At 44.2% G+C, this 57671-nt stretch carries 58 protein-coding genes; 23 read left to right on the plus strand and 35 right to left on the minus strand.

The window, feature by feature from the left end; genetic code table 11:
• Window positions 1–62 precede the first annotated feature (62 nt).
• Window positions 63–941 (plus strand): NAD(P)-dependent oxidoreductase, encoded by an 879-nt coding sequence (locus tag R7E00_RS17430; RefSeq protein ID WP_005375233.1) that lies wholly within the window; start codon window positions 63–65, stop codon window positions 939–941.
• 195 nt (window positions 942–1136) lie between these two features.
• Here R7E00_RS17430 and R7E00_RS17435 read toward each other — a convergent pair whose 3' ends face one another.
• The 17 genes from R7E00_RS17435 to malK all read right to left on the minus strand — a co-directional run bounded on the left by R7E00_RS17435 (window position 1137) and on the right by malK (window position 19259).
• A complete protein-coding gene (locus R7E00_RS17435; RefSeq protein WP_258672946.1) occupies window positions 1137–2576 on the minus strand; it encodes a catalase in 1440 nt (479 codons plus the stop codon).
• 281 nt (window positions 2577–2857) lie between these two features.
• The gene (locus tag R7E00_RS17440; protein ID WP_005375238.1) at window positions 2858–3475 is read right to left on the minus strand and encodes a glutathione S-transferase family protein; all 618 of its coding nucleotides are present in this window, start codon (window positions 3473–3475) and stop codon (window positions 2858–2860) included.
• 14 nt (window positions 3476–3489) lie between these two features.
• Entirely contained in the window at window positions 3490–4524 is a 1035-nt protein-coding gene (locus R7E00_RS17445; RefSeq protein ID WP_005385860.1) for an NADP-dependent oxidoreductase, read from the minus strand.
• Window positions 4525–4675: 151 nt separating this feature from the next.
• On the minus strand, window positions 4676–5275 hold the full coding sequence (locus R7E00_RS17450) for a TetR/AcrR family transcriptional regulator (RefSeq protein WP_005385858.1): 600 nt from the start codon (window positions 5273–5275) through the stop codon (window positions 4676–4678).
• Window positions 5276–5325: 50 nt separating this feature from the next.
• The gene (gene yqfB, locus R7E00_RS17455) at window positions 5326–5646 is read right to left on the minus strand and encodes a N(4)-acetylcytidine aminohydrolase (RefSeq protein ID WP_005385855.1); all 321 of its coding nucleotides are present in this window, start codon (window positions 5644–5646) and stop codon (window positions 5326–5328) included.
• Between the two features lie 67 nt (window positions 5647–5713).
• Window positions 5714–6109, minus strand: a complete 396-nt coding sequence (locus R7E00_RS17460) for a VanZ family protein (RefSeq protein WP_053350073.1) — start codon at window positions 6107–6109, stop codon at window positions 5714–5716.
• Window positions 6110–6111: 2 nt separating this feature from the next.
• Entirely contained in the window at window positions 6112–7419 is a 1308-nt protein-coding gene (locus tag R7E00_RS17465) for an oligosaccharide flippase family protein (RefSeq protein ID WP_042521586.1), read from the minus strand.
• 8 nt (window positions 7420–7427) lie between these two features.
• Complete coding sequence (locus tag R7E00_RS17470; protein ID WP_262605981.1) at window positions 7428–8459, minus strand: glycosyltransferase family 4 protein; 1032 nt, start codon at window positions 8457–8459, stop codon at window positions 7428–7430.
• Window positions 8456–9289 carry a putative capsular polysaccharide synthesis family protein gene (locus R7E00_RS17475; RefSeq protein WP_005375258.1) on the minus strand — a complete coding sequence of 278 codons (834 nt, stop codon included), beginning with the start codon at window positions 9287–9289 and terminating at the stop codon, window positions 8456–8458. Before R7E00_RS17475 ends, R7E00_RS17470 begins: the two co-directional genes overlap by 4 nt.
• 15 nt (window positions 9290–9304) lie before the next feature.
• The gene (locus tag R7E00_RS17480) at window positions 9305–10552 is read right to left on the minus strand and encodes an O-antigen ligase family protein (RefSeq protein ID WP_104980115.1); all 1248 of its coding nucleotides are present in this window, start codon (window positions 10550–10552) and stop codon (window positions 9305–9307) included.
• Window positions 10518–11570: a glycosyltransferase gene (locus R7E00_RS17485; protein WP_005385849.1), complete on the minus strand. Its 1053-nt coding sequence runs from the start codon at window positions 11568–11570 to the stop codon at window positions 10518–10520. Before R7E00_RS17485 ends, R7E00_RS17480 begins: the two co-directional genes overlap by 35 nt.
• Before the next feature lie 2 nt (window positions 11571–11572).
• Entirely contained in the window at window positions 11573–12382 is an 810-nt protein-coding gene (locus R7E00_RS17490) for a putative capsular polysaccharide synthesis family protein (protein ID WP_005385848.1), read from the minus strand.
• On the minus strand, window positions 12360–14540 hold the full coding sequence (locus R7E00_RS17495) for a GumC family protein (protein WP_005385847.1): 2181 nt from the start codon (window positions 14538–14540) through the stop codon (window positions 12360–12362). The genes R7E00_RS17490 and R7E00_RS17495 overlap by 23 nt, the downstream gene beginning before the upstream one ends.
• A 15-nt stretch (window positions 14541–14555) precedes the next feature.
• Window positions 14556–15089, minus strand: coding sequence for a polysaccharide biosynthesis/export family protein (locus tag R7E00_RS17500; protein WP_005375265.1), 534 nt, complete (start codon window positions 15087–15089; stop codon window positions 14556–14558).
• A 12-nt stretch (window positions 15090–15101) separates the two neighbouring features.
• Window positions 15102–16307 carry an outer membrane beta-barrel protein gene (locus R7E00_RS17505; protein ID WP_017635284.1) on the minus strand — a complete coding sequence of 402 codons (1206 nt, stop codon included), beginning with the start codon at window positions 16305–16307 and terminating at the stop codon, window positions 15102–15104.
• 10 nt (window positions 16308–16317) lie between these two features.
• Window positions 16318–17718 (minus strand): undecaprenyl-phosphate glucose phosphotransferase, encoded by a 1401-nt coding sequence (locus R7E00_RS17510; protein WP_213907579.1) that lies wholly within the window; start codon window positions 17716–17718, stop codon window positions 16318–16320.
• A 422-nt stretch (window positions 17719–18140) separates the two neighbouring features.
• Window positions 18141–19259: a maltose/maltodextrin ABC transporter ATP-binding protein MalK gene (malK, locus tag R7E00_RS17515; protein ID WP_005375271.1), complete on the minus strand. Its 1119-nt coding sequence runs from the start codon at window positions 19257–19259 to the stop codon at window positions 18141–18143.
• Window positions 19260–19931: 672 nt separating this feature from the next.
• Here malK and malE point away from each other — a divergent pair.
• From malE to malG, 3 genes are all read left to right on the plus strand, one after another.
• Window positions 19932–21110, plus strand: a complete 1179-nt coding sequence (gene malE, locus R7E00_RS17520; RefSeq protein WP_005375272.1) for a maltose/maltodextrin ABC transporter substrate-binding protein MalE — start codon at window positions 19932–19934, stop codon at window positions 21108–21110.
• Between the two features lie 79 nt (window positions 21111–21189).
• Entirely contained in the window at window positions 21190–22764 is a 1575-nt protein-coding gene (malF, locus tag R7E00_RS17525) for a maltose ABC transporter permease MalF (protein ID WP_191116396.1), read from the plus strand.
• Between the two features lie 12 nt (window positions 22765–22776).
• Complete coding sequence (gene malG, locus R7E00_RS17530) at window positions 22777–23667, plus strand: maltose ABC transporter permease MalG (protein WP_005375275.1); 891 nt, start codon at window positions 22777–22779, stop codon at window positions 23665–23667.
• Window positions 23668–24034: 367 nt separating this feature from the next.
• On the opposite strand, the gene R7E00_RS17535 is transcribed toward malG, so the two are convergent.
• From R7E00_RS17535 to R7E00_RS17545, 3 genes are all read right to left on the minus strand, one after another.
• Entirely contained in the window at window positions 24035–24280 is a 246-nt protein-coding gene (locus R7E00_RS17535; RefSeq protein ID WP_005375277.1) for a hypothetical protein, read from the minus strand.
• Between the two features lie 171 nt (window positions 24281–24451).
• Window positions 24452–24937: an acyl-CoA thioesterase gene (locus tag R7E00_RS17540; RefSeq protein WP_005375279.1), complete on the minus strand. Its 486-nt coding sequence runs from the start codon at window positions 24935–24937 to the stop codon at window positions 24452–24454.
• Window positions 24938–25082: 145 nt separating this feature from the next.
• Window positions 25083–25988 (minus strand): DMT family transporter, encoded by a 906-nt coding sequence (locus tag R7E00_RS17545; protein WP_042521576.1) that lies wholly within the window; start codon window positions 25986–25988, stop codon window positions 25083–25085.
• Between the two features lie 98 nt (window positions 25989–26086).
• Between R7E00_RS17545 and R7E00_RS17550 the strand changes: the two genes are divergently transcribed.
• Window positions 26087–26875 carry an AraC family transcriptional regulator gene (locus R7E00_RS17550; protein ID WP_005385013.1) on the plus strand — a complete coding sequence of 263 codons (789 nt, stop codon included), beginning with the start codon at window positions 26087–26089 and terminating at the stop codon, window positions 26873–26875.
• On the opposite strand, the gene R7E00_RS17555 is transcribed toward R7E00_RS17550, so the two are convergent.
• On the minus strand, window positions 26870–27787 hold the full coding sequence (locus R7E00_RS17555; protein ID WP_025768514.1) for a M14 family metallocarboxypeptidase: 918 nt from the start codon (window positions 27785–27787) through the stop codon (window positions 26870–26872). The genes R7E00_RS17550 and R7E00_RS17555 overlap by 6 nt on opposite strands.
• Window positions 27788–27959: 172 nt before the next feature.
• Between R7E00_RS17555 and R7E00_RS17560 the strand changes: the two genes are divergently transcribed.
• Window positions 27960–28865 (plus strand): DUF808 domain-containing protein, encoded by a 906-nt coding sequence (locus R7E00_RS17560; protein ID WP_017821242.1) that lies wholly within the window; start codon window positions 27960–27962, stop codon window positions 28863–28865.
• A gap of 95 nt (window positions 28866–28960) precedes the next feature.
• Here the strand turns inward: R7E00_RS17560 and pyrC are convergent, their stop codons facing one another.
• Entirely contained in the window at window positions 28961–29989 is a 1029-nt protein-coding gene (pyrC, locus tag R7E00_RS17565; RefSeq protein ID WP_154203975.1) for a dihydroorotase, read from the minus strand.
• Window positions 29990–30144: 155 nt separating this feature from the next.
• Window positions 30145–30309 (minus strand): YqaE/Pmp3 family membrane protein, encoded by a 165-nt coding sequence (locus tag R7E00_RS17570; protein WP_005375297.1) that lies wholly within the window; start codon window positions 30307–30309, stop codon window positions 30145–30147.
• A 267-nt stretch (window positions 30310–30576) separates the two neighbouring features.
• Between R7E00_RS17570 and R7E00_RS17575 the strand changes: the two genes are divergently transcribed.
• A complete protein-coding gene (locus R7E00_RS17575; protein ID WP_258481726.1) occupies window positions 30577–32394 on the plus strand; it encodes a hybrid-cluster NAD(P)-dependent oxidoreductase in 1818 nt (605 codons plus the stop codon).
• 100 nt (window positions 32395–32494) lie between these two features.
• On the opposite strand, the gene nadE is transcribed toward R7E00_RS17575, so the two are convergent.
• The gene (gene nadE, locus R7E00_RS17580) at window positions 32495–33325 is read right to left on the minus strand and encodes an ammonia-dependent NAD(+) synthetase (RefSeq protein ID WP_262605982.1); all 831 of its coding nucleotides are present in this window, start codon (window positions 33323–33325) and stop codon (window positions 32495–32497) included.
• Between the two features lie 178 nt (window positions 33326–33503).
• Here nadE and R7E00_RS17585 point away from each other — a divergent pair, with 178 nt between their 5' ends.
• Both R7E00_RS17585 and R7E00_RS17590 read left to right on the plus strand, forming a co-directional pair.
• Window positions 33504–34037, plus strand: coding sequence for a nicotinate-nicotinamide nucleotide adenylyltransferase (locus tag R7E00_RS17585; protein ID WP_065275432.1), 534 nt, complete (start codon window positions 33504–33506; stop codon window positions 34035–34037).
• Between the two features lie 14 nt (window positions 34038–34051).
• Window positions 34052–34534, plus strand: a complete 483-nt coding sequence (locus R7E00_RS17590; protein ID WP_017635276.1) for a hypothetical protein — start codon at window positions 34052–34054, stop codon at window positions 34532–34534.
• A gap of 117 nt (window positions 34535–34651) precedes the next feature.
• On the opposite strand, the gene R7E00_RS17595 is transcribed toward R7E00_RS17590, so the two are convergent.
• A complete protein-coding gene (locus R7E00_RS17595) occupies window positions 34652–35260 on the minus strand; it encodes a hypothetical protein (RefSeq protein WP_005375302.1) in 609 nt (202 codons plus the stop codon).
• Window positions 35261–35451: 191 nt separating this feature from the next.
• Here R7E00_RS17595 and R7E00_RS17600 point away from each other — a divergent pair, with 191 nt between their 5' ends.
• Window positions 35452–36561, plus strand: a complete 1110-nt coding sequence (locus R7E00_RS17600) for a 1-acyl-sn-glycerol-3-phosphate acyltransferase (RefSeq protein WP_005375304.1) — start codon at window positions 35452–35454, stop codon at window positions 36559–36561.
• A gap of 73 nt (window positions 36562–36634) precedes the next feature.
• Here R7E00_RS17600 and R7E00_RS17605 read toward each other — a convergent pair whose 3' ends face one another.
• Entirely contained in the window at window positions 36635–37234 is a 600-nt protein-coding gene (locus R7E00_RS17605; RefSeq protein WP_005375305.1) for a hypothetical protein, read from the minus strand.
• Window positions 37235–37553: 319 nt separating this feature from the next.
• Between R7E00_RS17605 and R7E00_RS17610 the strand changes: the two genes are divergently transcribed.
• A complete protein-coding gene (locus R7E00_RS17610) occupies window positions 37554–37826 on the plus strand; it encodes a YnjH family protein (RefSeq protein ID WP_025768510.1) in 273 nt (90 codons plus the stop codon).
• Window positions 37827–37914: 88 nt separating this feature from the next.
• On the opposite strand, the gene R7E00_RS17615 is transcribed toward R7E00_RS17610, so the two are convergent.
• The gene (locus R7E00_RS17615) at window positions 37915–38214 is read right to left on the minus strand and encodes a YfcZ/YiiS family protein (protein WP_005375307.1); all 300 of its coding nucleotides are present in this window, start codon (window positions 38212–38214) and stop codon (window positions 37915–37917) included.
• Window positions 38215–38821: 607 nt separating this feature from the next.
• On the opposite strand from R7E00_RS17615, the gene R7E00_RS17620 reads away from it, so the two are divergent.
• Window positions 38822–39283 (plus strand): TetR/AcrR family transcriptional regulator, encoded by a 462-nt coding sequence (locus R7E00_RS17620; RefSeq protein ID WP_005385033.1) that lies wholly within the window; start codon window positions 38822–38824, stop codon window positions 39281–39283.
• Window positions 39284–39395: 112 nt separating this feature from the next.
• Here R7E00_RS17620 and R7E00_RS17625 read toward each other — a convergent pair whose 3' ends face one another.
• Genes R7E00_RS17625 through R7E00_RS17650 form a run of 6 tightly spaced genes read right to left on the minus strand, consistent with a single transcriptional unit; the run spans window position 39396 to window position 43977 of the window.
• Entirely contained in the window at window positions 39396–40178 is a 783-nt protein-coding gene (locus R7E00_RS17625) for a heme ABC transporter ATP-binding protein (RefSeq protein WP_005385036.1), read from the minus strand.
• Window positions 40178–41215, minus strand: coding sequence for a FecCD family ABC transporter permease (locus R7E00_RS17630; protein ID WP_005375318.1), 1038 nt, complete (start codon window positions 41213–41215; stop codon window positions 40178–40180). Before R7E00_RS17630 ends, R7E00_RS17625 begins: the two co-directional genes overlap by 1 nt.
• A gap of 9 nt (window positions 41216–41224) precedes the next feature.
• A complete protein-coding gene (locus R7E00_RS17635; protein ID WP_005375320.1) occupies window positions 41225–42094 on the minus strand; it encodes a heme/hemin ABC transporter substrate-binding protein in 870 nt (289 codons plus the stop codon).
• A gap of 28 nt (window positions 42095–42122) precedes the next feature.
• Window positions 42123–42536, minus strand: coding sequence for an ExbD/TolR family protein (locus R7E00_RS17640; RefSeq protein ID WP_005375322.1), 414 nt, complete (start codon window positions 42534–42536; stop codon window positions 42123–42125).
• On the minus strand, window positions 42533–43231 hold the full coding sequence (locus R7E00_RS17645; protein WP_017821236.1) for a MotA/TolQ/ExbB proton channel family protein: 699 nt from the start codon (window positions 43229–43231) through the stop codon (window positions 42533–42535). The genes R7E00_RS17640 and R7E00_RS17645 overlap by 4 nt, the downstream gene beginning before the upstream one ends.
• Window positions 43231–43977 (minus strand): energy transducer TonB, encoded by a 747-nt coding sequence (locus R7E00_RS17650; RefSeq protein ID WP_262605983.1) that lies wholly within the window; start codon window positions 43975–43977, stop codon window positions 43231–43233. The genes R7E00_RS17645 and R7E00_RS17650 overlap by 1 nt, the downstream gene beginning before the upstream one ends.
• Before the next feature lie 160 nt (window positions 43978–44137).
• Here R7E00_RS17650 and hutW point away from each other — a divergent pair, with 160 nt between their 5' ends.
• The 4 genes from hutW to R7E00_RS17670 all read left to right on the plus strand — a co-directional run bounded on the left by hutW (window position 44138) and on the right by R7E00_RS17670 (window position 47265).
• A complete protein-coding gene (gene hutW, locus R7E00_RS17655; RefSeq protein ID WP_262605984.1) occupies window positions 44138–45508 on the plus strand; it encodes a heme anaerobic degradation radical SAM methyltransferase ChuW/HutW in 1371 nt (456 codons plus the stop codon).
• A 32-nt stretch (window positions 45509–45540) separates the two neighbouring features.
• Window positions 45541–46044, plus strand: a complete 504-nt coding sequence (hutX, locus tag R7E00_RS17660; RefSeq protein ID WP_005375329.1) for a heme utilization cystosolic carrier protein HutX — start codon at window positions 45541–45543, stop codon at window positions 46042–46044.
• Between the two features lie 56 nt (window positions 46045–46100).
• A complete protein-coding gene (gene hutZ / locus R7E00_RS17665) occupies window positions 46101–46631 on the plus strand; it encodes a heme utilization protein HutZ (protein ID WP_005375331.1) in 531 nt (176 codons plus the stop codon).
• A gap of 97 nt (window positions 46632–46728) precedes the next feature.
• Window positions 46729–47265, plus strand: a complete 537-nt coding sequence (locus R7E00_RS17670; RefSeq protein ID WP_225455760.1) for an ATP:cob(I)alamin adenosyltransferase — start codon at window positions 46729–46731, stop codon at window positions 47263–47265.
• Between the two features lie 80 nt (window positions 47266–47345).
• Here the strand turns inward: R7E00_RS17670 and R7E00_RS17675 are convergent, their stop codons facing one another.
• The gene (locus tag R7E00_RS17675; protein WP_033906782.1) at window positions 47346–48260 is read right to left on the minus strand and encodes a chemotaxis protein; all 915 of its coding nucleotides are present in this window, start codon (window positions 48258–48260) and stop codon (window positions 47346–47348) included.
• A 215-nt stretch (window positions 48261–48475) separates the two neighbouring features.
• Between R7E00_RS17675 and ppiC the strand changes: the two genes are divergently transcribed.
• The 6 genes from ppiC (at window position 48476) to R7E00_RS17705 (ending at window position 55531) form a co-directional block, all read left to right on the plus strand.
• Complete coding sequence (gene ppiC, locus R7E00_RS17680; RefSeq protein ID WP_080276970.1) at window positions 48476–48817, plus strand: peptidylprolyl isomerase PpiC; 342 nt, start codon at window positions 48476–48478, stop codon at window positions 48815–48817.
• Window positions 48818–49160: 343 nt separating this feature from the next.
• The gene (locus R7E00_RS17685; protein WP_225455759.1) at window positions 49161–50465 is read left to right on the plus strand and encodes an MATE family efflux transporter; all 1305 of its coding nucleotides are present in this window, start codon (window positions 49161–49163) and stop codon (window positions 50463–50465) included.
• Window positions 50466–50637: 172 nt separating this feature from the next.
• The gene (locus R7E00_RS17690; RefSeq protein WP_225455758.1) at window positions 50638–51399 is read left to right on the plus strand and encodes an ATP-binding cassette domain-containing protein; all 762 of its coding nucleotides are present in this window, start codon (window positions 50638–50640) and stop codon (window positions 51397–51399) included.
• A 20-nt stretch (window positions 51400–51419) separates the two neighbouring features.
• Window positions 51420–52268, plus strand: a complete 849-nt coding sequence (locus tag R7E00_RS17695) for an ABC transporter ATP-binding protein (RefSeq protein WP_054577077.1) — start codon at window positions 51420–51422, stop codon at window positions 52266–52268.
• Window positions 52258–53772 carry an ABC transporter substrate-binding protein gene (locus tag R7E00_RS17700; RefSeq protein ID WP_054578660.1) on the plus strand — a complete coding sequence of 505 codons (1515 nt, stop codon included), beginning with the start codon at window positions 52258–52260 and terminating at the stop codon, window positions 53770–53772. The genes R7E00_RS17695 and R7E00_RS17700 overlap by 11 nt, the downstream gene beginning before the upstream one ends.
• A 4-nt stretch (window positions 53773–53776) precedes the next feature.
• Window positions 53777–55531 (plus strand): ABC transporter permease subunit, encoded by a 1755-nt coding sequence (locus R7E00_RS17705; protein ID WP_372052375.1) that lies wholly within the window; start codon window positions 53777–53779, stop codon window positions 55529–55531.
• A gap of 177 nt (window positions 55532–55708) precedes the next feature.
• Here R7E00_RS17705 and R7E00_RS17710 read toward each other — a convergent pair whose 3' ends face one another.
• The gene (locus R7E00_RS17710; protein ID WP_005375354.1) at window positions 55709–56467 is read right to left on the minus strand and encodes a DeoR/GlpR family DNA-binding transcription regulator; all 759 of its coding nucleotides are present in this window, start codon (window positions 56465–56467) and stop codon (window positions 55709–55711) included.
• Between the two features lie 274 nt (window positions 56468–56741).
• On the opposite strand from R7E00_RS17710, the gene ltnD reads away from it, so the two are divergent.
• Window positions 56742–57650 (plus strand): L-threonate dehydrogenase, encoded by a 909-nt coding sequence (gene ltnD / locus R7E00_RS17715; protein WP_262605985.1) that lies wholly within the window; start codon window positions 56742–56744, stop codon window positions 57648–57650.
• Window positions 57651–57671 lie beyond the last annotated feature (21 nt).

Consider the following 57671-nt stretch of genomic DNA (forward strand, 5'->3'; position numbering starts at 1 on the left):
TTTCAATTCTTTAGTAGCATGTTACGAAACATTTCAGTCAGGTGAACTAAGGGAAGCGTGCAATGGAAAAACAACGAGTAGCATTTATTGGTCTGGGAGTGATGGGATACCCAATGGCTGGTTACCTAAGTAAAGCGGGCTTTGAAACCAAAGTATACAACCGCACAAAAGCGAAAGCCGACAAATGGGCTGAAGAATACCAAGGCGTAGCTTGTGAAACACCACGTGAAGCGGCAGAAGGCTGTGACATCGTTTTTACCTGTGTGGGTAATGATGATGACGTTCGTAGCGTTGTTTACGGTGAAGAGGGCATTCTGGTCGGCTTGAAAGCGGATGCAGTGCTAGTGGACCACACGACCACTTCTGCAGACCTAGCGGTTGAGCTGGCTGAAGCGTGTGCTAAGTATGGTAATCACTTCATTGATGCGCCAGTTTCTGGTGGTCAAGCAGGCGCAGAAAATGGTGTTCTAACCATCATGTGTGGTGGTGAACAAAGCATTTTTGACCGTGTGTCTCCGGCGATGGATGTGTACGCGAAGCAGATGACGCTACTGGGTGAAAACGGTCAGGGTCAACGCTGTAAGATGGTAAACCAAATCTGTATTGGAGGCGTTTTACAAGGTCTGAGTGAAGCTTTGTTGCTGGCACAAAAATCAGGCTTGGACATCGCTCAAGTTGTAGAAACGCTTAAGCATGGCGCTGCAGGTTCTTGGCAGATGGAAAACCGCGCAAATACGATGGCTGAAGACAAGTTCGATTTTGGCTTCGCTATTGATTGGATGCGCAAAGACTTAGGTTTCTGTCTGCAAGAAGCTGAGCGAGTGGGTCTAGAACTTCCACTGACTAAGAAAGTGGATGAGCAATACGCAGACCTTCAACGTGATGGTTTAGGTCGCATGGATACATCAGTACTGATCAAAGCGGTCGCTAAAAATCAGTAGTTGATGAATCAGTAATAGATAAACAGTTCTTTGGTATTAAAGAGCTTAAAGAAATCTAAGTTAATCATAATGAACCTCCTTGAGCATGGTTTATGACTTGTGATTAAGGATTAGTGATTTGAAATCAGGAGGTGCTGTAGAGCACCTCCTTTTTTTCGTCTTTAAATCACACAGTGTAATGATTACAGCGTTCGCTTACTTGTTTAAGCCTAGTGCAATTTCAAGACCTTTGCCGTACGCCTCGTCCGCTTGGTATGCGTGTTGAACGTGGCGCTGTTGGATGAACTCTGGTACACCGTCCATTGCGCGAGCTGTGTTATCGAGCAGAGTTTGACGTTGCTCTTCGCTCATCAGACGGAATAGGTCACCCGCTTGGCTGAAGTAGTCTTCGTCTACACGATGATCGTAGTGATCAGCGTTGCCGTTGATGCGTAGAGGTGGCTCAGAGTAATCTGGTTGCTCTGCCCATTCTTGTTTGTAGTTTGGTTCGTAACCTAGTGTTGAACCAAAGTTGCCATCAACGCGCATTGCGCCATCGCGGTGGTAGCTGTGAACAGGGCAACGAGGTGCGTTCACTGGGATTTGATGATGGTTCACACCTAGACGGTAACGCTGAGCATCGCCGTAAGCAAACAGACGACCTTGTAGCATTTTATCTGGAGAGAAGCCGATACCAGGTACAACTGCTGCTGGGTTAAACGCTGATTGCTCAACTTCTGCGTAGAAGTTTTCTGCGTTACGGTTCAGTTCGAACTCACCAACTGGGATCAGTGGGTAGTCTTTTTGAGACCATACACGTGTTAGGTCGAATGGGTTGAAGTTGACTTCATCCGCTTTTAGCTCAGGCATGATCTGTACGTACATCTTCCATTTAGGGAAGTCTTGACGCTCAATCGCTTCGTAGAGGTCACGGTGATGGCTTTCGCGGTCTTTACCTACGATTGCTTCTGCTTCTTGGTCAGTTAGGTTTTTGATGCCTTGCTGAGTTTTGAAGTGGAATTTCACCCAGTAACGCTCGTTTTCTGCGTTGATGAAGCTGAATGTGTGGCTACCAAAACCATGCATATGACGGTAAGAAGCGGGGATACCACGGTCACTCATTACGATAGTCACTTGGTGGAATGCTTCTGGTAGTGATGTCCAGAAATCCCAGTTGTTGGTAGAGCTACGCATGTTAGTGCGAGGGTCGCGTTTTACTGCGTGGTTTAGGTCTGGGAATTTTAGTGGGTCACGTAGGAAGAATACTGGTGTGTTGTTACCAACCAAGTCCCAGTTACCTTCTTCAGTATAGAATTTTAGTGCGAAACCACGGATGTCACGTTCTGCGTCTGCTGCACCGCGCTCACCAGCTACGGTAGTGAAGCGAGCGAATAGTTCTGTTTTTTTGCCGATGTCAGAGAAGATCTTAGCGCGAGTGTATTTTGTGATGTCGTGCGTTACTGTGAACGTACCGTAAGCACCAGAACCTTTTGCGTGCATACGACGCTCTGGGATCACTTCGCGGTCAAAGTGTGCCAATTTTTCAAGGAACCAAACGTCTTGTAATAGTTGAGGGCCACGAGGACCTGCAGTCATAACGTTTTGGTTATGTGCGACAGGGCAACCTGCTGCTGTAGTCAATTTCTTGTTTGTCATTTTTCTTCCCCCTCCAGGGTTCAATACCTTAGAAACTGTAGAGGAGGTTATTACGGAAAAGCTGGGGGAGAAAACTGATATTGCTTATCAATTCAATAGATGGTGACTATGGTCGAAACTATATTAGAATCAGAAATTTACTACATTAGCTTGATTGACATAACAATCGACGTTCTCGAAAGCGATTGACTGGGGGGAGCGCTATCCAGTTAGCGTGTCTACGATGTTAGTAATATCGCCCCTTAAATGAAGTTTTACGCGTCATCAAAGGGGCGAAGTAATTAAGAGTACTTCACTTCAAGTTGTTCAGCTTTTGCAAATGCTGGGTGTGTCGCGAGCTGTTTCCCATAACGTTCAATATTAGGGAAGTGATTAACTAAACCAAACTTTTGAACCAATTCGACAATGAAAGACATCATGATGTCTGCGCCAGTCAGACGCTCTTCTACTAGGTAAGTTTTGCCTTCTAAAGATTGCTCGAAGTAGCCTAGTACATTCATTGCTTCCTTGTCGGCATAGCCTGATAAAAACTGAGTTTCATTTGGCTCTTTGCTTACGAAGATTTTTAGCAGCATAGGTAAAATTGCAGAGCTTTCTGCAAAGTGCATCCATTGCAAATATTCTGTGTGTGCTTTTGTACCACGCTCAGGAGCAAAGGCTCCGTCACTGTATTTCTCAATCAAATATTCGGTCATTGCACCTGACTCAATGATAATCTCGCCGTTATCTTCAAGAACAGGTGACTTCCCTAATGGGTGAACACTTTTTAGTTCTGGCGGTGCCATGAAGGTCACGGAATCACGGACATAGGGTACAATCTCGTAATTTACATCTAGCTCTTCAAGTAACCAAATGATGCGCTTTGAACGAGACTGATTGAGGTGGTGAAGTTTAATCATTTACATATCCCTTTTTATAATGGGTCGTTAATCTGTACTACAAGTTTGCCGAAATTCTTACCTTCCAACAGACCGATGAATGCTTCTGGCGCATTATCCAGTCCTTGTACTAGATGTTCGCGGTATTGGATCTTTCCTTCTGCCAACCATTGATTAATATCTTGCGCAAATTCACCGTAACGATGTCCGTAATCATCAAAAATGATGAAGCCTTGCACCTTGATTCGTTTGGTCAGGAGCTTACCCATTAGTAATGGAAGGTGGTCGGTACCTTCAGGCAGCTCTGTCGCGTTGTACTGAGAAACCAAACCACAAAGTGGGATACGCGCATTTGTATTCAGAAGTGGCATTACAGCCTCGAATACTTTGCCACCTACGTTTTCGAAGTAAACATCAATACCTTTGTCACAGGCATTTTTCAGTTGTTCTGCAAAATCTTCAGCTTTGTGATCAATACACTCATCGAAACCAAGCACCTCTTTAGCGTAACGGCATTTTTCGTCTCCGCCTGCTATACCAACAACTCGGCAACCTTTGATTTTACCAATTTGACCAACTGTTGCGCCTACAGGCCCCGTAGCAGCTGCTACCACGATGGTTTCCCCTGGTTTTGGCTGACCAATGTCGAGTAAACCCATGTACGCGGTAAATCCTGGCATACCTGCAACGCCTAGCGCGTAAGAAGGATTTTGCGGTTCTTTACCAAGTTTAATGACCATCTCACCAGTTGAGATAGCGTAGTCTTGCCAGCCAACAGTGTAGGCAAGAACCCATTCACCTGCTTCGTAATCTGGGTGGTTTGATGCTTCTACCTGACAAACTGTACCACCGACCATTACGTCATCAATTGCAACAGGGTCAGCGTATGATTCGGCATCACTCATGCGACCACGCATGTATGGATCTAGAGATAAATAAACCGTTCTCAATAGCATTTCACCCTCTTTCGGAGTCGGTTTCGTTACCTCTTCTAAACGAAAGTTTTCTTGTGTCGGTGCACCATGGGGACGTGACGCGAGTACTATTCTGCGATTTGTTGCGTTAGTCATATCTATCTCACTTGTTGATTAGACCGGTCGTCTAGTATTCATTTCAAAATATCCCGCTTATGTAAAGCGGGAAGGTTTACTGTGTTAACACTGACGCTTTTTCTGACAGTGAAACGCGTGTAGGGTGTTCATTCTGCTTCCACGCCGCCTGTTATGGACAAGTGCGCGTATTCTGCAGTAAGTGTTGAGTATAGGTCAGACTTTGCGTCAATGCTGCCTGATCTTGATAAAGTTTGTTCAGCAAGCTAGCGCCATTCCAAAGGTAGTATATCTGCCTTGCTAATAACGCACTGTCACCATTGGGGATTGAGCCATCTTGAATGCCGATGTCTATGCAATCCGCTATCGCTTGAATGGTTTTGTCTGCTCCTTGGCGTAATGCCAAGCGCATTGACTCAGAGAGATCGGAGACTTCTGCACTTAACTTGACCAATAAACATTTGTTCGCATTACACACGTCGTCTTCTACTTTGACCATTTCTTCGAAATAGCTCATTAGGCGTTGGTAGCCACTCAGTTCAGTATTGGTAAAGCGTGCGTTTAAACGCTCAAAATACTTAGTAAAGTAGTCTTGAATCATCGCTTCACCAAATTGTTCTTTGGACTTGAAGTAATGATAAAACGAGCCTTTTGGCACTGCGGCCTTTTTTAACAGCTCTGAAAGACCAACACTCGTGAACCCTCGGTTTACGATCAACTCGTATCCGACGTCGAGAATATGTTGGCGTGTGTCATTCGTCTTTGCGTTCATGGAGTGTACTATAGAATGAATTAGACCAGTCGTCTAGTGTTTGTTGTGGGTTATTTAATCAGCTCATACTCAATAACAAAGAGCGTGTCGGTATTTGGGTAGATTTCTCGAATTAACTGCTTGAGTTTTGGTAGTTCGATGGCTTCTTGTTCTGCATGAAACTCATTAATATCTTCAAAGTGAAGTGGTTCTACAGAACGTATCTTGATATCGCAGACTTTACGATCCGTTTCTAAGGTAAAAACTTCGACTTCTGTATTGGGAACGTAATGGCTTTCTGATTCATCTCGAATCGTTATCGTCTTTTTGCCTGACGTGATCAACGGGGTTAAGAATTCAAAAAAAGTAATCTTGGTTGGATGAGATGGCATGATGTACTCGTTAGTCTGGATGTTTGGCGCAATTATATACCCAAATCCCCCAGAGATTCCTGTATTACTAGAACGATCGAGTGCGGATGAAGCGAATTAACTTGGCACTAAAGTAACCTGAGATAACGCCTATCCAGTTGGTGCTGAGATCATCAAAACTAAATGATCGATTTGGAATAAAAAGTTGGCTTATTTCTTCCATTGAAACGATAGCCAACAGCAGTAGCAAAAGACGAATCCCAAAAACGTCGGTTTTATTCGAGCTCACCAGAGAAGGGAACGTGAAAACCGATAAAAAGCCGATCAATAAACTGAAAGTAAAGTGAAGCGTACTCGATCCGCCTAAGTAGGTTTCCATTTGCAGGTAAGCAGTATGGTGTAGGTCAGAGCTTTTCCACAAAGAGAGTGAAGCGGTTAGCATCAGGACTAAAACAAAACTCGTGCGTGCCAGTATTAAAGCCATAATTAACCTATTGGAAAGAAGCCTAAGTAACGTTTTACAAAGTACAGTGCAGCTAAATTCTGGATAGCCATGCCAATTGCCATTGCCCACGCTGCACCAATCACCCCAAACATTTGGCAAAGCGTAACAAGTAGGCAGATAGACACCGTACCGGAGGAAATTGTAATGTATTTCATGGTTCTCTCATGACCGCTCATTAATAATAAAAACCCTACTGAACCAGTCGCAACATTGACTAACTGCCCCAGAGAAAGGACGACTAATAGTGGCGCCGCGGCGAGAAACTCCTCACCAAAAAACTGCATTACAAACTCGGGGAAGAGGGTGCAAATAACTACGGGTACAATCGCTAAACCAACATTGGCTCGGCACGCCAAGCGGCTCAGGTTCTGCAGTTTGAGCATTTGACGCTCTTTGTAGAGAGAGGCAAACATCGGGGCGACCACAAAGTTAATGGTAATCAGCACAAAGCCAATCAGTAGTGATGTGCGTTGGGCTGCGGCTAACAAACCGATTTCCGCTGTTGAGATAAAAAAGCCCGCAATAACAAGGCTTCCCCATTGAAGAACATTCGTGAAGATACTGCCAACCCAGACTTGCTTGGCAGAAGCGACCATTTTTTTGTTTGGTACGAAAGCCGATGTTTGATATTGATCTGAGCCAAGCCAATTGGCACTAGATATGACCGCGACACCTATGCTCGCTAAAAGCAGTGCGGTCATTAGATTGTTGATATTTTGCTGACCGATATAGTCTAGGGCAAAGACAAAAATGACCATCAACATGCTTACCCCAAGCTGCAACGCAAACAGAGATGATACAACTTTTCTACATGCTTGAAGCACCCGACTGTTGGTTTGCGCAAGCACCAAGAAAGGTATGCAAAGCAAGCATAAAGTAATCGCATACATTGGTGATTGAGTCTGGTTTAGCTGTTCTGGAAACAGATTAAACGCTGCCAACAAAACGCCTATGGCGAGCAAGCAAAATGCCATACTTCGATAAAGTGCGGTTTTATAGTTTTGGCTTTGTTCAAGCTTCTCTTTGTTATTAAAAGCGATCGCATTGTAACGAACTAACGAGACATCAAAACCTAGCTGAGAAACGATGGCGAGTAGCGAGACTAGGTTGAATAAAAAGAAGAATTGACCGGCCGTCGAAGCGTCACTGGTCTTCGATACAATCAGAGTCAGTAAAAAAGCAAATAGCGCACTCAACACACGCGTGATTGCGGTTTTTAATCCAGTAGATAACAAGCTTTTTTTACCGCTGGGCATCAACAGTAATTTTTGTTGAACAGTGTGAAACATAGGGGCATTTAACCGTAAATATTATTGAGTGCGAGGCGCTGCTTTTCTTCACTGAAGGCATCGTTTAATTCTGCTGTATATTGGCGAAAATCGATCTCTTCATAATGATTGACACAATGCGCGATCTGCTTGGCCATTTCTTCAGGTGTGAGCGCTAAAAACGGGTAGTTGAGATCTTTGGTTGCGCCGATGGTCCGAATAACCATAGGAAGATGTAACTTGGATGCTTCTAGAATGGTTAACGGCATCCCTTCCCATGCTGCAGTGTGTAGATAAAGGTCTGAACCTTTGAGCTTTTCAACTACCTCATCGCGAGGCAGCATACCCGTTACATCCACATTTTCAGTACGTAATTTCTGTTCGAGTACTTGGTCACCGCCACCTATCCATGTGATCTCTATCGGGCGGTTAAGCGCATACCGATTAAGGAACTGCAATGTGCTGATAAGAAACTGAGGATCTTTTTGGGGCGCGACACGGCCAAGTACAACGAGCTTCAGCGCTTCTTGCTTGTCTCGCTCTATACGATCTTCACTTTGATAAGACACGTAGTTGTTGAGCAGTTCGGCATGTTTCGCACCAATGCTAATGGCTAGGCCACACTCTCGTTGGCTACAGCCTGCAACCACATCAATTTTGCTCAGTTTTACTTTCTCTAGTGCTTTATAGATCTGGCGTGCAAGCTCTGAGATATCTTCACGTTCGAAGGCATAACAGTGCGGTGTGTAAACCAAGCGTGCCTTGCCAAGCTTTAGAAATCGGCCGAGAAATCCTGCTTTACTCGAGTGCAAATGCACGACGTCGGGACCAAGTGATGCAATCATGTGGTTTGCATCGCGAATAAATTGAAGCAAGCCGCCTTCTACCCACTTTGTCTGTACGAAAATGTGGTGGTTGTTCTCATTGGTTAAGTCGTTTTCTCGGGCTCTGGCTAGCAAGAAATGCTGGTAAGGCTCGTCTCTGGATGAGTGAACATAACTATAGAGGGCGGTTTGAACGCCACCTCCAAACGCTTCTGTAACATGGAGCACTTTCTTCATGATGATTTTGTCCCTGGTGTTTGCATCCATTTGTGTTTAAAAGCATCACGCTCTTGCTCTGAATAAACGTGGCGATACAAGGGAAGATCGTACATATAGAACAGTTTTGAGAAGTCGTAGTGATTCTTAAAGTGTTGGTGGATATTGGAGTACCACTTGTTTTTCGCTTCGTTGCTGTTTTTCAGCACGAAGTCTTGCAACTCAAGAAACTCACCGATTTCTTTATCAAGAGAACTGAGCTGTTCGCATTTGATTAGCATGACGTTGGCCTGATCGTTCTGGAATGTGAAGAAAGGTTGAGTGTTGTCCAGCTCTTGGCGCATCACATCGATATTGAAATTACGCTTTAACTCGTTGTCGAACCAGTCCGCAAAATAGTTGAGATTGATATAGTTATCAAAGCAATGCTCGAGGTGCTGATACGTGACTTCCATATCTCGGTGAATTGCATCGTTCTTTTTGCCTTCGATAAATTGCAAATGGAGATCTTGAAAGAAGCGAGAAAAGACAGTTGCGATTGGATCGCGGACCAGCGTAACGATTTTAATCTGCTCGCGTTTTTGTAAGATACGTTTTCGCTGCTTGAGCACTAAGCGATAGAGTGCGCGGTTTCGGAAGTCGAAGAATTTACTCACGTCTTTTTTATTGTGATACATGTGAAATTCTTCGTGATCATCAAAGGTGTGGATGTGATAGCTCGGGATATTTTTCTCCCCTAGCGTGTGCTCAATTGATGAGGAGCCAACTTTGCCCATTTGGTAAACTAAAACAAAATTATCAGCTTGGAGTTCTCGGTTCTTTTCAAATTGTCGAGAGATTGAATACTTCATCTATCCTATCCTTGATTATTCATATTCGTGGTGATGGTTTACCGGAAAAGTATGAGCAATGGCCCTTGAGTCGTTGCTCATGCTGATCATGACGGGTAATAAGAGTATTAAAATTATGGTGGTGTTTACCGCAACGAAAAACACCATGATGAGGGCGTATATCGCAAGTAATAGGCTTTTTCTGTTTTCATTAAGACTACGGAAGCAAAAGCGAATAAAAAGAAAATAACCACCAAACAGCAGACCGATACCAAGCAATCCGTATTCAATTGCGGTATCTAACACAAAGTTGTGGGTGTAGATCGCCAGCTCATCATAATTAAAGTAACTGATCATAAAGTTGGGTAACATTTTCGCGCCGACACCTAACACTGGGTGTTGAAGTAAAATATCTAGCCCATTGGCAAGTAAAAGTTTTCTATGAAGATTCGATACCCAGCGTGCTTCACTTTGGTTGGCAAATAAGACGTCTTCTTGGGTTATTTCCAATGTGTCTGCTAGCGTTTCAAACCCAACGTAGAGTGTGGTTGTGACGGCAGTAAACACAGTGAAGCTTAAGGCTAATAAAATCGTCCACGTGTACGTTTCGCTGAGCGATTTTCTCATTAAGTTTTTTACGAGCAGTTGGTCAAAGAAGAAAAGCAGACAAAAACCAAGTAGCGCTTTTCTTTCTTGTGACAACACCAGTAATACTAAAGCTACGAGCATCAAAAGGTGGAAAGCGCGAATTTTATCTCGATAAAGGTACAGTAGCGAGCACAGTACACCGAACCCGTATTTACTTACCCCGAGTAACTTAAACCCGCTTTGATAGCCCTGAGCAAAGTGCCATAAGGCAACGAGCGTACAGATGAAAAACAACAGATACGTGAAATAAACCATTACCCGTTCGTCATCAAACACGCCATAGGCGTACATCAGGCTCAGTAGGCACAAAATCGCTAACCATTGCACAGTTTCTATAACTAGCGGCATTAAAGGGACGCGATTTAGCAGACCATTTATGAACACATACCCAGTGAACAATACGAGGAACCCCATACAGGGATGCATGAGTTTTTCAGCTTTTCCTTCCAATACCACTAATGCAGTAAAACCAATGGACAAAAGGCTTGCGATGTCAGATGGGGCTAGCGCTATTCCTCCAGCACGAAACTTCATAGGAATAAAGAACAATGCTAATAGGCATGCTGCAAGCAATGAGGCGCGATGGCTCGATGGCGCGGAACTATTTGTTGGCGCAAAGCTGCTGGTAGATTCCATAGTAACCTTCACGAAATTTATCGATGGTGTAGAGAGAGGCCCTATTGACTGAGTATTGACTTGCAGCGTCATACCGCTCAACACTTTCACACAGCTGGAGAACTTTTTGGCTCAGTTCAGTGACGTTACCAACTTGAAATAAATATTCGGCACGTCCGGTGACGTCATCCAAACCAGGTACGTCCGACGATAGTACGGGTAAGCCTGCTGCCATCGCCTCAACCGCCGCCAAACCAAAGCCTTCGACGTGCGACGATTGCACGTAAATATCCATGTCGTTCAAAAAGGCTGGAACGTCAGAAACTACGCCATGAAAGTGAACACGTTGCGCGACGTTGATTTTTGTTGCCAATGCTTGCAGTGACGATTTTTTTTCTCCATCTCCCGCAAGGTGGAGTTCGTATCGTCTTGGTAAATGGATAAGTGCTTGGATAAGCGTTTCATGATCTTTATGTTGGTGAAGTCGGCCCACCATTCCAATCTTGATAACTGGTTTGTCGATTAGGTGGCTGGCGCATCTTGGCGTCATAGAAAACCTTTTTAAATCAACGCCATTGTGCACCACGTGATATTTGTGTTGGTAGCGAGGCATGAACTTCACCAGTTCATCTTGTACTTTTTCACTAATACTGACCGTCAAGTCGTGGCCCCAATACAAGACGTATTCCATGAACTTAAACAGCGGATAGTCACGTCGACGGTTATAAGAACAGTGCTCAGTCTGGATTCGTTTTTTACCTACCGCCAATAGCGCTAGGTAAATGGAAGGGTAGAGGTGCCCGTGAACGACATCCGGCCAACGCAGCAAAGAGAATTTCTCACTCAATGACAATGTGCGCCAGTTAAAACACTCTATCCCTTGGGCGGATAGCATTGGTAAGTAATCATTTTCATCACACAAGACCAAAATTTTGATTTCGTATTCAGGCTTATGTTCTAAAACAAGGTCGACTAAGAACTTCTGAGCACCGCCGTTCTGAGAAAGATCATTAATAATATGTAGAATCTTGGTTTTCATGATTAATTGGTCAGATATTGCTGTTTAAGGTCGGTGATTTCTGCATTTGAGAAAAAGTGCTTCGTCAATTTAGAATTCAGCATTTCTTCAACGTACTCGGGTGTAGGTTGAAATTGCGTTTTGAATTCTTTCATTAGTGGCGAGTACCATTTGTTGTCTGATTGATTTTCATAAACAACATCCACGGGGTAACCTAAAAAGTCTTCAACTGCGGAGTTAGCCTTCGTTAGCTTGTCACTTCGAATGACCAACAGTGAGAAGTTATTGTTATGGTATGTTTGATAGCCTACTTCGTGATTAAAAGACTCGTTAAACACATCAATCCCTGTTAGTTGTTTGATCTCGTTGTCAAACCACTGCAGCGCATATTGATGATTCATGTGCTTATCAAATGCTTCTTGGAGTAATTGCGGTCGTTCGGTACGTATTGCGCTGTCATCCTTTAGATATTTGTCCGCCATCCAAAAAGGAAGTGCTTGAAAGAACATTGAGACATTTCGTCCGATCGGTTCACGCACCAGCGAGATAATTCGAACTTTTTTTTTGCGCTTTAACATATGGCTCATCGTTATACGCTTTAGTCGTCGCTTTAACGCATTGATCTGAGGCTTATGCAATTGCGCTCTAACGGGGGATATTTGTTTTTGCGCATCGACGGTCATAAGGTCGTGCAAGTGAATCGAGTCAGGAATGGAATGCTCTAATGCACTCGAACCTACTTTGCCCATTTGATAGATCAATACCGGCTGTTCTTGGCTTTTCAACGTTTGGTACCAAGATAGGTTTACGTTAGTAGGCGTATTTCTGGACATAAAGCGTCTCTCCTTCCTTGGCCTTGGCTTGTGTGATTAAGACGCCAAGAGATGGAACTGAGTGTTGTATTTGTTTAGATAACGCAAGGTTAACCAGTGATGATTTTGTCGATTCTGAGCGAATGACGGTAATCAGACCATTGGCATACTGACCAAGAATAAGTGCGTCACTCACTGACAGTAGGGGCGGTGTATCGATAATGATCCGGTCATACTTATTTTGAAAATGTTCGAGCAACTTTTTAAAGCGATCAGAAGCCAATAATTCCTGTGGGTTTGGCGGAATTAGGCCGGCCGATAATACATCTAAGTTGGCTTCTTTTATATGTGTAACACAATCTTTGATTGGCGTATCCATCGTCAGGATATGCGTTAAGCCAGGGCTTGATTCAGCAATACCGAATCGCTTTGCTATGGAAGGTCGACGTAAATCGCAGTCGATGATCAATACCTTTTCCATTTTTGAAAACGACACCGCCATATTGATACTGGTTGATGTTTTTCCTTCTTCTGGAATAGCAGAGGTAAAGGGCAATATCTTTTGCTTCGTGTTGGTTAATCTGAGCAGAAGCGAGGTTCTGACGGAGCGGCAAGCTTCACTAAATAGCTTTTCTTCATCATCTAAATACGCGGTATAACTGACGCCGTTTTTACGCAAATTGCGTTTTTTGACCATAGGAATCACACCTAAACACGTAACACCAAGTTTTTCCTGCACATCGGCTGTGCTTCGGATAACTTCTCGCATCGTTTCTAAGATGATGACTAGAGCGCAAGCAATGGCAAAGCCAAAAAAGGTGGCAATCAGTACCAGTTTGATTCGTTGTGGTGCCACCGGGAATAGAGGAATGATGGCTTTATCAGTAAAGCGAGCAGTGACATTCTTGTAGTCGCTGGTGGCGTTGGTCTCTTTCTCACGATTTAAGAACGCTTCATAGAGTGCCTTATTAGATTCAACCTCGCGTTTTAACTGTTCGTAACGCGCTTTTTGTGACCCTAACGATTGGAAGTCTGACTTTTTGTTATCGAGTTCTGCTCGAAGCATGTCCTCTTGCGCTTTTGCAGCAAGAAGGTCTTGTTGCTTACTGAAGGAAATGTCACGGATGAGTTGCTGGGTTCTTGATTGAATTTCAGCAAGCTGTGCTTTCGCCTGAATCATTCGATCATGTTTAGGTCCGTAGCGCTGTGCCAGTTCAGAGAGATTTTTGGCTGCCTGTGCTTCCGACAATTTTAGATCGCGGATTTGCGCTTGATTAGCGAATTCATCAATTGACAACAAGCTGTCTAAACTTTGCGAAGATTTACGTCGTAACAGTTGGATTAACGTCTGCGCTTCAATACGCTTATTAACAGCGATATTCAGCTTGCGAGTGAGTTCTTCTAGCTCATTTGCGTAAATTTCATCAATACCGTTTATATCGATCAACCCTTCTTTTAACAAGAATTCTTGCAGCGCTTGCTCCGAGTTACGCAATCGCTCCTCCAATTTTTGAGAGTTATTTGTCAACCAAGTAGCCGCATTTTGTGTAACGACCAGTTTGGCTTCAAAATTTGCGTCAATGTAGGCTTGGCCGACCGCGTTGGCGATTGTCGTCGCAAGCTTAGGATCGGTAGAACGAAAGCGAATTCTGACTAATTGGGTGTTACGTACTGGCTCAATATCGAGTTTACTTCTGAAAGCTTGAAGTGCCTGATAATAGGACTCTGAAAACTGGGCGGTTTCTTTTGGGCTTGGTGCCACATTCAGTAGGTCTTGAACAAAAGGAATCGACTTTATTTGGTCGATTTTTTTATTTAACCCCCCTGAGCTTGTGAATTCAGGTAATTGGGTGAGGTTCAGCTCTCTAATGACCTTATCTGCAATATGATTCGATTTTAAAATGGCGATTTGCGTTTGAAAGTACTCTTTTTTTGTCGTGTCGACGCCATATACTTCCTCGATTGAAAGGGCGCTTTTTTGCTCCTCTTGGATGAGTAGCGTAGCTGTAGCTTGGTATATCGATGCTTTGGAGTAGATATACCAAGTACAAGTTAATGAGAACAGAAGCGTGAATGCTGCGATGCTTAGCCAATTCTTTTTAATCGCTTTGAAGTGATGGCCAAAACGAATCAGTTCTACTTTGTTCATCTGGAGATTATTTGGATGAGTCCCGTTCATTTGATTCCCTGTCACTTAAAAGAAGCTCTGGTCAATAAATACAATGTCACCAGGTTCAACGTTGCGGTGCATACTGACCCCCTCCATCGTTTGACCTGTTTTATGCTTGGTGAGGTTAATGCCTTTGCGTGAGGCTCTGTCGGTCAAGCCACCTGCTAGAGCGATGGCCTTCTCTATGGTTAACCCTGGACGGTACTCAAATCCACCAGGTTTCCTGACTTCTCCATTAACGTAAAACAGACGAAAGTTATTGATGGTGACCATCACTTTTGGATTGATGAGATAATCGCCTTTTAAGCCCGTTTCTATTTCGTACTTGAGTTGTTTTGGTGTTTTTTTGATTGCTTTAATTCGGCCAAGGTAGGGGTAATCAAAGTAGCCATCTGACGTTATTAGAATATTTTTAATCGTAAGATCTTCTTCACCATAGACCTGCACGGAAATGGTATCGCCAGTATCGAGTAAGTAATCTTCCTCGTTTGAGTCAGCGTTGACCAAAGTGCTAAATAGCAACAACGCTACACTCATGAATTTGATGAATGCCTTCATTAATAATCCTTTTTACAGAGAAAACTGTGCGCTTAAAGTCCAAATATTTTGTTCGAAGCTATAATCCGATCGGCTAGAGTTTTTATCTTGGTATTGCCAATCGGCTTGCAGCTGTATCCAACGTTTGATCTGATAATCGATACCAAAAGATAGAGTGTACCGATCGTCGTTTCTGGAGATTCCCGTGTAATCATCTTGTTGATAAACAGCACCTAAGCGAGTTGCAAGGTAACTATTCCAATCGTGCTTCAGGTTCAGTCGGTAACGAGTTTGTAGGTTGTAATCGCCATCTTGATCGGGGTTAACCGCCGCTTGAGTGGTTTTCACGCTGACTAGAGTTTGTTCTTGAGGCAACCATTCAAAGCCGATATCCCAACTAAAGCCTTTAAATGTCTCTCGTTGAGCGCTGTCAAAATCTTTGATTTGATAACCGAGTCGAGCGATGCCTTTGGTTTTTCCTGTGACTTCCCATTCGGCACCGGTGTAATAGAAACTGGTGTTGTTATCTTTCGATGGTTGCGCAGAATTTCGATGCTGATACTCGGTTACGATTTGGTTTGTTCCGACTAACCAATAGGTTCTTGGCGTCGCTCTTAAATAGAACTCCAAATGTGCATTGGGAGCTCGAAAATCGTTGTATTTAGTTTTAGCGTTTGGGCGCCCAGGCAAGCCGTCACGATAGTTTTGATAGGTTTTATCACTATAGCCTAAACCGAATTCGAGTCTGCCTTTGGCACCGTTAGATCCAAAGACATAATTGGTTTTTACATCGTTACGGTTGAACTCTATTGGTGAGTCGATTGCGCTACCATTACCTTCGGTAATATCTTCTCCTCGAACTTCATGCTGGGCGCGAAAACGGTAATCAACCACTAAACGATGACGATGATTAAATTCGAAAAAGTTGGAAAACTGAAAAGTGTGGTCGTCGAAGTCGTTGCGATCGTCAGATGAAAAGCCAGCTTTTAACTTATATAAAATATCTGCGCGATAGCGATTCCGTTCTATACGTGCTAGTAAGCTTGGTTCTATACCCCAAATATTGACCGATTCCACATTGCCGGATTTTTCCGCTTTATTGATGTTGTCATCTCCCTCGTAGAAAGTTTTTACGAGGGGAATCAACTCTATACCAGACTCGGTTTGGTAAGCCATCGGTTCTGCGAGCAAGTCAGTAGAAAACAGACTCAATGCTATTGCCATTGTCAGTTTCTTCATAATCTCAACCTTAGTAAGCGTTAGCACCAGTGAAGCCTTTGAAAACGGTCATAAAGATGATTTTGATGTCCATCCAAACCGACCAATGGTGGATGTAATCCAAATCAAACTCGACTCTCTTTTCCATTTTTTCTAAGGTGTCGGTTTCGCCGCGATAACCATTAATCTGTGCCCAGCCAGTAATGCCTGGTTTTACTTTGTGACGTAGCATGTAGCGATCCACGATCTGACGGTATTCTTCATTGTGTGCCACGGCATGAGGGCGTGGGCCGACAATAGACATGGTCCCTTGCAGTACATTGATAAATTGAGGTAGTTCGTCCAAAGAGGTGCGACGTAGAAATCCGCCAAAAGGCGTAATACGAGGATCGTTCTTTGTCGCCTGTTTCACGTTGGAACCTTGATCCATGGTTGTCATTGAACGGAACTTCCAGACTTCAATCTTGCGTCCATCAAGACCGTACCGATGTTGTTTAAAGATGACAGGGCCTTTAGACGTTGCCTTAATGCCAATCGCAATGACGAATAGAATAGGGGCGATTAAGACCAAAATAATGCTCGAAAACAAGATGTCTTCAAACCGTTTTACCCAAGAAGAAATTCCAGCAAAAGGTGTATCAAAGACACTTAGTGTTTGAACTTGGCCGATCTGCGCCCAACGAGAATGTAAAAGGTTATAAGTGAAGAAGTCGGGAATCAGATACGTATTTGCGGTGGTATCTGAGAATTGGTTAAGAAGTGACGCAATGCGCTCTTTTGCGTGCATTGGCATCGCGATATAGACGTAATCTACTTCCCCTTTTTTAGCTCGCTCAAGGGCGTGGTCAACAGCTCCTTTAATAGGATAATTAGAATTTGGCAATCTGTCGGAAGATCGTTCGTCGTAAAAGCCATCAAAAAGCACGCCGTGTTCTGTGTGGTTTTGAATTTCGTTAGCTAGGGTAATGCCGTGAGGAGTTTGGCCGATGATGATCGCAGTGCGAGTGTTGAATCCTTTTTTTCTCAAATAGGCTAATCCGGTACGGAATGTTACTCGCCATGCTAAGAGCAGAGCGGGCGTAATCGCAAACCACAGCACTAAAATTGTGTTATCAAATAAGGTATGGACTTCAGAAAAATACAGCACAATAAAGATAAGTGCAGAAGTCACCGCCCAAGAAACACAGACAATAAACATCTGCTCTTTAAACGAACTGGTTCGCCAAGAGCGATACAGATTGCCGCTTTCTGCCATAAATAGAAAAGAGATGCCTCCAACGAAAGCCAATATGACGTAATCTTTCCCCATCGCAGTATTCATGTCTTTGAACACTAAAAGCAGCATAAAAGAGACGATGACAGCAAGATCTGAGATGCGATATAAAAAAGCGAACTCCATCTCATGAGAGCGGATAAGTCCTTTTTGTTTCATGACTCAGTTTCCCTTCTGACACGCTACCGCCCTTGGGTGTCTTCCCCAATTGCCGTGTCGTGAACGTTATTAGTAGTTAGTGCACAGAGCATTCTGTGGAATGCTGCTGAGTTTTTTGTCACGTGTAATTTCGTTGATAAGTGTAAAAATTTGCTTTGTTGAGGTAAGTGGAAATAAGAATGATATTTAGCCCTTTGGCTAAGTTTGGCGGGTTAGGAAAAAGCTGGTACTTACTTATGAGGAATGAGGAAAAGTATTAAAAATGAAGTATCAGTACAAAGACAATGGTTTATGTGAGGGTAGAAGAAACGGGTGATTTGATTCGTTCACGATTAATGATTTAGTATCGAATTGCTGATATTTATTAAGATAAAAAAATCCCTCTCACTTGAGAGGGATTTTTTTGAGTAAGGACGAATGAATTATTCGACTTCTACGCCGTTTTCTTTGTATAGGCGGCGGCATGCGCGACCATCACTGTGGAACAGGTGACAACGATGAGCTGGAATACCGATCTCGATTTTATCGCCAGTGTCGACTGCAAGCGTGTCAGGCTGACGGAAAATAACGTCGGCGTCCGCACCTTCTAGGTTTAGGTATACTTGAGTTTCGTTACCTAGCTTCTCAACAATCATCACTTCACCGTGAATACTTGCATCAGCTTCAGAAGCGGATAATAGGTGCTCAGGGCGAATGCCTAAAGACATTCGGTCGCCGCGGTTAACTGTTGTACCATCCACCGGAATCCAGAAAGATACGCCGTTAGATAGTTGAACTTTGACGCGCTCTGCTTCTACTTCATCAATGAATACGCTCATGAAGTTCATTTTCGGAGAACCGATAAAGCCAGCTACAAAGCGGTTTTGTGGGTAATGGTAAAGCTCAAGCGGCTTACCAACTTGCGATACATAACCGCCGTCTAGTACAACGATTTTATCTGCCATTGTCATCGCTTCTACCTGATCGTGCGTTACGTAGATCATGGTACAACCAAGTTGGCGTTGTAGCTTAGTAATTTGTGCACGCATGTTTACACGCAGTGCCGCATCCAAGTTTGATAGTGGCTCGTCTAGAAGGAATACATTTGGCTGCGATACCAATGTTCGGCCAATCGCCACACGTTGACGCTGTCCACCAGAAAGTGCTTTTGGTTGGCGCTCAAGCAAGTGGCCTAGTTGTAGGATTTCTGCTGCTTGTTCAACACGCTTGTCGATTTCTGCTTTGTCTGCTTTTGCTAGTTTCAAGCCAAATGACATGTTGTCATATAAGTTAAGGTGCGGGTAAAGAGCGTAAGACTGGAATACCATACCAACACCACGTTTGGATGGTTCGACGTCATTCATGCGCTGGTCACCAATATACAAATCACCTGAAGTAATGTCTTCAAGACCGGCAATACAACGTAAAAGGGTAGATTTACCACAACCTGATGGACCTACAAAAACAACAAATTCACCTTCGTTGATTGTTAGGTCTACGTTCTTAGAAATCAGTACGTCGCCATACGCTTTACAAACATTTTTTAACGTGACACTCGCCATGTAGCTCGTCCTCGATCAATTTTTTATTATTCACCGCTCATCATTATATGAATTATCTAGCGAGCAGTAACAGTAGGAATCGGTAAGTTCTTGCGGTTGGTAAGAAAAGTAGGGTAGCACTTCAATAAAATGTCCTGAATAGAAGTGCTACCCATCATAGCCAAGTACGAGTTTCTCTCCCCCACATTATTCGTATTGTCTCCCCCGTGAAATAATTACCACAAACAACACTAATAATGACATTCCACTCGTCTGGCAATGCAAAACCAGCAAATCTTTTTCCTAATACGTAGGCACTGCTGGGAAAGGGTTCTTACCATCCACTCTTGGATGACTGCAGTTTCTAAGATTGTGCGTAGTGCGACATCCTCCTAATAGAAATAATTGTAGGGGGAGTAGAAAGGGAGGAGTAAAAAAGGAGGAGGAAGAAAGCAGTTGGTCGGAAATCACATTATTGCACCACCTAAAGTTGAAACCGATCACAGGAACTATCCATTTTGTGATTTGAGTCTCTTACCCTTGGCGATTTAGATCACGAAAATACGTCATAATTGTAAGGGCGTAGGGATTAGGAGGATGAGACATATTGGATTATTTCAGATGATATATGTCGAAATACGGCTGAACCTCAATGGACTAGCCCTACATCAAAAATATAAAAAGGATACGAACATGAAAAAGTTAAGCGCTGTAGCACTAGGTACTCTTGTTGCTTTGGGTTCTTTTGGTGCTAATGCTGCCATCGAAGAAGGACAACTTACTATCTGGATCAACGGTGATAAAGGCTACAACGGCCTTGCTGAAGTTGGTAAGAAATTTGAAGAAGACACCGGCATTAAAGTGACTGTGGCTCACCCAGATGGCCTTCAAGACAAATTCCCTCAAACTGCAGCGACTGGCGACGGTCCTGATATCGTATTCTGGGCTCACGACCGTTTCGGTGGTTACGCAGAAGCTGGCCTGCTAGCAGAAATTAAACCTTCTAAGAATATTCAAGAAGGTATCGTTGATTTCGCTTGGGATGCAGTACGTTACGACGGCAAATTGATCGGCTATCCAGTTGCGGTTGAGTCTCTATCTCTAATCTACAACAAAGACCTAGTTCCAAACCCACCAAAGTCTTGGGAAGAGGTTGCAGCATTAGATGCAAAACTTAAAAAAGACGGCAAGTCTGCAATCATGTGGAACCTAAAAGAACCGTACTTCACTTGGCCACTAATGGCGGCTGATGGCGGCTACGCGTTTAAATACACTTCTGAAGGTTACGATGTTAAAGACGCAGGTATCGCGAAAGAAGGCGTTAAAGACGCAATGAGCTTCGTAAAAGGCTTAGTTGATAAAGGCGTAATCTCTGCGGATATGGATTACTCCGTGTCTGAGTCTGCGTTCAACCAAGGCAAAACAGCGATGACGATCAACGGTCCATGGTCTTGGGGCAACATTGAGAAGTCTGGCGTTAACTACGGCGTGACTACGCTACCTAAGTTCCAAGGTCAATCTTCTAAGCCATTCGTTGGTGTTCTAACGGCTGGTATCAGCACTGCGTCTCCAAACAAAGACCTAGCAGTTGAGTTCATTGAGAACTATCTACTAACAAACGACGGCCTACGTATGGTTAACAACGATAAGCCTCTAGGTGCGGTAGCACTTAACTCGTTCCAACGTGAGCTAGATTCAGATACTCGTATCGCAGCAACAATGGATAATGCGATGAACGGCGAAATCATGCCAAATATCCCTCAAATGAACGCATTCTGGGGTGCGGCTAAGAACGCAATCATCAACGTAGTTGACGGTCGTCAAACTGTCGATGCAGCTCTTGCAGATGCAGAAAAACAAATGACTAAATAATTAAGTAAGACCTTTTTAAGGAGGAGGCAACTCCTCCTTACTTTTCTATATTTATTCTATATTCGCTAGCAGGTTCCCTATGCAGTCAGTTCAAGGTACAAATGCTATGACAGCACCAGAAGCCAGCCTTCCGAGCAGCAAAAAAGTGTTCATGAAATGGTCACTTTTAGGCACAGTCGGCATCATCAATGGCTACGCAACAATCCTTATGTATTCTCGCGGTGAGATTGCGTTTGCACTACTTACGCTCATTCTTACCGCTTTAGCGTTGTTCATCTTTGGTAGTAAAAAGACGTACGCACACCGTTACATCTACCCTGGTATAGCAGGGATGATCCTTTTCATTCTTTTTCCTTTGGCGTACACCATAGGTTTGGCGTTTACCAACTATAGCGCGAAGAACCAACTCTCTTTTGATCGCGCTCAGAACGTACTTTTGGACCGAACTTACCAAAGTGGTGATAGCTACCCGTTCACTTTGTATAAAACGGAGCAAGGCCATCAACTTGTGGTTGAAAAAGATGGTGAGCTACTTGCAAGCCCGACTTTTCAGCTTGATAACCTTTCAGCATCGGAGTTTGATCTTTCACCAACTGAAGAAGTGACGGGTGAAAAAGAATCAATCAAGGCGATTGTTAAGAACCGCAGTGCGTTGAGCAGTGTCGATTTACATTTGCCAAGCGGTGATGATATCCGTATGAGTGGGCTGCGCAAATTTGCTGCAGTTGTGCCTTTGTACACATTACAAGAAGATGGTGAAACGCTTTACAACAACCGGACTGAAGAAACGCTACGTCCAAATATGGAAGTAGGTTACTACCAGCCTGTCGATGAAAACGGTCAATTTGTTGGCAGCACAGTGTCACCAGGTTTCGTGGTGAACATTGGTACCCACAACTTTGAGCGTGTTTGGAAAGATGATGGTATCAAAGAGCCGTTTATCAGTATCTTTATCTGGACCATTGTTTTCTCTGCGCTAACCGTATTGTTTACGCTTGTTATTGGTCTTGTCCTTGCCAGTGTGGTTCAGTGGGAAGCACTTAAAGGTCGCTCAGTTTACCGTTTGTTGCTAATCCTGCCTTATGCAGTTCCGGCGTTTATTTCTATCTTGATCTTTAAAGGTTTGTTTAACCAAAGCTTTGGTGAGATCAACATGTTGTTGGAAGGCTTATTCGGCATTAGCCCGGCTTGGTTCTCTGACCCGTTCATGGCGAAAACCATGATCTTAATTGTGAACACTTGGCTTGGTTTCCCTTACATGATGATTTTGTGTATGGGCTTACTAAAAGCGATTCCAGACGATTTATATGAAGCATCAGCAATTGATGGTGCGAACTTTGTCACGAACTTTACACGTATCACACTACCAATGATGTTGAAGCCGTTAACACCATTGTTGATCGCGAGTTTTGCATTTAACTTCAACAACTTTGTACTTATCCAGTTGTTGACTGGCGGTGGTCCAAACATGATTGGTACATCAGAGCCTGCGGGTTACACCGACCTACTAGTAAGTTACACCTACCGAATCGCATTCGAAGGTGCTGGCGGTCAAGACTTCGGTCTAGCAAGTGCGGTAGCAACGCTTATCTTCCTATTGGTTGGCGCATTGGCACTTATCAACCTACGTGTAACTAAAGTAGCTCAGGACTAAGGAGAAATTACAATGGCAATGGTACAAGGTAAGTCATTAAAGTATCGTGTTTGGGCTACTCATATTGCAATGTGGGCATTCTTGGCACTGATTATTTTCCCTTTACTGATGATCATCGCGATTTCATTCCGTGAAGGTAACTTTGCAACGGGTAGCCTGATCCCAGACAACCCAACACTTGATCACTGGAAATTGGCATTAGGTTTCTCGGTGACTAATCCAGACGGTACAGTTACACCGCCACCATTCCCAGTAATGACATGGTTGTGGAACTCGGTAAAAGTGGGTGGTATTTCTGCAATCCTAATCGTGGCGCTATCAACCACATCGGCTTACGCGTTTGCTCGTATGAAGTTCAAAGGTAAGAACACCATTCTTAAAGCGATGATGATCTTCCAGATGTTCCCTGCGGTGTTGGCACTGGTTGCTCTGTACGCGTTGTTCGACAAACTGGGTCAGTACATTCCTTTCCTTGGTCTGAACACGCATGGCGGTCTGATCTTCGCTTACTTAGGCGGTATCGCACTGCACGTTTGGACCATTAAAGGCTACTTCGAAAGCATTGACTCGTCTCTAGAAGAAGCAGCGGCTCTTGATGGTGCTACACCATGGCAAGCATTCCGTTTGGTATTGCTGCCACTGTCTGTGCCAATCCTAGCGGTAGTCTTCATCTTGTCGTTCATCATGGTAATTGGTGAAGTTCCTGTAGCGTCACTACTGCTTTCTGATGTAGACTCGTACACACTTGCAGTGGGTATGCAGCAATACCTATATCCACAAAACTACTTGTGGGGTGACTTTGCCGCAGCTGCTGTACTTTCAGCAGTGCCAATCACTGCCGTATTCTTACTTGCGCAGCGCTGGTTGGTTGGTGGTCTAACCGCTGGTGGTGTGAAAGGATAATCTCTTGTGGTCTGAGATTGATAAGAATAACTAGAAAAGGGCGACCACATGGTCGCCCTTATACTTAGCACGGATATTACAATTTTGGTTTGGCCGCCGATCAGTAATATCTTGGCTTTTATTGGCGTTACGCATAGCTGGCTGTTAGCTTAGTTCCTTACGATTCAATCACTAACAGTTTTTGTAACCATAACCTGAGTTTAGACTCAGGTTTTTTTATGCCTGTTAAAGGCAATTGTGCAATAAGTAGATAGAGATTAGCGGCTTTGCAATGGATTACACAGGGCTTGAATAATGCCCTGCGTAGCACTTCACATAAATAACTAGAGCTTAGTAAAAAGCTAAATTGAGGTAGGGAAGGAAGAGATTAAAACTCTCGGCTGGAAGGTGCGCATCCAACGTATTGAAGCAGCGTGTACAAACTTTCTTGCTGCAGTGCGACGCGACGAAATAGATTAGCAAAGGTAACGTCACCGCCAAAGCAAGTTTGAATGTAATGATTAATTTCTGTTTCGTTATACCCCTCGACGTACATGGTTCTCACCCACTGGTACTCGACCGCTTTTAAATTGGTCAACGTCTCTTCACTTAAGGTCGTTTCTTTTAGTCTCAAGATCCAAACTCTATCCAACTCTAAAATAATGGATGGATTTAAGCAAAGCTAGGTGAAGGATTTATGACAGAGAAGGGCGAGCGTGAAACAAATGGCAAAACCATGATGTTGCTCCACACTCTGGGTCTAGGTAACGTTGAGGTACTTAATAGCGTTCTTAACGGATGCCAGTTACTTGAGATATTTAACGTGTGCTTCCATTTCTTCCCCAATCTCTTTACGCATGTTCATAAGACGGATAGCGGATTGCTCTAAGGCTTTGTCTTCATCTGACTCTGGAATCCATTTCGGTACATCGGTTGGTTTTCCGTTTTCATCTACAGCAACCATGATAACGATACAGTGAGTGGTGAGTCTGTTTTTCATTTGCTTTGGATCACTAGCTTGCACGTCAATCGCAATGTGCATTGAGCTTCGTCCGGTATAAATGACTTTCGCGCTAACTTCGACTAAGTTGCCGACATGAATCGGCGCAACAAACCGAATGCCGCCAGCATATGCGGTAATGCAATATTTACCACTCCACGCTGCAGAGCAGGCGTATGCTGCCAAGTCGATCCATTTCATTACGGCGCCGCCGTGCACTTTTCCGCCAAAATTTACGTCGCTGGGTTCTGCTAAAAAGCGAAGGGTAATGTCTCTTTGACCACTGCTCATCTGTCTTTCCTTGATGGGTTATTGTTTTCCCAATTTAGCAGCAAGATGAATTTTCGGGAATAGCGAATGAAACAAAATATTAACTTTTATTCGAACGCTGGAAGTGACAAGCCACAGCGTAGTTCTGTGGCTTGGGGTGTAGATGTTAATTGGCGGTAGAGGCAATCTCAGAATTGGACAATGGTTTTCTCTGTCTTACTTTTATTTGCGACAAGATAACGCCAGAGATGACTAACAACCCACCAATAATGTGGTAAGTGTAAATTTTCTCACCAATTAGTGTTGAAGCAAGTATGACGGAAACCACAGGCATTAGGTTCATGAACATAGCACTTGAATCAGCACCAATTGAATCAATCGCTTTGACCCACATCAGCGGCGCGAAAATGGAAGCAGCAATACCAGCATAAGCGATTAATGGTAGCGCGTCTTGGCTTGGTAACAGTTGCTCACTAGAGAGCCAAAGTGGTGTGAGCATCAAAACAGAAAAGAAGCCCTGCATGTAAACCAGAGTCAAACTACTGAATGGCATTTTCCAGCGTTTTAGCAGAACACAATAAGCCGCGTATACCATGGCAGCAACGAGCATTAAGCTGTCACCTTGCGTTAAGTCTTGATGTAAAAAGTAAGTGATATCACCGTGACCAAGCATAAATGCTAAGCCGCCGAGCGAAATGACACCACCGACGATACTTAACATTGATATAGATTTACCGAGCAATGGGACACTTAAAAACACACTGATCAAAGGAACTAAAGAGGTGATCAGGGCCATATTAGAGGCCGTTGTTGTTAAACCGGCATAGTATCCAAGTGACTGGTTGAGAACCATACCAAGTAACGCAAGAAACGCCAACTTAGCTAAGTAAGGTCGAGTAATGTGTCGTTGTTTGATGATTGCAGGCAGGCAAAATGGCGTTAGGAGTACCATTGCGACAAACCAACGGTAGAAACTCATCGCACTTGGTTCAATGGCGCTCGCAGCCATCTTGTTCACAATTGAGTTACCACCCCAAATCATAACGGTGAAAAACGGAAGTAAATAAATCATGAGAACCCTATAGCACAATTATTGATGGCGCTAGTCTGGCAGGTCTTTATAATAAAAAGTATCTCTTAAAAGACATCGTAAGCGATAGGAAGACAATTTTGAAAAAGAGCGCCAGAAATCTTCACCCCTCCTTATCAATCGATCGTGCGCCATCAGATGTATTTATGAATTTCGAAGCGTTTCTCTCTAATACAGAAACACGAATTCATAGCCACCCTTGGGGGCAAGTGCAACTGATCAGCGGTGGGATTCTGGAGATGGATGCAGAAGACACAAGATTTCTAGCACCTCCACATCTTGCTATTTGGGTTCCCGCCGGAATTCGTCACACTAGCTACAACCGTAAGCCAATCGAATATTGTTCTTTGAATATTGCCCCTGAATTGACGGCGCATTTTCCAACTAAAACGAGCTTGATCAAAGTGACTCCAATCGTGTCATCTATTATTGAGGACTTTCGTCAGCGAGACATTAATGTGGCGCAAACTGATGAAGACAAGCGCTTGGTACAAGTGTTATTGGACCAGCTTGCAAAGCAAGAAGTCGAACATCACTTTTTACCGACTACCGACAATAAGTATCTTGAACCGATTTTAAAAGCAGTAGAAGAATCGCCGACGGATGAGATCAGTTTGGCGGAGTGGGCGGCAAAAGTGCATACCACAGAACGCACGTTAGCGAGACATTGCCAGAGTGAGTTAGGAATGAGCTTTACTGAGTGGCGCTTACGTGTGCGATATTTACATTCTATGGAGTTGCTGCGTAAAGGGCAGACCGTAAAAGAAGTCGCTCTGACGTTAGGTTATAACCAAGCTAGCCCTTTTATCGCGATGTTCAAGAAATACTCCGGCATGACACCGGAGCAATACAAGAATCGATTGTTATAGCTGAGCTATTATGTAATTCAAACCACCAACTACGGCTGCAACCTGTGCATCGTTACATTCTTCGTCGGTCACTGTTGGGCTGTCTGGGTACACTTCCGTTGTCGTGCCGTAAACGCAATTTGTTACGCCGCCACACAGGCCCAGTTTTACCATTGGGTAGTTGATAACGCCAAACTGTACGACGGGTGAACCAATGATTTCGCCGTTTTCATCTGCTGGTGCAATGTGAGTCACTTTTGCAACTGACTCAATGACCGCTTTTTGGAAGTCAGGCTGAGGGTTTTCACTATCTCCCACCGTGTAAAAGCCATCTGGGATCATACCTTCAATGTACTCAATACCATCACGAGCAGCTAAGGCTGGACGGAACTCAGTTTCGTCAGAATCTGTCGTTTCATGTAGATCAATGTGCATTAACACATCGCCTAAAGTTGCAACTAGCTTTATGAGGTTAGCGGACTCTTCGGCAGGGCTATCCTTATAGAAAGAGCGGTTTGGATCAATCGCGTTTGGATTCCAGCGGTTGATCACCTCGTAACCCCAAGGGCTTACGCAGGGTACAACGACAATATTGAAATGCTCTGCATAGCGCTCTGCTTCTGTTTCTACAAACTTTAATGCGCCATGTACACCGCTGGTTTCGTAACCGTGCACGCCGCCTGTGACCAACACAACAGGTTTAGTTGAATCCCAATTGCGTGTTTTGATACAAAACAGAGGGAAGCGTGCCTCGTTGTATGAGAGCGCACCATATTGTTCAACATCAAAACGCTCGCGTAGGGCATCGATTTTACTGACGACTTCATCTTGGTAGCTACGTTTTACTTCTTGCGTTGCTAACCAAGCTTTACGTTCTTCTTCGTTCCAAGGTTGGCCAGGAGTACCGATCGGGTAAATGTATCCACTTTTCATCTATACTTTTTCTTTTGACTGCTGAAAGGTATCACAAGACTAGACCTGTCTTATCTTTACGGCAATATAAAACACCATTTGGGGTGGTCTTCTTTGCAAAATCATCACTTTGATGAGTGATTCATTGGTGTTACATTTTGTTACTTACTCAATTTCATATAAGAGACCAAAAATGGCTGGAGCAAGTTTACTCACACTGTTGGATGATATTGCCACGGTGCTTGATGATGTCGCCTTAATGTCAAAAATGGCGGCAAAGAAAACCGCAGGTGTGTTGGGAGATGATCTAGCGTTAAACGCTCAACAAGTGTCTGGTGTTGCATCTGAGCGAGAGATTCCAGTGGTTTGGGCGGTTGCAAAAGGCTCATTCAAAAATAAATTGATTTTAGTTCCTTCAGCTTTACTTATTAGCGCCATTATTCCATGGCTTATCATGCCATTATTGCTAATTGGCGGCTTATTTCTCTGCTTTGAAGGTGCAGAGAAAGTACTTGAGAAAGTGTTTCCTCACTCGCATCCGCACGAAGAAAAAGAGGAGCTAGTTAATACTGGCGAGTCGATAGAAGAGTATGAAAAGCGTAAAGTTTCTGGGGCGATTCGAACAGACTTTATCCTTTCAGCAGAGATCATCGTGATTGCGTTAGGTACCGTGACAGGAGCCAGTCTTGTTACGCAAATTTTAGTTGTCAGTTTAATTGCAGTGATTATGACGGTTGGAGTTTATGGACTAGTCGCTGGGATTGTGAAGCTAGATGATTTAGGCCTTTACCTTGAAAGTCGCTCAAACGGTAAAGGTTGGGTGGCGAAAGTCGGAGGGGCCTTGGTCGCTTTTGCACCAAAGTTGATGAAGTTGTTAACCATTGTAGGAACTGCTGCGATGTTTTTGGTTGGTGGAGGAATTGTGGTGCACAACGTGCCAGCCATTCATCACTTTGTAGAGCCGATTATTATGAACTTTAGTGGTCATTCGGTTGCTACAGCCATTTTGCCTATTTTATTGAACGGTATTATCGGCTTTGTGGCGGGGTTGGTTGTGGTTGCGGTATGGACGATGGTTGAAAAGCTTCGTGGTCAATAATCACATCTAAAACATGAGACGATAATAACAAGGGTCATGACTTCTTTTTACAAAAAGCATGACCCTGTTTTATGGGTGAAACGTCAGTAAAGTACTTACTTCACTTTCCACTCGATCTGTTCATTTGCGCGAATAGGCACAACGATATCATTGCCAAATGGCATCGTTTCTGGCACATCCCAAGCGGATTTTTCTAACGTTACCGTATCTGTGTTACGTGCAATGCCGTAAAAATCAGGACCGTTGAAGCTTGCGAAAGCTTCCAAGTTTTCCAACTTGCCTTCTTTTTCGAAGACTTCTGCATAAAGCTCTAGCGCTGCGTGTGCAGTGTAAGAACCAGCACAACCGCAAGCCGATTCTTTTGCCCCTTTCGCATGTGGCGCTGAGTCTGTACCTAGGAAAAACTTCTTGCTACCACTAGTTGCTGCTTCGATCAGCGCTTGCTGGTGGGTTCCGCGCTTAAGAATTGGCAAACAGTAGAAATGAGGTTTAATACCACCCACAAGCATGTGGTTACGGTTGAAAAGAAGGTGGTGGGCAGTGATGGTAGCCGCTACGTTGTCTGAGGCGTTGCTAACGAAGTTTGCTGCGTCGGCGGTGGTGATATGTTCTAGAACGATTTTAAGATTAGGGAAGTCATTGACGATAGGAGCGAGGACAGTATCAAGGAATTCTTTCTCTCGGTCGAAGATATCAATATCGTGATGTGTTACTTCGCCATGAACTAGAAGTAACATTCCGACTTCTTCCATTGCTTCTAAAACGTGATAAATGTTTTTCGCATTGGTCACACCGGAATCTGAGTTTGTTGTGGCGCCAGCAGGATAGAGCTTGGCAGCAACAATGTGTCCGGTTGCTTTAGCCTTACGTATTTCGTCTGGTGTCGTGTTATCTGTAAGGTAAAGCGCCATTAAAGGCTTAAACTGTTCGCCATGTTGCTCTTTGAGAATTCGGTCACGGTAGGCTAGGGCGAGCTCAGTTGTAGTAACAGGTGGGACGGTATTTGGCATAATCAGCGCACGGCCATTGTAGCGGCTGATGTCGCGAACGGTGTCTTTAAGAACTTCCCCATCGCGTAAGTGAACGTGCCAGTCGTCAGGACGAGTGATAGTCAGTGTTGTCATTAATTGCTCCCACCATTGAAAAGTTGTCTGATTGGAGCCTAAGCGCCGTATTTGCTTTTGAGCAAACGCTTGCGCTTAGGCGACAGGATGATAGAGGAATTGCCCTCATATTTCATCCCATTTTTCAATTTTATAAAGAGTGAGAGTGTAAGTGGTTACTTCATTGTTAACCAAAGCGCGTGGATCGTACCTGGTAGAAAGAAGAAACACGTCAATATTAGATTAATCAAAAAGTCTTTATTTAGACCTTTCTCCATAAACACCGCGACAGGCGGAAGAAAGATACATAACAAAATCAGAACCAGTTTTCTTGTATCCATAATTAAGCTCCAAATCGATAAATGGGAGTAGTGATAACTTGGGTGAATTATGTGTGTCGTATCACACTTTATCAAACGGTATTTGGTCAGAACGGTGTTAAAAAACGCGAATATTGAGTGTAGTAAATACTTGTCACTAAAACCAAATTTATAAGAATATGGTTTCGAGAAAGTTGAAATGGATGAAGAGGCAGCAGACTCTGCAACTTAATGTGATTTGAGTATACAATACCGCAACAAATAAAAAACACCCGTAGGAAGAAGGCTATGTCGCAACCCGTTTTATCCCAAATTAATGTTTTTCCGGTTAAGTCAGTTGGCGGATTATCGCTGTCGTCCGTATGGGTTGAGAAGCAAGGATTGAGCTTCGATCGTCGCTTTATGATTGCGAAAGCTGATGGCTCGATGATCACTGCGCGAAAGTATCCGCAAATGGTAACCATTAAGTCTGCCTTATTGTCCGATGGAGTGGTGTTTAGTAGTTTGGGTATGGAGCCACTTAAAATCCGTTACCAAGATTTCAAAATGCAGGAGACACCTGCAACGGTTTGGAAAGATACGTTTACTGCCTATACCACGACAGATGATGCAGATGACTGGTTTAGTCGTGTGTTGGGGCAGCGCGTTGAGTTGTTGTTTAGTGGTGAGCAATCGAATCGTGTCCGTGAAAAGCTAGGTCAAAACGTCAGTTTTGCTGATGGTTATCCGGTTTTAGTGATCAGCCAAGCTTCACTTGATGAGCTGAACCGAAGAAGTTCAGAGCTACACTCAATGGATCAGTTTCGTACTAACTTAGTTGTCTCTGATACTAAGCCATTTGAAGAAGATTCATGGAAGCGCATACGAATCGGTGAGGTAGAGTTTGAGTCTCTCAAACCTTGCGAGCGCTGTATCCTGACTACGGTGAATACCCAAAGAGGCACATTCCGTGAGAGCAAAGAGCCGCTCAAAACCTTGCAACAGTTCCGTGCAAACGATGTCGGTGGTGTGTTCTTTGGCCAGAATCTTGTCGCGCGAAATGAAGGCATTATTCGTCAAGGCGATAAAGTTGAAGTATTGGAGTACAAAGAGCCGGAGTTTTACGCAGATAACTCGCCAGTGCGCATGACGTTAACATGTGTTGAGCGTGAAGAAATTGCCCAAGACTTTGTGACCTTATGGTTAGAGCCAAACAAAGGTTCGTTGCCTAATTACTTGCCAGGACAACACCTGCCAATAGAGGTGAATATTGATGGTAAGAAAGTGGGTCGACGCTATACCTTATCATCCAGTCCTTCTCGCCCGGGTCGTTATGCTATTTCTGTAAAGCGTATCGCGGGTGGAAGAGTCTCTAACTCACTCTTAGACAACTTACAAGTCGGTGATGTTTTAGAGGCAGAACAACCTGACGGTCAGTTCCACCTTAAAACGCATGAAGCGCAGCCTCTGCTGTTACTCTCTGCGGGTAGCGGAGTAACACCAATGTTATCAATGGTGCGTTACTTAGCGGATCACAATCAGTTGGATAATGTGGTTTTCTACCATCAATGTCGCACCGAGAATGATATTCCTTGTCGCTCAGAGTTGGAGCAGTTAAAGCGTGAGCACCCAGGGCTAGAAGTAAAAGTCTGTTTAACGCAACCTGCTGTTGATTGGTTTGGTTTGAAAGGGCGTTTAAGTTTGTCACACATTAAGCAAATCAAAGATGTTGAACAGCGGCAGGTGTTTGTGTGTGGCCCGGATGGCTTTATGGATAAAGCAAAAAGTCTTCTACTAAGAAAAGGGCTGCCAGAGGAAAACTACCATCAAGAAGCGTTTGGAGTTTCTTCTCTTACGTCAAAGCGAGAGAAAAGTCTCTCTATTGACTTTAATGGAACTAAATTCGTAGGCAACAACCAAAAAACGTTGTTAGATCAGCTCGAAGATGCTGGGACGGTCATCAGCAATAGCTGTCGTGCAGGCTTATGTGGTGCCTGTAAAGTTCAGCTTACGTCGGGTCAAGTACATCATCCGGACGTGCCCGCGTTGACTGATGAGGAACGTGCAATGGGAACCGTATTGGCGTGTTGTGCTGTGCCAGAGACGGACGTAACAGTAACCAACTAGGCGAGAGCACCTTTTTCCTTCGACAAAAACTGTTCCTAGACAAAAAAACGCTGCTATTTTTAGCAGCGTTTTGAGTTTTAAAGAGAGCTGAAAATATCGCTTAGTCGTAAATCGTCGGGATTGGCTGGCGTTTGTGCTGCGTTGCTTTGTAAATCGCTACCAGACGGTCACTCACTTGCTGTGGAACAGGTTTGCCCTCTAAGAAGTCGTCGATTTGCTCGTAAGTTAGGCTTAGGGCATCTTCGTCTGCTTTCTGTGGAGCAAGCTCTTCTAAGTCTGCCGTTGGCACTTTCTTCACTAGTTGCTCAGGTGCACCCAATGTAGCAGCCACTTCACGAACTTGGCGCTTACTTAATCCGAACAATGGTGCCATGTCACAAGCGCCATCACCAAATTTAGTGTAGAAACCAGTGATGTTTTCTGCTGAGTGATCAGTACCAAGAACAAGGCCGCCTACGTAGCCCGCGATCTCGTATTGAGCAACCATGCGAGCACGCGCTTTTACATTGCCTTTTACGAAGTCGACTTTTGCTGCATCAGTTGGTAGAAGATCTGTGCCTTCTAATGCAACGTGAGAAGCTGAATGAAGCCCGTCAACACCTGCTTTGATGTTCACCGATACAGAATGGGTTGGCTGGATAAAAGACAGAGCGAGCTGAGCCTCATCTTCATCGTTTTGCTCCCCGTAAGGCAGGCGAACTGCGATAAATTGGTAGCTATTGTTGCCCGCTTCTTCGTTTAGTTGGTCTACAGCCAACTGAGCTAAACGACCACATGTCGTTGAGTCAACGCCACCGCTGATGCCAAGAACAAGAGACTTACAGCCCGCTTCTTGCAATTTACGCTTAATAAAAGCGACACGGCGTTCAATTTCAAAATGCGGATCAATTGAAGGGAGTACGCGCATTTCGTCACGGATGGATTGTTCCATTTAGGGTTCCTTTTCCTGCAAATATTTCAGACTCTAAAGCGCATTTGCTCAAATGGTGATAAACCATACAGTTGAGGCTCATTAAACGCGACTTTAGGGTCAAAAGCTGTAAAGATTAGTAGTATCATACCGAAATCATCAGATTAGAAAACTCTCTTCAACCAGGTAATCACCGGATATGAAAAAAATCGCCATTTTTGGTAGTGCATTTAACCCACCTAGTTTAGGGCATAAAAGTGTTATTGAGTCTTTGAGCCACTTTGATCTTGTGCTACTTGAGCCAAGCATTGCACACGCTTGGGGCAAGAACATGCTTGATTACCCAACTCGGTGCAAAATGGTTGATGTGTTCATCAAGGATATGGGGCTTTCTAATGTTCAGCGTTCTGATGCAGAGCAAGCTTTATACCAACCTGGACAAAGTGTGACGACCTATGCGTTGTTAGAAAAAATTCAAGAAATCTACCCAACTGCCGATATAACTTTTGTCATTGGTCCTGATAATTTCTTCAAATTTGCTAAATTTAGTAGAGCTGAAGAGATTACGGAACGTTGGACTGTTATGGCATGTCCTGAAAAAGTAAAAGTCAGAAGCACGGATATTCGCAAAGCATTGGCCGAGGGTGAAGAGATCGGCGCCTATACAACACCTTCCGTACGTGATTTATTACTTAGTAAAGGCTTATACAGAGAAACATTGTCTGGGAACTGAGAGGTCAGATTTTCATGGTCAGAGTCGTTTTATTTAGTGCATGTGCGCTGCTTGTGGTGACACAAGCTCATTCCGCGTGTAACTATTTTTCTGATCGTTCCGTGGTGTTTGAAGATAACACGCTTCCAATCTGTGAAGAAATTTTAGATTCCATCGGCGTGTTAAGTACTGAAGCATTGATTTGGTATGCAGCGGAAGCGAAGCTTGAAGGACCAACAGAAAACTATTGGGAGGAGTGGGCGATTAAGCCGGAAGACACCCCACTTCTAACTCAAAACTTAGAAAAGAATTACTTTGGTCTTGGTTTTTGGATGCCGGAAGAGCTTCGAGACGAAGAGAGTAAAATGGATACAGAAGAGTGGCTTCGTAGTCACGGGTTGATGTTCAGCGTTGGTTTTGGTGATAAATCCGACGGACAGCCAAGAATGCGGTTTGATTATCGTTGGCACGAATATTATGACGCTGACTGGATGATGCAGATAGAGGTACCTTTCTAGACACCTCAAGCAAATGAAAAAAGGGCGTACATTATCAATGTACGCCCTTTTTGCTTTTACTTGAATCTCTACTTTCTGTGTCCGTAATGCTGAAGACGTAGCTTGTTGAAGAGCAAGTTATAGCGCTTCTCCAAAGACTAAAAAGCAAAGCTGTTCATATTCTTCGGTGTTACCAGCAAAAAGAGAGTCAACAATTTGCTCTTCCTTCTTCCCCGACAGTTTCATTTTTCTTGCTTCACGTAGTGTTAGTACCAAGCAAAGCTCTTTAGAAATATTCATGTCACAGCCAGGAGTCCATTGATTGATGGTTCTCGTTAACGTTGAGTGCGCTAGTTTAGGAGACAGCGTCAATACTTCATGTCTTACTACTGTCAGTAGATCGGTTTGTAGATCCGAGCGTTCGGCTGTTGTTGCTAGCTTCTCGACGAGCGCTTTTAGTAGTGGTGAAGGCTTCACAAAGCCCGCCTGTTGTGAGAAGTCGTCATTTAAACGCACAGAAAAATCACAACGATATACACGAGAATTAGGTAAAAAGGTGAGGGAGCTCAAACATCCTTGAGGAATCCAAAAATATTGGCCTGGTTCAATGGCATACTCCTGCTTACCCAATTTAATGACGGCTAACCCTTCGATGACAGATAGTAGACTGTGCTTCAGTGCTTTTTTACGCGCAGCTACATCAAGAAAGGGGTATTTAGCGTCGTGAAATTCAATTGCGTAGTTCATTATGAGTACCAGTGTTTTTTGGCGCTAAGGGTAACGTTAAACCCATACGATTCCAACCTGCTGAGAGAATTTTTTAGCATGATAAATGGTGGCTTAACTGGTATGACCATGTTAAAAGTATGGGTTGAAATGCTGCTTGTCAGCAAAACTATGCGTAAAATGTGCCAGCTTTTTTTGATATGTAATGAACAATGACAGCCAATATCGATCCTTATATTGAAATTCGTCCTTACAACGACGAAGAAATTCCAGCAGCGCTGGATCGTCTAATCCAAGATGATGAATTTATCACTGCTATCCTAGAACATCGCTTTGCTAATAAAGCAGCATGGTTCAAAACGCTAATGAGCCCGATCCTGCGCATCTACCTGAAAGCCAAGTGGAGCAAGCTTGATTCTGTCGAAGCTATTCAGATTGAAGTGAAGAAGTATCTGAAAGATACATTGAATAAGACAACGGATGGCGTCACTTTTTCTGGTTTGGATAAGCTGGATAAAAACACGTCATACCTATTCGTTTCTAACCACCGTGATATTGCGATGGACCCTGCGCTCGTAAATTATGGCTTGTACCAAAGTGGGCACCGTACAGTTCGTATAGCGATTGGCGATAACCTGCTGAAGAAGCCATGTGCGACAGAATTGATGCGACTCAATAAGAGCTTCATCGTTAAGCGCTCTGCTAAAGCGCCTAGAGAAATGATGAAAGCATTGGGACAACTGTCAAGCTATATCAAACATTCGCTTGATACTGGCAATTCAATTTGGATTGCCCAAAAGGAAGGCCGTGCTAAAGATGGAAACGACTTTACTGATCCTGCGATTTTAAAAATGTTCCATGTTGAAGGTCGTAAACAAAAGATCAGCTTTGGTGAGTACACGCGTTCTCTGAAAATCGTTCCTGTCTCGATTGCCTATGAAAATGATCCATGTGACATTGCCAAAGCAAAAGAGCTGTACGAAAAAGCAGAAAATGGCCGCTATGAAAAAGGCGAATTTGAAGATATCGAAAGCATCATTCAAGGTATCGTTGGCTATAAAGGCCGTGTACATGTTGCGTTTGGTGATGTGATTGAGCAAGAGTTTGAAACGCCGGAATCTCTTGCTGGTGAAATCGACCGCCAAATTCACAACAACTACAAGTTGTACCCAATCAACTTGTTAGCTGCTGGGCATGAAGATTCGAGCATCATTACGGAAGCGGTTAAGCGTCATCTCGCGGATAAGTTGGATCAGCTACCTGAAGGCGCAAGACCTTATTTGGTGGCGAGCTATGCCAATCCTGTGAATAACCAAGAGTAATCTTCGTCACTGAACTCGTTGATTCAGAATGCCTTAAAGCCTCGGTCTGCCGGGGCTTTTGTTTATCTGCTCTTTAAGGTGCGACGGCGCCACCAAGGGTTAAATTGCTGGGCCATTTTGTGATCCTGTTACCACCTAAATAGATATTCCCTTTCACCGTCATTGTGTCTGGAAATACTTTCAGCGCAGATCCTCCAATATAAAGATTACCATCAACCACCAATCCTTCAGGAAGATCAGAAATGGGAGTGCGAATAACACTTAGATCACCTTTTACTCGAAGTTTAGCTGGAAGCGCTTTTAGCGGTGTATCTGTCAGGTTTAGGTAACCGCCTAGTTTGATGCCTTTAGGCCAGTTTTCGATCTTACTACCTAGTAGGTTTGCATAGCCTTTTATCTTTGTTCCTGAGCGAATAACTTTGAGTGCGCTGTTAGTTGCTTCCAGACTGCCTTCAACATCAAGCCCTTTGGGCAAGGTTTTGATAGGGGTTTGTGAGATGTTTAAGTTGCCCTTTACCACTAGGCCAGAGGGGAGTTGGGTGTAAGGCTTGTTTCTAAGATCAAGATTGCCGTAATTATCGATGTGACCAAACTTAGAATAGTAATCTAGCTCATATGCCAAAGGAGACGAGCAGAGCAGGATTGAAGTAAGGCATAGGGAAACAAAACGCATAGTCAAAGATTTAGTTAAATACCGAGATCAACAGGTGCTTATCTTATACTTAAATAAACCTATTATGCATTTTTTGCTCACAGTTTTTGATTCATAACTTAAATATTCAAATTAGAGATGCACGCTAAAAGTGTGCGCTTCTTTACTGCGCTAAGTAACTTCAAGCTTACTAAAATGAGATAAATTAAATGATTGAATGTGAAGCAGATTCAAGCGTAGAGGTGAGAAAAATATCAGTAGATATTTGAATAATATGAGATTCTTCCAAGAACTTCACAAGGGTCCTTGTTAGTATTATTGAGGTTTGAGGGAGATTTTCATGAAGTTAAAAAGTGTATCTATTTTTACCGCTGGTGTTTTTGCAGTACTGCTGTCGGGTTCCGTTTTTGCTAAATCATACAGTACACCAGAAAACAAAGCGCTAATAGTTGCTGACGGTAAGGTAGGTCAGCGTATCTGTTACTACGATGATAAAGCCTACACCACAGGGGCCGTGATTAATGTTGAAGGCGTATTACTGATGTGTACCGCTGAGAACGATTTTGAAACCAATGGCTCGTTAAAGTGGGTCGTGTTCAAAAAAGAGAAATAAACGCGCCGAAGTTGTCTGTTTCATTTAGAGCGGTTTAAGATTAAGAGATTGGAAAAATAAAAAGCGAGCATCATGCTCGCTTTTTTCATTAACGCGCGAGTGAGCGAGTTTTTAATTCAAAGATAAGTTTTTCAGCACTTACTTCAAATTTGAATCGAGCCGTCGCTTGGTTCGATTCTTCGGTTATTTCTGAAACATTGTATTCAACATCAGCACATACTGATTTAGCGAGCTCGATGTATTTTTGTAGTTCAGACTCTAGCTCTGTTTTTGTCTGTGCGAAAACCGTTACGTCGGCAACTTCGTCACCTTCTTTGATGATAAAGCCTATCTCGCCAGCACAGCCGCAGGCCTCACATACTTGGTTTTTTTCTAATTCGACACTCATAACGAATCCTCTTGTAAATACTAAGGGTATTCTATCAGGTATTTGATCTGTATCTACAAAAATGACGACTTTTGCGTAAAAAAGGAACAGAATAGGCACTTGTTAAGTAAGGGTTAAAGATTGGATTACTAAATCATCAAGAACGTTAATGTGATATATATCAACATTTAAAATCAATTAACGAACATAGTGACGAGATTTTGCTCAGTCCAGTTGAACTAATGGTTAATTTATAAGACTATTTCTTGATTGATTATTTTTAATAATTATCATTCTTGGTCTTTGAATAGTTTCGATGAATAATTGGCGCAAGGTTTTGATGAGACTAACTTTTCGCCTTATTTTGAGTAGCATGTATTGACAAAAACATAACTGAAAATTACACATTACGCAGTGTAAAGACGTTATGGTTTGGAACTCGACATGATATTAAATAGTCGCAATACATATACCCAAAGCGCTTTAAAGTGCAGCGCTTAGCAACCTGATTTCTAGGTTTTCGCTAATCGAACCGCATCGGCGAGCCGGGTATAATGCTAAGAATGATTTCATTCTGGCCTCATTTAATAGTGAGTTAGATGGATTTACAAAGAGAAGAGCTTAAAATATGCCAAAGCGTAGTAAAGAAGATACCGAAATCACTATCCAAAAGATCATGGATGCCGTTATTGATCAGCTACTCAGATTAGGTTACGACAAAATGTCGTACACGACGCTAAGCCAGCAGACAGGTATATCGCGTACCGGTATTAGCCATCACTTCCCTAAGAAAACGGACTTCACCGCCGCACTGGATGGCCGTATCTTTAAAATGTTTATTGAACACTTAGAGTTTGATAAAGGATTAAATGCATTTTCACAAAGTTGGATTAAAGCGCTGGAAGATGCTGAGTTCCTCGCGATTTTACGACTGCTATTCCATCACATTGTCACCGCTGAAAATGCGCAAGAATTTGCTGCTAATGGTATTGACCGCTTATACAAAATGGTTGAAAGCCAGTTTGGTGCGGGTGGTGACAAAGAGCTTGAGTGGTTGATTGGTCGTTCATTGATCCAAATGAGCAAGTAATAGCGTTTAAAGCAACAAATTCTGCCAATATAAAAGCAAAGGCCCGCAACTCTCATATTGCGGGCCTTTGTCGTATCAAAGTGTTTTCGAGACGGCTTAGAGGAGATACGCTTTATGCTGCGGCATGCACTTGAGGGAAGTCTAGCGTCGGATGTTTTGTCACAATAGAGCGATAGCCATAAACTTGTTCAATGCGCTCTGACGTTAGTGCATTCCATGGCGTGTCATCACAAACTAGTTTCCCGTTATGCAAGAGTACAAGGCGGTCCGCGTACTGAGAGGCTAGATTCAAGTCATGTAACACCACAACCACCGCAGCGTTCTGTGCTTTTGCCGTTTCACGAGCAATTTTTAACGTGTTGTGTTGATGGGCGAGATCCAACGCTGAGGTAGGTTCATCAAGCATTAAGATTCGTTTTTCGCCAGATTGATGTAGTTGTGTCATCACTCGTGCTAGATGCAGTCGTTGCTTTTCTCCACCAGATAAAGACGGGTACAGGCTTTCTGCTAAATGCAATACGTCGGTTTGTTCCATGTAATGTAAAGCCAGTTTAGTGGTTTCTTTATTGGACAGTGATAGCGGTATTGCCCCCAGCTCTACTACTTCTCTGGCTAGAAATGGGAAGGTTAAGGTGCTGTGCTGCGGGAGCATTGCAATATGTTTGGCGCTTTTTTCAGGCTCCCAATCATGCTTTTGTTTACCGAAGTAGGTGATGTGATGATTCGAAGAGATCTCACCGCATAGAAGCTTGAGTAAAGTACTTTTACCTGCGCCATTGGGGCCGAGTAGGGCGGTCACTTCACCAGCTCGGATATCAATGTTGATGTCATCGAGCACCACACGGTTGCCATATGTCATCGAAATGTTTTTCCCCGATAAAACGATCTGGTTCATTACAAAATCTTCCCTTTTTGCTGGAACAATAAGTAGATGAAAAAGGGGGCGCCAATCAATGCGGTCACGATTCCAACTGGTAATTCAGCTGGTGCCACGGCAACACGAGCAAACATATCTGCGGCAGTAAGAAGCAGAGCTCCCATTAAGGCAGATATTGGTAATAGCGTTCGATGGTCAGGCCCAGCGAGCATGCGCCCTAAGTGTGGAATCACGAGCCCAATAAAGCCAATTGCACCACTGATGCTCACCGTAATACCAACACCCAGTGCAGAAAGTAAAATAAGCTGACGTTTGAGTTTTTGAACCGGAACTCCTAAGTGTCTTGCTTCTGATTCCCCTAACAACAGAGCATTCAGCGCCATCGACTTCTTCTGAAACCAGAGTAATAGGATGACGAGTGTTACAGCAGATAGAGCAATCCCTGACCAATTTGCACCAGCTAATGAGCCCATCGACCAAAGCGTCAAATCTCGCAGCATCTGATCATCTGCGATAAAGTTCATGTAGCCAATCGCAGCACCCGAGAGCGCGCTGATGGCAACGCCGGCTAACAACATAATTGTAACTGAGGTACCAAACTTACTTGTGCCGAGTTTATAAACGAGAATAGTCGTTAGTGCACCGCCAAGGAAAGCAAAAAGAGGCAGAGCCGCTAAGTTCATTAGTTGCGGATAGTTTTGGCTAAATTCAGCAAATACAACAATAGCGAATGCACCACCAAGAGCAGCGCCAGCAGACACACCAATGATACCAGGCTCGGCTAATGGGTTACGGAACAAGCCCTGCATAACCACACCACAAATTGCCAAAATGGCGCCGATGAACATACACAAAATGGTGCGAGGCAATCGGATTTCGTTAATGACCAACTGAATGTGAGGAGCGAGATCAGAACTGCCTCCCGTTAGGCTACGCAAACTGTCAGCAAAGCTAATGTTCATTGGGCCAACGGTAATAGAGGCGATAGCAATAAATGCTAAAAATCCACTAAGCACTGATAACGTCGTTGAAAGGGGGATGCGTCTTAACAACATGTCATGTCTCTATGGGTAAAGCAGTGCATTCAAGCGTTTAGCTTCTGCAAGGCTTTTAAGGCCCAAACCACCTACCAGAGCATGGCCATCAATCGTTATGATGTCTTTGTTCTTTCCAGCGGGTGTTGCAGCAAGAAGCGGCATTGCTTTTAAAATTGCATCGGCACCACCCAACGTTTCATAGCTGCGACCGCTAACAAGAATCACGTCAGGCTGCATCTCTACCATCGCTTCTGTGGATAGAGGCTTGTAAGACGAGAGTTGTGTAGCGGCTGGGTTTTGTCCGCCGGCGAGTTGAATAATTGCATCGGGTGTCGTTTGTGAGCCCGCAACATTTGCAGGTCGCCCTTCATGGATCAGCAGAAAGAGCACTTTCTTTTTCTTCGCTTGATCAGGTTGGTTTGCATTGAGTGCTTGTACTTGCGCCTGGACATCTTGCTTTAAGCTTTCAGCTTGAGCCTTGCGATCCATAAGGTTCGCAATTTGATCAATACGTTGATAAAGGCCCTCGACATTTGCATCAGTATTAACAATTTCTACATCTACGCCAGCCGATTTCAATTGGCTCAATGTTGTTTTCGGCCCCATCTCATCAGAACCAATGACTTTTGTCGGACGTAAGGCGAGCAACCCCTCCGCTGAAAGACGACGATGGTAGCCCACTTTAGGCAGTTCCATGCCTTTTGGTAATTGACTGGTGACGTCGATAGCAACCAAGCTATCTTTAGCGTCGAGTTCAAGCAAGAGTTCAGTGACGGCGCTGCCTGCGCTAACAACGCGCTCTGAGGATGGCGTTTCATTGGCAAAAAGTTGACTACTCGCGAGTAGGGAAATAGCTGCCGTGACAACAGCATGAATAGTGATGCGTGTGTTCTTCATTTTGAAAGGATCTCTATCTTACTTATTTTTATGATGGCTCTTCAGTGAGTAACTGAGTTGCTTGAATTCCGTTTTCTTGTAAAAAGCCGAGAAGTTGTACTAGCGACTGAATATTCGCGGTTTTTTCTGCTCCAATTACAATCGGTTTATCGCTTGACTTACTCTCTTCTAACAGCGCGAGGGTAAAGTTGTCCCAATCGATATATGTCTTGCCGTTAATAGCCCAGTAAGGCTCGTCTTTAAGAATATTTACCGTGATGGATTGCTTATCGACATCTGCAACAGCCTGAGATTCTGTGCTCGGTAAATTGACGTCTAATGAATCGAGTTTGACCGCTGCGGTTAACATCAGGAAAACCATGACGATAAAAATAATGTCTAACAGCGGTGTTAAATCGGGGGTTAAACCGTTACGACTATTTTCTTGTGGTGTTTTAATCATTGACTTGCGGCCTCAATCTTCCCAGAAGAGCGCAGTGTTACTTTTGAGTGGTCTGGCGAGACATGCTGTAACGATATACCTTCAAGCCATAAGTTGACGTAGTTTAAAGTGTGCTCAAGCTTGGCGATTACACGATCCGCCCACAAACCAATGATCTGCGCTCCTGAAATAGCAGGAAGTGCGATAATGAGACCCGCGGCAGTGGTGCGCATAGCAAGACCTAGGCCGTCAGCCAAATCATTCGGAGTGATATTCCCCGTTGAAACCGCGATGCCTTTGAACATGTCAATTAGGCCAAGTACCGTACCAAGCAAGCCAATTAAAGGACTGATGACACCAATCAGCGTCAGCAAACGAAGGCCGGAATGCAGCTGATGGCGTTTTTCTTGCAGCCAAATACCTGCGGCATCTTCTCTTAAAGATTTCGAGAAAGAATGATGAGCAAGCAACATCGCAACACCACGGTACAGAAGCGGCCTCTTATTCGACAACTCTTCAGCAAGTGCTTCAAGCTCGCTCCCATTTGTTGGGTCTAATCCTGTGAGCTTTTGGCGAATGGCTCGTTTTCCTACACCAAGGCTAATTAACACATGGAATAATCGCTCGGCGATGATCATCACGGTTAGAGCTGAGCAAATGATCAAAGGCCATGTCATCAGCCCAAATTGAGTTTGTAATTCTTGTAGTTGTTCCATTATCCATCCAACTTAAAACGAACAGGTACTTGTACTCGGTGAGCGACTTTTAGCCCATCTGAAATATGTGGTGTAAATTGCCACTGTTTGATCGCACGAAGTGCTGAGGCATCTAGCGACTCTGTGCCGGAAGACTCAATCAAAACCTGTTTAATCTGGTTACCATTCTCATCTAGCCATATCTCATACAAGGCTACACCTTCAATACCGCGTCTTTGTGCAGACCTTGGGTAACGGGGTTGTGTTGGTTGACTCACAAACGTTGGTTTGTCTACCAAGACAGGCTGAGACGTTGCCCCTTTGGATTGGCTCGCAGGTGCGGATTGTTGAGCTACCGTCTCTTTCTTCACTGGTTCCGTTTTTTTCTTTGGTTTCGCTTCGGGCTGAACCTTTTGCTTTGTTACGGTTTTGGTGGGCTCGACCGCTTTAGGTTTAGATTGTTTAACCGGTTCAGGTTTTTTCTCTACTACCTTCTTCTTAACAGCGTCTTTCTTGACGACCTGTTTTTTTACAATCTTCTTTTCTGGTTCAGGTTGGTCTTGAGGCTGCTGCTCTTTTAGTGGTGCTACATTTTCTGGTGTAGATTTTTCGACAGCTGGAGGAGCAGACACAAGATTTAGACTTACCGAACTTGCTGGGTTTCCAGCCGGCATCGCGAACACCTTTGTCTCTTGAGAAACAAAAAGAAGTGCGGCATGGATGGCAAGGGAAGCACCTCCTGCAATGACATATCTTTGTACGTTCACGGAATATCTCGGGAAACTATGAAAACTTGGGCAGATTATTACTTACAATGGAAATAAGATCAATTATCAATTGCATTATCATTACGCTCAAATTATGATTCTTGCAGAATTTTTAAGATCAGCTTCCATCCCTTACATGATGGGAGTTAAGCGAGTATATATGAGCGTCGATATCAATAAGCTTGATGAATCAGTGTTGGGCAGTGATAGTCCTGATCCATTGCGATTTGCTTTTGTTAAGAAGCATTCTGCACATGCCGGGGGAGCGAGCGTACCTGTGCCCTCGTCTCAACAACAGGCGATTTTTTCGAGTATTACGGCTAACTCAATTAAAGCGACCAACAAGCGCTGTCTTTATATTCATGTTCCGTTTTGTCGCGTTCGTTGCACTTTTTGTAACTTCTTTCAAAATGCTGCAAGTCGCACACTGGTTGATGAGTACTTTGAAGCATTAATGCAGGAGCTTAGAGAGAAAGCGGCATTACCTTGGACACAAAATGGTATTTTTCACGCCGTATATATCGGGGGCGGAACGCCAACGGATTTATCTCCAGTACAGGTTCGTGTGTTAGGCCAGGCTATCCGAGACCACTTTCCTTTGGCTGTAGACTGCGAAATCACCTTAGAAGGTCGCATCAATCGTTTTTCTGATGAGTTGTATCAAGGCGCTTTAGAGGGTGGTTTTAATCGTTTCTCTTTTGGTGTGCAAAGTTTTAATACACAAGTGCGCCGCAGCGCAAAACGTTTAGATGATAGGGAAGATGTCCTCAAACGAGTGAGCGAGATCGCCAAAGAAGACAAAATTCCGGTCATTATCGATTTACTCTATGGCTTACCTTATCAAACCAAAGAAGTGTTAGAGCAAGATTTAAATGATTTCCTCTCGACTGGCGCACACGGACTGGATTTGTATCAGTTAGTGGTTGGTGGGTCAGCTCCCATGCTCAACCTCGTAGAAAAGGGAAAAATCCCGCCACCTGCGACCACACCAGAAAAAGCGGGAATGTACGAGCTCGGTGTGAACTTTATGGCCAAACACCATATGAAGCAACTTAGCGTGAACCATTGGGCAATCGATAACCGCGAGCGTAGTTTATACAATAGTTTAGCCAAGACTTATGCAGAGGTATTGCCAATTGGCTGTGGTGCTGGAGGTAATATCGGTGGCTACGGGATGATGCAACACCGCACACTAGAGACCTATATTAAAGCGGTCAAAGAAGGTCAAAGCACCATCGCGATGATGATGAAGCAAAGCCCTCTAGAACCACTTTTTTCTGCACTCAAATCTGCGTTTGACCGTGGCATTGTTCAAGCAAATCAACTTCCATCATTTATGGGAGAGGACGCGTTCGGGTTTTTATTGCCTCTATTTAAAGTGTGGCAAGCGAAAGGCTTAGTACAACTACATGAACGTAGCGCAGTCCTTACTCTTGCAGGCAGCTTCTGGGCAGTGTCATTGGCTCAAAGTTGTATTCAGGTACTCACGTCAGAGATGAACGAAACGGTACCGAAAGCATCCAATAATTAATGAAAACAAATTGAACAAAAACGGAAGACACAATGGAATCAATCAAGCAACAAGTTGAAGTATTACTAGAGCAAGAACCACAATTATTGCCAGCTGCGATGGCAGAGCGTCTTGGCATTTCCGAGTTTGAGGTTGTTGCGGCTCTACCTCAGGAAATGGTGGCTATTGCACCAGGAGAGCAAGCGCAAAGCATCTTAGAAAGTTTGGTTGGTTTTGGCCCGGTGACGACCATCGTCCACTCTTTTGGTTCTATCTTTGAAGTTAAAGCGCCGTTTCCAAAAGGAAAAGTGGCGCGTGGCTATTACAATTTAATGGGTAGAGAAGGTGAACTGCACGGCCACCTTAAATTAGATAACGTTAAAAATGTCGCATTAGTCAGTAAACCATTTATGGGTAGAGAGAGTCACTATTTTGGTTTTTTCTCAGAGTGCGGAAGCAATATTTTCAAGATTTATTTAGGCCGTAACGAAAAGCGCGAGTTGATTGAAGAGCAAGTCACCGCATTTCGCGCCCTACAAGCCGAATTAAAAAAGTAATCACAAACATAATCGAGGCTTAACTCGAATACTAATTAGTAAAGTCAGGTATCAATATGGATCAACAAGTTAAACAAGAGCGTTTGCAAGGTCGTTTAGGGCCAGAGATCAAAGAGTTCCGTCAGGAGCGTCGTACACTTCAGCTTGCAACTGTCGATGCAGAAGGTCGCCCGAATGTAAGCTACGCGCCTTATGTCCAAAACCAGGAAGGTTATTTCGTTCTCATTTCTAAAATCGCTCGTCATGCCCGTAACCTTTTAGAAAATCCAAATGTTTCATTGATGATGATCGAAGATGAAGAGTCTTCAAAGCAGCTGTTTGCTCGTAAGCGCTTAACTTTTGATGCGGTAGCAAATGTAGTTGAGCGAGACACAGAGATGTGGCAACAAGTTGTTGGACAAATGAAAGAGCGTTTTGGTGAGATTATTGATGGTCTAAGCCAGCTAGAGGATTTCGTTTTGTTCAACTTAAAGCCAGAATCGGGGCTATTTGTTAAAGGTTTTGGTCAGGCGTATCAAGTGTCTGGTGATGATTTAGTCGATTTTGTTCACCTTCAAGAAGGTCACAAGAAAGTCGAAAGTGCCTGATTGTAAACCGATCATATGAATGTCGATTATTTGGCATAATGAACGTTTAAAGGGAGTTAGGTTATACTGACTCCCTTTTTTATATTGGAACAAAAGCATGAAACCTGTAAGTAAGGAATTGAGCGAGATTTGCTATCCGTTTATTTACGAGGACAGTCCGGTTTGTGACTTTGAAATTACAGCAGATGAACTTTGTAGTCGTATTGGCCTTGTTCTCGCTATGGAGTTGGACGAGTTTAGCCGCGATATACTGACAAGAATGCAGCCTAATGTTTATCATCTAAATGGTTCGGTTCGCGGAAAATTAGCGATTACAGAGGCGGAAGTTGAAGAGTTAAAGGCCGATTATGCTTTGCTCAAGCAACGTATTGATGGCGGCTTCAAAGGCTTTGTTCTACCCGGAGGGCACCCGGCAGCCAGTCAATTGCATTTGTGCCGTTGCCAAGCTAAAAAAACGGTACGAGCATTAGTTGCCGTTGAACATACAGGTAAGAAGCAGCCCGCACCTATTTTGTTTCGTTACGCGAACTTATTAGCGAATGTACTTTACAGCCTAGCTTCTTATATTAATCATGCTCAGCAAGTCAAAGAGACGGAATTCGTTTCTCGTAGTTACGCGATGCCAAAGAAGTGAGCTGAGAAATTAGCGGATGTGAGCATCAGGGATAGGACAAGCACTGCATTATATTCTCAAATCAAGTCGTCCAATAAGAGTTAAGAAGTCATAGCTTTGGCTTCTAGCTCTTTTGCTCCGCGAAGCATCGCTTCGATTAGTTCTCCTGCATTGAATTTCTCAAGTGCCTCATGCGCGCCAACTTGGTGAGCTCTGTCTACACAGATTTCGCTCGATAACGATGTATGTAAAATGCGGTATGAATGGTTCAGAGAGGAATTATTCTGAACTTCAAATGCTAATTCATAACCGTCTAATCCGGGCATTTCAATATCGCTGACCAGAATATCAATTGGGCGATGAGCCGCAGCGTCACTTTTCATCAGTTCCAATGCATCTAAACCATTTTTACAGATTTGATACCCAATATTGATGCTATCGAGTGCGTCACACAGCTGTTTACGAGCGATGGAAGAGTCATCCACCAATAGAATACTGAGTGCTTTTAGGCGTTCTCGCTCAATATCTGTCAGCATTGGGATCTTTGAATTCTCGTACTGCGGATAAATTTTGGAAAGTAGCAGTTCCACATCCAGCATTTGAACAGTTTTATCCTCGTAGCGAGTAATTCCAGTCACGAAAATATTTTTTCCAGCGCTCGGAGGTGGCGTTTCAATAGCTTTCCAATCGCACTCAATGATCTTCTCTATACTACGAACCATAAAAGCTACCACGGTTCGCAAGCAATCTGTCACGATCAAGTAGCAGCTTTTATATTCTTCTTCACTTATAGGACGAAAGCCAACAGCCGCTGACATATCGATCACTGGTACTGTTAAGTTACGTATCGTAACGGTTCCAATGACGTGATGATGCGAGTAAGGGATCTTTGTTGTTGGCATGTACGGGACGATTTCACGGACTTTTAGCGTACCGATAGCGAAACTCTGTTGCAGGGTGAGCTTAAACATCAACATGCCCTGAGATTGATTCGCTTTGCTAATGACTTTTGCCATGAAAATAACCTTATAAACACCACCGAATTGTGTCTAATCTAATCTTATCAGACGAAGGCTTCAACCATCGGAGAGACAAATGTGAGCTTTTTAGACAATCTTTTAGAGACATAGTGATTAACTGAGCAAAACTTGTTTGTATTTTAAACTCATTATGTAGACGATTTTATATTCCTCGTGTATTAGGGCCTTTACCGCTGAGCTATTATTAAGAAATGTTTGGTCTGTTAAAAAGGATTGGGTACACTTGCGCGACCAGAATAGTGAGAGATAGATCAATGGCAAATACAGCAGCCGCATTACATATTCTTGTGAAGCACAAAGAGCAAGCGGAAGACATAATCAAGCAACTGAAAAAAGGCGCAAAGTTTCAGACATTAGCGAAGAAGTATTCAACTTGCCCGTCAGGCAAACGCGGTGGTGACCTTGGTGAATTCCGCCGTGGTCAAATGGTACCTCAGTTCGACAAAGTGTGCTTTTCTGGCGAAGTGTTAACGCCGCATTTAGTTAAAACCAAGTTCGGTTGGCATGTTGTGAAGGTGCTTTACAGAACATAAGGCTTGGTATCGACCTAAACATTGTCAGATGAAACCCACAAGCATTAAATATCATCTGTACGGTCTCTTTTCACCAATCACTACCGTTATGACATGGCAGATACATTCTGATCTGCCATGCTCAACCAAACGCTAATCTTTCCAAACTAGAAACTCATTTATATGCAATTAACTTGGCTTTTCTCATAAGTCGTTATCCTATTTCAAGCTTTGGTATGAGAATACGTTTGCTGGTTGTATCAATTATCAATGCTATTCCTTGCTGGCGAACTTTGGTTCATGTTCGGACGCCATTCGCATATGATAGCGACCTTATAAAAATTAACCCTGTTCATAATTTAAGATGTCCCTGACTCATAAAGACTATTTTAAAATCGCATTTCCTTTCATCGTTTCTACTGTTACCCAACCATTATTGGGGGCGGTGGACACCGCGGTGATCGGTAAACTCGGTGTGGCTGAGATGATTGGTGGTGTAGCGATCGGCACCGTCATCATGAATACCTTGTATTGGCTGTTTGGCTTCTTCCGCGTCAGTACTACCGGGCAAAGTGCAATCGCATTAGGTAAAAATAGCCCAGAGGATCAAGCGAGTAGCTTATTGCGTCCTTTCGTGCTTTCGCTCTGCCTTGGCTTGATTTTCATTGCGTTGCAGTCCGTGATTTGGATGGGGGCAGAGCTGATTATCTCCCCTGATGCAGTCGTGGCCGAAAACGCTAAGACTTACTTCGATATCATGATCTTTGGTGCGCCGTTTGTACTGCTGAACTATACCGTGATTGGTTGGTTGATGGGGCAGGCGAAAGCCAAAGAAACCTTGTTCACGCAAGTGTTTGGTAATGTTCTGAACATCGTGCTGGATATCGTATTTGTGTTGTACTTTGATATGGGCATTGCTGGTGTTGCGGTGGCGACACTTATCGCGCAAATCTCGACGTTTGTTATTGGTGCGGTGCTGGTGCTGAAAACTTGTCGCTTCCCGCTGTTTGATTACATTCAGACCGCAAAAATGACGCGTAAAGATCTCAAAGTTATCGCATCTTCCAATATGGATCTGCTGCTTCGTACTGTGTGTCTATTGGTGTTCTTCAACATGATGGCGCGTGTAGGCTCTCAACTAGGTTCTGATGTGCTCGCGGCGAACGCAATCATGATGCAAGTGACCTTTATCGTCAGCTACATGTTTGATGGTGTGGCGAATGCGTCGAGTGTCTTCGCTGGTAAAGCGGTAGGGCAGAAGAATCCGACATTGCTTGATAACGTGATTAAGCTAAACACGCAATGGACCGCGGCGTTCATTGTTGTATTGACCTTGCTGTTGGTGCTGTTCAAACACCAAGTGGTGACGTTGTTTACCACTTTGCCAAACCTTGTTGCGTTGTACCTAGACATGAGCCCTTGGTTATTGGCATTCCCGTTGGTTGCTGGTTTTGGTCTTACGTTTTACGGCATCTTTACTGGCACAGGGACGACGCGACCAGTACGTAACTCTACCTTTCTAACCATGGTGTTGTTCTTAGTGACTCAATTTATTGCGGTGCAATATTGGGGCAATCACGGTTTGTGGCTGGCATTCACCTTGTTCTACGTTGGGCGCTTTGTCTTCTTGTTCCCATACCTCGAACAAGTCAAACAAAAGTGTCAGTAATTCACACTGTCACAAACGACCTAATTTAGATGTTCTTATAACAAGGGTGGGCTCATCTGCCCTTGCTGATAAATCTGAAAAAGGTGATGAAATAACCTTTCCGACTGGTTTCCTTGCTTTAACCCGCATGATATTATTTGTGATGTTATATTATTACATTTAGTTTTATGCCGTGATTTCTCAACCAATACTCTCCGTTAATAATCTCAGCCTTACAGACTCAGAGCGCACACTCTTCAAAGACATTTCTTTTGAGCTGTTTCAAGGTGAAGTTCTTGCCATTATGGGACCTTCCGGCATTGGTAAATCCATGTTGTCGAAAGCCGTCGCAGGTTTTTTGCCGTCTGATATTTGGGTAGACGGAAGTATCCAGCTTAACAGCAGTGAGGTCGCACAAACTGCCATGCTGCAACGGAGTCAATCTCAGCGTCCTGCGGTCATTTTCCAAGATGCACTTAAAGCACTGAATCCATTGGCCTCTGTCGAACAACAACTGTGTTTGGCATTGACGGGCAACAAAACGCGCTTGTCTTCAGCAAACCGAGAAACGGTGACGACCTTGTTGTCTCAACTCGGATTTGCGGATCCAAAAGCAGCATTAGCGCAGCATCCAAGTCAGCTATCTGGTGGTCAACGTCAGCGTATTTGTATTGCCATTGCATTGCTTGGTAGTGCCAACTTGATCATCGCTGATGAGCCCACCAGTGCGCTCGATCCAATCACCGAAGCGGAGATCCTTGAGTTGTTCCGCTGCAGTGTTCAGCAACGCAGCATCAGTGGTTTGTTGATCACGCACGATCTGTCTGCGGCTTTGGCGTGTGACAAAGTCTTGGTGATTGCGGACAACACCATGGTGGCTTATGGCGCACCGTGGCAAGCCATTCAGCAAAGTTCGCATCCTTTCTGCAAACAACTTGCGCAACTGCTGCCTTAACCTCATCTCTGGAGCCTATTTTGACTAAGCACAACTTGAGCGGGCACACACAGCCTAAATCGGCGGAAGTTCGCTTTGAGCAAGCCAGTGTTCACTATTACTCCAAACCAAGTTGGTTAGGGGGCAAACCGTTCAAAGCGCTCGAACAATTGGATCTTGCCATCGACACAAAGAACATTGCGATTGTTGGTCCTTCTGGTGCGGGTAAATCGACTTTGATTGAGCTTCTGTTTGGTCTTCGTAAACCCACATCTGGTGAAGTGTATGTGTGTGGTTATCCGTTATCGCGTAGCTCGGCTAAGCAGCGACAAGAGTTGTGTCAGCACATTCAGCTGATCCCACAAGAGCCGCAATCGAGCTTGAATCCGTACTACACCGTTCGCCAGATCTTACTGGAGCCGCTAAGCAATATTGGTTTAACGCAAGAGCTTAACGAGAAGGTGGAAAAGGTTTTGGCGGATGTCGGTTTAGATCTCACATTGTTAGATCGTAACCCGCAGCAATTATCAGTTGGGCAAGCCCAACGTGTGGCTATCGCTAGAGCTTTGATTGTCGAGCCTTGTGTGTTGGTTGCCGATGAGCCAACCAGCAGCCTAGACCCCGTCAGTCGTAAACAGGTTCTTGACCTGTTGGCAGGCATTCAAAAGAGTCGTCAGATGCGCCTGATTTTGGTGACGCATGACCTCGATGCGGCACAAACCCTATGCGATGAAATCCTAGTGTTAGACAAAGGACGTGTTGTCGAGCACGGCACAGCACAGAACGTGACAAATAACCCATCACACTTGATCACGAGAGCCTTGATGAGCGCTCAACACAAAAGTAATGAATTCACAAAAACCATTGGAGAGGTTTCTTATGCACCTTAGTACTCCCAAGTTAGCTTTGTCGCTGGCTTTAAGCGCACTGCTGACGGGTTGTTTTGACTCTGGCGAAAGCAAGCCAGAAGCGGAAAAAGCAGCTGCACCGCAAGCAGCGGAAATTCGCGTTGCGATGATGCAACCACCACGCACAGGTTTGTCACCACTTTCAGATGACGCGTTCAAACTGTCACGTTGGAGCACAGCAGAAACGCTAGTGAACTTAAACGATCAGTCGGTAGCAGAGCCTATGCTGGCAACAGAGTGGGAACAAGTTGATCCGATGACGTGGCAATTTACGGTACGTAAGGGCGTGGAATTCCACGATGGTTCTGACCTTGATGCCAACGCGGTTGTGAACTCTCTACAAAAAGCATTAGATGCCGCACCAAAGCCACGCATTTTGGATGGTATCGAATGGCAAGTTCGCGCATTGGACGACTTCACTGTTGAAATCAAAACGACCTTTAACGATCCATTGTTGCCAAGCCGTCTATCTAGCCCACAGTTAGCGATCCTTTCTGGTGCTGCATATCAAGAAAACGGTCGTGTTGTGCCAATCAATGCGGGTACGGGTCCATTCGTTCTGACAGAAATTAACGGTACAACCAGCGCGAAACTGAAGCGTTTTGACGGTTACTGGGGCGAAAAAGCAAAAGTAGACAGTATCTTTGCTGAATACGTACCAAACGGTTTTGCTCGTGCTGCGGCACTACGTACCGGTGAGGCGGATGTAGTTGAAGCGGTTCCTGTTTCGCAAATCGCGATGATGGAATCTTCACAGCTGCACGAAGTTGCAATGCCACGTACCAACACGCTTTACCTAAACAACAAATCAGATGTGTTTAGCCAGTTCGGTTTGCGTAAAGCAGCGGCTCAAGCGGTTAACCGTGAGCAAATCATCAAAACGGTTTACGAGAACCACGCCGATTCAGCGAAAGGTCTGTTAGGTCCAGCATTGGCATGGGCTCAACCAATTCGTGATGCGAACCCTCGTATGGAAACCATGGAAATGCGCCACGCGAACGGTGAGAAGATCACCATCGGTACATTTACCGACCGTGCTGAGTTGCCAGAAGTAGCGGTGCTGCTAAAGCAACAACTTGAAGCGGCTGGCTTTGTGGTTGAGCTAGACGTTCGTGAATACGCACAAATCGAAAACGATGCACTAGCAGGTAAGTTCGATGCGTTCTTGTTGTCACGTGCAACGGTGCTGGATTCTGGTGACCCAGTGGCGTACATGCAAAGTGACTTTAGCTGTAAAGGTTCTTACAACCTAGGTCAGTTCTGCTCTGAAGAAGTGGACGCAGCATTGAAACACGCTGACCGTCAACCATTGGGTGAGAAACGCCAACAAGCGATCATCGAAGCAGAAAGCAAAATCCTTGAGCAATACGCTGTGATTCCACTGCTTCACGAGCGTGTAATCCAAGGTGAGAGTGACCGCGTGAAGAACGCACAACGTGACCCACGTGAGCGTCGCCTGATCGACCAGTTTACTGAGGTGAACTAACTCGATGTCGTCTGTTGCCAACATGCGCTCTCGTTGGAGCGCTTGTATGCCTGAATGGTTTACGCGTTTTTTGTCGCGCTTCCTGTCACTCGGGGTAGTGGTTGTGCTGGTGGGTTTGATGCCGGATATTGCCGGTATCGACCCAAGCCAATCAATCCTCCGTGCCCGTGCGGGTGCTCAACAATTGCTGACGGCAGAAGCTCTGCAAGCCATTCGAGAAGATCTTCAACTTGACCGCAGCGCTGCTGAGCGACTGTGGGATTGGTTGACGCTTGCCATGCAAGGTGACTTAGGTGTCTCTTGGGTGAGCGGGGCGTCCGTCATGGAGAGCGTTCAACAAACCGCAAAAACGTCACTATTACTGATGCTTACAGCGTTAGGTATAGCATTTGTAATGTGCATGGCGAGCGTGCTTTACACCGTGCGTCGTTGGCAACAGAATCGTTTAGACAAGCATCACGACACGCTCAGTTCGGTGTTGGTCTCATTGCCGGAATACGTGATTGCTTCATTGCTGATCATGGTATTTTCCATTTGGTTGGGTTGGTTCCCACCTTATGGTTGGCAAGGCGTGCAAAACCTCTGGCTACCAAGTTTGGCAATGGCATTGCCTGCTGCTGGTTTGTTCGGGCGCTTGCTCAATGACAGCCTCAAGCGAGTATTAGATGAGCCTTGGGTGATCACTTGGCTATCGGCAAACGTCAGTAAGTTTCAGATCTTACGCTTTGCCTTGTGGCGTGCCGTTAGTAACTTGATTCCTCAAATCGCAATGACGGTGATTGGTTTAACCGGCGGCGCGGTTGCTGTGGAACAAGTGTTTTCCATTCCGGGCATCGGACGACTAATCTTAGGTGCAGCGAAGTCACAAGATCTGCCGATGCTGCAAGGTGGCTTGTTGGTGTTACTGGTGTTCTCGATGTTGATCAGCAGTGCGAGTATTTTATTGCAACGCTGGTTACTCGGGCACAGTGTCACAAGTGGCAAGTTGATCAGCAGTCACAGCACGTTCCGTTTTACCCAAAGCACCACCAAACGTATCGTCAGTGCCACAATCTTTGTCTTGCTGATTGGTTGTGCTGGATGGGCGTTAATGCGCGATCCTTACACCATCCAATTTACCCGCCTTGAATCGCCAAGCTTAGCTGCCCCGTTTGGTGCCGATGCGGTCGGGCGAGATCTGCTTGCTCGCGTTGGCGGCGGTATGATGTCGACAATCAAAATGGGCATCATCGCGACGTTCCTAAGTTTGGTGATTGGCTTGCTGCTCGGTTTCGTGACTCGTTATAGCCAAGGCTTAATTGAGATCACCAAAGGTGTGCCGTACATTGTGGCGGGTCTGCTGATTGCTGGTCTAACGGGGATGGACCCAAACAGCGCTTTGATTGCGATTGTTATGGTGTCATGGGCACCATTAGCAGCGCACTGTGCAAGTTTGTTGATGGAAGCCAAAGCGCAGCCTTACACGCATCTTGCGCCCATTTGGGGAACCAGTCAGTGGCGAGTACTCCGTTACTACTTGTTGCCTTACGTACTACCGCCATTGATTCGTCACGCGTTTCTCCGTTTGCCATACATTACGCTTAGCCTGACTTCTCTGAGTTTTATCGGACTTGGCGTTAAGCCACCAGAACCTGAGTGGGGTTTATTGATTGCGGAAAACTTGCCTTATATCGAGCGCTCACCATTGGGCGTCTTGCTGCCAATCTCAGGTTTAGTTTTGATGGCAATTGCGGTGAATTTGATTTTTGATGACAAGTGACGAGCAGCGATAAAGCGAAGTGAGCTTCCATATCCAGATGTAATCAGTAATTTGGTAATTTAGAAAACAAAAGGATGTGTTTTCTGCCAGAAAGTACACAGCACGGTCTATGTATATTGGAAGCACCTATAAATTAACGAGTATAAAAGTTACGCGAACTCAGATGTTTAGGTAGTGTTACTCTTTATACACACGTAATCCTTTATCCGTTAATTCTTGAGTGACCACTTCGGATAGGTTTCGATCGGTAATAATTCCGTCCAATTGCTCGATGTCTAATGCATGAAAGCTCGCTATCTGACCGTATTTAGTTGAGTCTGAGATCAGATAATTGGTTTGTGCCGCCTTGATGATTGCTTTTTTAACGAGAACTTTATTTTCATTAGGTGTTGATAAGCCTTTCAAGCTCCAAGATGAAGTCGAAATAAAGGCGATATCAATATTTAGCCCATTCAAGAACTCTGCGACTTTTCCTCCAATGGTGGATTGGTTCTCGCGGTCAATTTTTCCCCCAGTGTGGTAAAGCTCACATTCACTGTGCGTCATAAGGAAAGCAGCAATAGAGAAGTCATTGGTGATCACTAAAAGATCATTACGATTTGCTATTTGATGGGCGATTTCTAGAGAGGTTGTTCCCGCATCCAAGTAAATCGTAGCGTCTTGACCAATTAACGTAGCCGCCAGCTTACCAATTTGAATTTTTTCATCCGCTTGTTGCTCGACCTTCGCATCATGGGAAAGTTCGGAATGTAGAGCTTGAGCGAGTTGCACTCCACCAGAAACAGAAACGACTTTACCTGAGGATTCAAGCTTCACGATATCACGACGAATGGTCATATGTGATACGCCAAGGTGGTCGGTTAAATCTGAAATGCTTAACACTTCTTGATGTGATAACAGGGATAATATGGTTCTTTGACGTTCTGCTGGGATCATAGTTTCACTTCTATATTCTTGTTTTTCAGTATCCTACCAATCTTTTCATTTGTTGTGAATATCTGTGAATTATGTTCTCAACGTTGTAAGAACAGCCTTCGCTTGTGTTAACTGCTCGGAATATCTCTGCCCATAAAGAGGTATATATCACGACATTGTTAATTTGTGTGAAAAAATGTGATTCAAAGCGAGGTCTTAGTATTAATCTTCACATATAATCACATCAACCAAACAAGAGTTAACAAAGTTTAATAGACCAGAAGGCATTGTTTTTATGAGTGAAGTTCAATCTGTAGGTGTTATCGGTTTAGGCTCTATGGGAATGGGCGCCGCAAAGTCATGTGTGCGTGTAGGCCTAGATGTCTATGGTTTCGATTTAAATTCTCAAGCGCTTGAAGAGTTAGGTTCATTCGGTGCAAAAGCTGTTTCTACAAATGCAGTTGAGTTTGCAGATAAGCTTGATTCGGTTCTAGTTCTTGTTGTGAACGCAGCTCAAGTTAACACGGTCTTGTTCAAAACCGGTCTTGCTAAAGTGCTTAAGCCGAATACGCCAGTAATGGTTTCAGCAACCATCTCAGCAGAAGACGCAAAACAAATTGAAGCGAAATTGGCAGAACACAACCTTGTGATGCTTGATGCACCGGTATCTGGTGGTGCTGCAAAAGCAGAATCAGGTGAGATGACTATTATGGCGTCGGGAGCGCAAAGCACATTTGATGCACTTGAACCAGTACTCAACGCAACGGCAGCTAAGGTCTACAACATCGGTGAAGCGATTGGCCTAGGCGCAACTGTGAAGATTATCCACCAATTGCTAGCAGGTGTTCATATCGCAGCTGGTGCTGAAGCAATGGCATTAGCGGCACGTGCAAACATTCCTCTTGACCTGATGTACGACGTGGTGACGAATGCAGCGGGTAACTCTTGGATGTTTGAGAACCGCATGAAGCATGTAGTTGATGGTGACTACTCCCCTAAATCTATGGTCGACATCTTTGTGAAAGATCTAAACCTCGTATCGGACACAGCAAAAGATCTCAAATTTCCACTTCCTCTATCAAGCACAGCACTAAACATGTTTTTGAGTGCAAGCAATGCTGGTTTTGGCCAGGAAGACGACAGTGCCGTTATCAAGATTTTTGATGGTATTGAGCTTCCAGGTGTAGAAAACAAACAGAAGTAAGCGCACGTAAAACGGAGAAAA

Origin of the sequence: Vibrio sp. Vb1755, from assembly GCF_033338635.1 — a bacterium.
Lineage (GTDB): Bacteria > Pseudomonadota > Gammaproteobacteria > Enterobacterales > Vibrionaceae > Vibrio > Vibrio alginolyticus.

Coding starts and splice junctions, on each gene's coding strand:
- R7E00_RS17430 (WP_005375233.1), top strand. CDS start 63: ATGGAAAAACAACGAGTAGCATTTATTGGTCTGGGAGTGATGGGATAC.
- R7E00_RS17435 (WP_258672946.1), bottom strand. CDS start 2,576: ATGACAAACAAGAAATTGACTACAGCAGCAGGTTGCCCTGTCGCACAT.
- R7E00_RS17440 (WP_005375238.1), bottom strand. CDS start 3,475: ATGATTAAACTTCACCACCTCAATCAGTCTCGTTCAAAGCGCATCATT.
- R7E00_RS17445 (WP_005385860.1), bottom strand. CDS start 4,524: ATGACTAACGCAACAAATCGCAGAATAGTACTCGCGTCACGTCCCCAT.
- R7E00_RS17450 (WP_005385858.1), bottom strand. CDS start 5,275: ATGAACGCAAAGACGAATGACACACGCCAACATATTCTCGACGTCGGA.
- yqfB (WP_005385855.1), bottom strand. CDS start 5,646: ATGCCATCTCATCCAACCAAGATTACTTTTTTTGAATTCTTAACCCCG.
- R7E00_RS17460 (WP_053350073.1), bottom strand. CDS start 6,109: ATGGCTTTAATACTGGCACGCACGAGTTTTGTTTTAGTCCTGATGCTA.
- R7E00_RS17465 (WP_042521586.1), bottom strand. CDS start 7,419: ATGTTTCACACTGTTCAACAAAAATTACTGTTGATGCCCAGCGGTAAA.
- R7E00_RS17470 (WP_262605981.1), bottom strand. CDS start 8,459: ATGAAGAAAGTGCTCCATGTTACAGAAGCGTTTGGAGGTGGCGTTCAA.
- R7E00_RS17475 (WP_005375258.1), bottom strand. CDS start 9,289: ATGAAGTATTCAATCTCTCGACAATTTGAAAAGAACCGAGAACTCCAA.
- R7E00_RS17480 (WP_104980115.1), bottom strand. CDS start 10,552: ATGGAATCTACCAGCAGCTTTGCGCCAACAAATAGTTCCGCGCCATCG.
- R7E00_RS17485 (WP_005385849.1), bottom strand. CDS start 11,570: ATGAAAACCAAGATTCTACATATTATTAATGATCTTTCTCAGAACGGC.
- R7E00_RS17490 (WP_005385848.1), bottom strand. CDS start 12,382: ATGTCCAGAAATACGCCTACTAACGTAAACCTATCTTGGTACCAAACG.
- R7E00_RS17495 (WP_005385847.1), bottom strand. CDS start 14,540: ATGAACGGGACTCATCCAAATAATCTCCAGATGAACAAAGTAGAACTG.
- R7E00_RS17500 (WP_005375265.1), bottom strand. CDS start 15,089: ATGAAGGCATTCATCAAATTCATGAGTGTAGCGTTGTTGCTATTTAGC.
- R7E00_RS17505 (WP_017635284.1), bottom strand. CDS start 16,307: ATGAAGAAACTGACAATGGCAATAGCATTGAGTCTGTTTTCTACTGAC.
- R7E00_RS17510 (WP_213907579.1), bottom strand. CDS start 17,718: ATGAAACAAAAAGGACTTATCCGCTCTCATGAGATGGAGTTCGCTTTT.
- malK (WP_005375271.1), bottom strand. CDS start 19,259: ATGGCGAGTGTCACGTTAAAAAATGTTTGTAAAGCGTATGGCGACGTA.
- malE (WP_005375272.1), top strand. CDS start 19,932: ATGAAAAAGTTAAGCGCTGTAGCACTAGGTACTCTTGTTGCTTTGGGT.
- malF (WP_191116396.1), top strand. CDS start 21,190: ATGCAGTCAGTTCAAGGTACAAATGCTATGACAGCACCAGAAGCCAGC.
- malG (WP_005375275.1), top strand. CDS start 22,777: ATGGCAATGGTACAAGGTAAGTCATTAAAGTATCGTGTTTGGGCTACT.
- R7E00_RS17540 (WP_005375279.1), bottom strand. CDS start 24,937: ATGAGCAGTGGTCAAAGAGACATTACCCTTCGCTTTTTAGCAGAACCC.
- R7E00_RS17545 (WP_042521576.1), bottom strand. CDS start 25,988: ATGATTTATTTACTTCCGTTTTTCACCGTTATGATTTGGGGTGGTAAC.
- R7E00_RS17555 (WP_025768514.1), bottom strand. CDS start 27,787: ATGAAAAGTGGATACATTTACCCGATCGGTACTCCTGGCCAACCTTGG.
- R7E00_RS17560 (WP_017821242.1), top strand. CDS start 27,960: ATGGCTGGAGCAAGTTTACTCACACTGTTGGATGATATTGCCACGGTG.
- pyrC (WP_154203975.1), bottom strand. CDS start 29,989: ATGACAACACTGACTATCACTCGTCCTGACGACTGGCACGTTCACTTA.
- R7E00_RS17570 (WP_005375297.1), bottom strand. CDS start 30,309: ATGGATACAAGAAAACTGGTTCTGATTTTGTTATGTATCTTTCTTCCG.
- R7E00_RS17575 (WP_258481726.1), top strand. CDS start 30,577: ATGTCGCAACCCGTTTTATCCCAAATTAATGTTTTTCCGGTTAAGTCA.
- nadE (WP_262605982.1), bottom strand. CDS start 33,325: ATGGAACAATCCATCCGTGACGAAATGCGCGTACTCCCTTCAATTGAT.
- R7E00_RS17585 (WP_065275432.1), top strand. CDS start 33,504: ATGAAAAAAATCGCCATTTTTGGTAGTGCATTTAACCCACCTAGTTTA.
- R7E00_RS17590 (WP_017635276.1), top strand. CDS start 34,052: ATGGTCAGAGTCGTTTTATTTAGTGCATGTGCGCTGCTTGTGGTGACA.
- R7E00_RS17595 (WP_005375302.1), bottom strand. CDS start 35,260: ATGAACTACGCAATTGAATTTCACGACGCTAAATACCCCTTTCTTGAT.
- R7E00_RS17600 (WP_005375304.1), top strand. CDS start 35,452: ATGACAGCCAATATCGATCCTTATATTGAAATTCGTCCTTACAACGAC.
- R7E00_RS17605 (WP_005375305.1), bottom strand. CDS start 37,234: ATGCGTTTTGTTTCCCTATGCCTTACTTCAATCCTGCTCTGCTCGTCT.
- R7E00_RS17610 (WP_025768510.1), top strand. CDS start 37,554: ATGAAGTTAAAAAGTGTATCTATTTTTACCGCTGGTGTTTTTGCAGTA.
- R7E00_RS17615 (WP_005375307.1), bottom strand. CDS start 38,214: ATGAGTGTCGAATTAGAAAAAAACCAAGTATGTGAGGCCTGCGGCTGT.
- R7E00_RS17620 (WP_005385033.1), top strand. CDS start 38,822: ATGCCAAAGCGTAGTAAAGAAGATACCGAAATCACTATCCAAAAGATC.
- R7E00_RS17625 (WP_005385036.1), bottom strand. CDS start 40,178: ATGAACCAGATCGTTTTATCGGGGAAAAACATTTCGATGACATATGGC.
- R7E00_RS17630 (WP_005375318.1), bottom strand. CDS start 41,215: ATGTTGTTAAGACGCATCCCCCTTTCAACGACGTTATCAGTGCTTAGT.
- R7E00_RS17635 (WP_005375320.1), bottom strand. CDS start 42,094: ATGAAGAACACACGCATCACTATTCATGCTGTTGTCACGGCAGCTATT.
- R7E00_RS17640 (WP_005375322.1), bottom strand. CDS start 42,536: ATGATTAAAACACCACAAGAAAATAGTCGTAACGGTTTAACCCCCGAT.
- R7E00_RS17645 (WP_017821236.1), bottom strand. CDS start 43,231: ATGGAACAACTACAAGAATTACAAACTCAATTTGGGCTGATGACATGG.
- hutW (WP_262605984.1), top strand. CDS start 44,138: ATGAGCGTCGATATCAATAAGCTTGATGAATCAGTGTTGGGCAGTGAT.
- hutX (WP_005375329.1), top strand. CDS start 45,541: ATGGAATCAATCAAGCAACAAGTTGAAGTATTACTAGAGCAAGAACCA.
- hutZ (WP_005375331.1), top strand. CDS start 46,101: ATGGATCAACAAGTTAAACAAGAGCGTTTGCAAGGTCGTTTAGGGCCA.
- R7E00_RS17670 (WP_225455760.1), top strand. CDS start 46,729: ATGAAACCTGTAAGTAAGGAATTGAGCGAGATTTGCTATCCGTTTATT.
- R7E00_RS17675 (WP_033906782.1), bottom strand. CDS start 48,260: ATGGCAAAAGTCATTAGCAAAGCGAATCAATCTCAGGGCATGTTGATG.
- ppiC (WP_080276970.1), top strand. CDS start 48,476: ATGTTTGGTCTGTTAAAAAGGATTGGGTACACTTGCGCGACCAGAATA.
- R7E00_RS17685 (WP_225455759.1), top strand. CDS start 49,161: ATGTCCCTGACTCATAAAGACTATTTTAAAATCGCATTTCCTTTCATC.
- R7E00_RS17700 (WP_054578660.1), top strand. CDS start 52,258: ATGCACCTTAGTACTCCCAAGTTAGCTTTGTCGCTGGCTTTAAGCGCA.
- R7E00_RS17705 (WP_372052375.1), top strand. CDS start 53,777: ATGTCGTCTGTTGCCAACATGCGCTCTCGTTGGAGCGCTTGTATGCCT.
- R7E00_RS17710 (WP_005375354.1), bottom strand. CDS start 56,467: ATGATCCCAGCAGAACGTCAAAGAACCATATTATCCCTGTTATCACAT.
- ltnD (WP_262605985.1), top strand. CDS start 56,742: ATGAGTGAAGTTCAATCTGTAGGTGTTATCGGTTTAGGCTCTATGGGA.